Genomic DNA, 56399 nt, shown 5'->3' on the forward strand with positions numbered 1-56399 from the left:
AAAACGCCTGAGCACAAAAAGTGGAACGGCGACATGACCCACGGCGTAGCGCCGTCCAGCAGCACTAACGGCACTGACGTGAAGCTGTCTCCGGGTTCTTCCACCGGCCAGACCGGCATGGACATGCCGAAAACGCCTGAGCATAAGCAGTGGAACGGCGACATGACCAACGGCGTGGCGCCGTCCAGCAGCACCAGCGGCACCGACGTGAAGCTATCTCCGGGCTCCGCCACCGGTCAGACCGGCATGGATATGCCGAAAACGCCTGAGCACAAGCAGTGGAACGGCGACATGACCAACGGCGTGGCGCCGTCCAGCAGTACCAGCGGCACCGACGTGATCCTGTCTCCGGGTTCTTCCACCGGCAAGACCGGCATGGATATGCCGAAAACGCCTGAGCACAAAATGTGGAACGGCAACATGAACTCTACCGGTGCGATGACCCAGCCGAAAAAATGGCTGCCATTGATGCAGGAAACGCCGATCGATATGTACGCGAAGGTGATTATTGAGTTCAAAAAAGAGCAGTTGAGTTAAGTACGACCTCCCCGTCACGCGCTGGCGGGGATTTTCATGTAGCTATAAAAAAGGGTCTGACCACGGTCAGACCCTTTTCTTATTCAGCGCGCGAAAGCGTTACTCGTCTTCGAGATAGGTGTACCCGTACAGCCCCGCCTCAAACTCTTCAAGGAACTGCTGCTGCAGCGCATCGTCCAGGCCGGTGTTTTTCACCTGATCGCGGAACTGGGTTAACAGCTTGCCCGGATCGAGCTGCACGTACTCAAGCATATCCGCAACGGTATCCCCTTCATCAGACAGCTCAACCTCCACGCTGCCGTCAGGGAAGACAAACACGTCAACCGCTTCGGTATCCCCGAACAGGTTGTGCATGTTGCCGAGGATCTCCTGATACGCGCCAACCATGAAGAAGCCCAGCATCGGCGGGTTCTCCGGATCGTACTCCGGCATTGGCATCGTCGTTGCGATGCCGTCGCCGTCCACGTAGTGGTCGATAGCGCCGTCAGAATCGCAGGTGATATCCAGCAGCACGGCACGACGCTCCGGCGCGTGGTTCAGCCCTTCCAGCGGCAGAACCGGGAACAGCTGATCGATACCCCATGCATCCGGCATCGACTGGAACAGCGAGAAGTTGACGTAAATCTTGTCCGCCATGCGCTCCTGCAGCTCGTCGATAATCGGACGGTGCGCGCGGTTGCTCGGATCGAGCTGCTTTTGCACCTCGTGGCACATGTTCAGATAAAGCTGCTCGGCCCACGCGCGCTCCTGCAGGCTAAAGGAGCCAGAGGAATAACCGACGTGAATATCGTGCAGGTCCATCTGGCTGTCGTGCAGCCACTCGCGCAGCGATCGACGGTTGCCCGGCTCGTGCATCTCCTGCCAGGTTTCCCACATGTTTTGCAGAGAACGAGGCGCATCCGCCTGCGGCGGCGTCGCTTCGGAAATCTCGCTGCGCTCAACGCCGATGATGTTGGAAACCAGCACGGTGTGGTGCGCGGTCACCGCGCGGCCCGATTCGGTAATCACCGTCGGATGCGGCAGGCCGTGCTCTTCGCAGGCGTCGCCGATGGCCCAGATGATGTTGTTCGCGTATTCGTTCAGGCCGTAGTTGACCGAGCAGTCGGACTGCGAGCGCGTGCCTTCATAGTCCACGCCCAAGCCGCCGCCGACGTCGAAGCACTGGATGTTGACGCCCAGCTTGTGCAGCTCAACGTAGAAACGCGCCGACTCGCGCACGCCGGTGGCGATATCGCGAATGTTGGCCATCTGCGAGCCGAGGTGGAAGTGCAGCAGCTGAATGCTGTCCAGACGACCGCGCTCGCGCAAAATTTCCACCAGTTGCAGCACCTGGTTCGCCGCCAGGCCGAACTTGGATTTTTCGCCGCCGGAGGACTGCCATTTACCGGAGCCCTGCGACGCCAGACGCGCACGCACGCCGAGGCGCGGCACCACGTTCAGGCGCTCGGCCTCTTCCAGCACGATGGCGATCTCGGTCATCTTTTCGATAACCAGATAGACCTTGTGGCCCATCTTCTCGCCGATCAGCGCGAGGCGAATGTATTCGCGGTCCTTATAGCCGTTACAGACGATCACCGAACGGGTCATGCCCGCGTGCGCCAGTACGGCCATCAGCTCGGCCTTGGAACCGGCTTCCAGGCCCAGCGGTTCGCCGGAGTGGATCAGGGATTCGATGACGCGGCGGTGCTGGTTCACCTTGATCGGGTACACCAGGAAGTAGTCGCCTTTATAGCCGTAAGATTCACGCGCGCGCTTGAACGCGGCGTTAATCGAGCGCAGGCGGTGTTGCAGGATCTGCGGGAAGCAGAACAGTGCGGGCAAACGCTGGCCCTGCGCTTCGCGGGCTTTCACCAGTTTAGCGAGATCCACGCGCGCGTCAGGGACGTCCGGGTCCGGGCACACGCTGATGTGGCCCAGCTCGTTGACGTCGTAGTAGTTATTGCCCCACCAGGCAATATTGTAGGTGCGCAGCATCTTGCTGGCTTCCTGGGAGCTCATCGCAACCTCCTGCATGGAACGTAGTACACCCTGTTCGCCCGCTGACGAAGGCGAAACTGAAGACATGTCGTCAGACATAGCGAACCTCAACTCGTTGTATTAAGTGTAAAACAGTTGACTACTATCGCAGCGTTATACGGCGATAACAACCCATAAACGGCTCCATTTCCCAGCAGAGTATGCTGAAATCCAGACCGTGCGACCGGTTTCTTATTCATATCATTGTAAAACACGTATCCGAACTGTGTATGACAAGGTTCGGCGAAACCACGAGATAACTCTTGTTTTAACAAGAGCGCCCTTGTTCAGTTTTCACAAAGCGTCACCGGCCCTGGAATCCTGAGAAGCGCCGAGATGGGTATAACATCGGCAGGTTTGCAGACTAGAAATGCGGAGTGCGGGAATCAAATGCGCGCCAGAACGGCTGCGCTGAATTAGCGGAAAACGATGGTTCATTATCTCGTATCACCTCCACGGCCGCTTCTGCTGAAACGGACCACAAGCCAAAGCTATGAGTTCACTGCTTAACCCGGCTGGAAGTGGCGACACGATGAGTTCATCGAGCGCTTTTTTGTAGAAGCCGCGCGCCGCGTTTTATACCGAGAAGACCGCTAAAAAGCAAAATAAAAATGCGCGGGTTGCCAGCAGCGTCAGGAAATATTTCCAGCGGTGGTTGCAGCGCGGTGAGAGGTGAGTCAAAAAAAACTGGAAATCGGTCTAAGAAGTGACCTAAAATAGCCGTCCAGATGTTAATCCATCTATACCGATTAACACTCAGACTGCCAGTGTCATTAACCTGCAGGCCTTGGTAGAATTATCTTCTACGGCTATTCAAGACAGCAGTTCGAGCTAACCAAATTCCTATTAGGTAAAATAAAACATGGCAAAACACCTGTTTACATCCGAGTCCGTATCAGAAGGACATCCTGACAAAATTGCCGACCAAATCTCCGATGCCGTGCTGGATGCGATCCTTGAACAGGATCCAAAAGCGCGCGTCGCGTGTGAAACCTATGTCAAAACCGGCATGGTTCTGGTTGGCGGTGAGATCACCACCAGCGCTTGGGTTGATATCGAAGAGATCACCCGTAACACGGTGCGTGAAATCGGCTATGTCCATTCCGATATGGGCTTTGATGCCAACTCCTGCGCGGTGCTGAGCGCAATTGGTAAGCAATCCCCGGACATCAACCAGGGCGTTGACCGCGCCGATCCGCTGGAACAGGGCGCGGGCGACCAGGGCCTGATGTTCGGCTATGCCACCAACGAAACCGACGTGCTGATGCCAGCGCCTGTCACCTACGCGCACCGTCTGGTGCAGCGTCAGGCTGAAGTGCGTAAAAACGGCACGCTGCCGTGGCTGCGTCCGGACGCGAAAAGCCAGGTGACCTTCCAGTACGACGACGGCAAAATCGTCGGCATCGATGCGGTTGTTCTGTCCACCCAGCACGCGGAAGATATCGATCAGAAATCCCTGCAGGAAGCGGTGATGGAAGAGATCATCAAGCCGGTTCTGCCAACCGAATGGCTGAGCAGCGCGACCAAATTCTTCATCAACCCAACCGGACGCTTTGTTATCGGCGGCCCAATGGGCGACTGCGGCCTGACCGGACGTAAAATCATCGTTGATACCTACGGCGGCATGGCGCGTCACGGTGGCGGTGCGTTCTCCGGTAAAGATCCGTCTAAAGTTGACCGTTCTGCCGCGTACGCCGCGCGTTATGTGGCGAAGAACATCGTTGCCGCAGGCCTGGCCGACCGCTGTGAGATTCAGGTTTCCTACGCGATCGGCGTGGCTGAGCCAACCTCCATCATGGTGGAAACCTTCGGCACCGAGAAAGTGCCTTCGGAACAGCTGACCCTGCTGGTGCGCGAGTTCTTCGACCTGCGTCCATACGGCCTGATTCAGATGCTGGATCTGCTGCACCCAATCTACAAAGAAACCGCCGCGTACGGTCACTTTGGTCGCGAACATTTCCCATGGGAAAAAACCGACAAAGCCGCCCTGCTGCGTGATGCTGCCGGTCTGAAGTAATCGACTGACTGCGTTAGACAGGCCAGCCTTCGGGCTGGCCTTTTTTTTTGTGCGGCCTTTATTGCCCGGCGGCGCTCCGCTTGCACGGGCCTACCGGTTTTGCGTTTTTTGTAGGCCGGGTAAGGCGCAGCCGCCACCCGGCGACAGGCCGCACGCGCTGGAACCGTTTACACCACGCCAAATATCTCTCGCTTTCAGATTATTCCCTTTGCATGATCGCATTCCTTCTGCTGTTACATTCCCTTTCAGTTAAGTCTGAAAGGTGGATATTCGCGATGCATATCACCTCGTTTACCTCTATATTTTCAAAGCTTTAATTATTTTTACGATGCAGGCGTAGTGTAACCGATTACACCATTGTGATTTGTCTCACATATTTTTACGCGCTGCTCACCTACCCTTAACATCGACAAAACTGATAACCCAACTGGAGGGCATAATGCCTGACAATAAAAAACAGGGGCGCACGTCCAATAAGACGATGACCTTCTTCGTCTGCTTCCTTGCAGCCCTGGCAGGATTACTCTTTGGCCTGGATATCGGCGTTATTGCCGGTGCATTACCCTTCATCACCGACGAATTCCAGATCAGCGCACACACGCAGGAATGGGTCGTAAGCTCAATGATGTTCGGTGCCGCCGTGGGCGCGGTGGGCAGCGGATGGCTCTCCTTCAAGCTCGGGCGTAAGAAAAGCCTGATGATCGGGGCGATCCTGTTCGTCGCCGGCTCGCTCTTCTCCGCCGCCGCGCCGAACGTGGAGGTGCTGATTATCTCCCGCGTGCTGCTGGGCCTGGCGGTGGGCGTCGCGTCCTATACCGCGCCGCTTTACCTGTCTGAGATCGCGCCAGAAAAAATTCGCGGCAGCATGATCTCCATGTACCAACTGATGATCACCATCGGAATTCTCGGCGCCTACCTGTCCGACACCGCGTTCAGCTACAGCGGCGCATGGCGCTGGATGCTTGGCGTGATTATTATCCCGGCCATTCTGCTGCTGATCGGCGTCTTCTTCCTGCCGGACAGCCCGCGCTGGTTCGCCGCCAAGCGCCGCTTCCACGATGCCGAGCGCGTGCTGCTTCGCCTGCGCGACACCAGCGCAGAGGCGAAAAACGAGCTGGAAGAGATCCGCGAAAGCCTGAAGGTAAAACAGTCCGGCTGGGCGCTGTTTAAAGAGAACAGCAACTTCCGCCGCGCGGTGTTCCTCGGCGTGCTGCTGCAGGTGATGCAGCAGTTCACCGGGATGAACGTCATCATGTACTACGCGCCGAAAATCTTCGAGCTGGCGGGCTACACCAACACCACCGAGCAGATGTGGGGCACCGTTATCGTGGGCCTGACCAACGTGCTGGCAACCTTCATTGCCATCGGCCTGGTTGACCGCTGGGGCCGTAAGCCGACCCTGACGCTGGGCTTCCTGGTGATGGCGGTGGGTATGGGCGTCCTAGGCACCATGATGCACATGGGCATTCACTCCCCAACCGCGCAGTACGTCGCCGTGGCCATGCTGCTGATGTTCATCATCGGTTTTGCGATGAGCGCCGGCCCGCTGATTTGGGTGCTGTGCTCCGAAATCCAGCCGCTGAAAGGCCGCGACTTCGGCATCACCTGCTCCACCGCGACCAACTGGATCGCCAACATGATCGTCGGCGCAACGTTCCTGACCATGCTCAACACCCTGGGCAACGCGAATACCTTCTGGGTCTATTCCGGTCTGAACGTGTTCTTCATCGTGCTGACTATCTGGCTGGTGCCTGAAACCAAACACGTCTCCCTGGAACACATTGAACGTAACCTGATGAAAGGTCGCCCGCTGCGCGAAATCGGCGCACACGACTAATTATCTGGCGGGAGGCGCCTCTTGCGCCTCCCCGCTTCGCGCTTTATGCTCTGCCCCTATGAAAGCTCCCCGTCTCCCCATCGCCATCCAGCTCGCCGTTATGCGCAGCCTGCGGGAAAAACTCGCCCAGGCAAACCTTAAGCTTGGCCGCAATTACCCCGAACCTAAGCTTGTCTATCAGCAGCGCGGAACGGCCGCGGGTACCGCCTGGCAGGAATCCTATGAGATCCGCCTGAACCCGGTGCTGATGATGGAAAACCAGCAGGCGTTCATTGATGAGGTTGTGCCGCACGAGCTGGCGCACCTGCTGGTGTGGAAGCACTTTGGCCGCGTGGCGCCGCACGGCAAAGAGTGGAAATGGATGATGGAGGCGGTGCTGGGCGTCCCGGCGCGCCGCACCCACCAGTTCGAGCTGGAATCGGTGCGCCGCAATACCTTTCCCTACCGCTGCCGGTGCCAGCAGCACCAGCTTACCGTCCGCCGCCACAATCGCGTGGTACGCGGTGAAGCGACCTACCGCTGCGTGAAATGCGGCGAGCCGCTGGTCGCAGAATAATCAGTAGAACATTCAGGAACTTTCCTGATCTGGCTGATTGCATACCAGAACAACATTCGCTACGTTGCGGGCTCGTTTTGACACGGAGTCTAAGATGTCCCGTAATTTCTCTCTCGCCGCCGCGTTTCTGACGACGGCACTCTCTGGCCACGCGCTGGCCGACGGTATCAACAGCTTCTCCCAGGCCAAAGCGGCCGGCGTTAAGGTCAACGCCGACGTGCCGGGCGATTTCTACTGCGGCTGCAAAATTAACTGGCAGGGCAAAAAAGGCGTCGTGGATCTCGAATCCTGCGGCTATAAGGTGCGTAAAAACGAGAACCGCGCGGGCCGCATCGAATGGGAACACGTTGTTCCGGCCTGGCAGTTTGGCCACCAGCGCCAGTGTTGGCAGGACGGCGGACGCAAGAATTGCTCGAAAGATCCGTTATACCGCCAGATGGAAAGCGATATGCACAACCTGCAGCCCGCGGTGGGCGAGGTGAACGGCGACCGCGGCAACTTTATGTACAGCCAGTGGAACGGCGGCGAGGGGCAGTACGGCCAGTGCGCCATGAAGGTCAATTTTAAAGAAAAAGTGGCCGAGCCCCCTGCCCGCGCGCGCGGCAGCATCGCCCGCACCTACTTCTATATGCGCGACCGATACGATCTGAATCTCTCCCGCCAGCAGACCCAGTTGTTCAACGCCTGGGACAGGCAATATCCGGTAACGGAGTGGGAATGCCAGCGCGACGAACGCATCGCCAGAGTGCAGGGGAATCACAACCCGTACGTCCAGCGGGCTTGCCAGGCGCAAAAGAGCTAACCTACACTAGCGGCAACCAATCTATACCGCACAAGACACGGAATTTCTGACAATGCGCATTCCCCGCATCTACCATCCTGAACTGATTACCGCAGGCCGTGAAATCGCCCTGTCTGATGAAGCCGCAAACCACGTGGGCCGCGTGCTGCGCATGGGCGCAGGCCAGGCGATACAGCTTTTCGACGGCTCGAACCAGGTGTTCGACGCGGAAATCACCCGCGCCGATAAAAAAAGCGTTCACGTCAACGTGGTGCGGGGCGAGGTGGACGACCGCGAATCTCCACTGCATATCCACCTGGGCCAGGTGATGTCGCGCGGCGAAAAGATGGAGTTCACCATACAGAAATCCATCGAGCTGGGTGTAAGCCTCATTACGCCACTTTTTTCTGAGCGCTGCGGCGTTAAACTGGATGCAGAACGTCTGAACAAAAAGATCCAGCAGTGGCAGAAAATTGCCATCGCTGCCTGTGAACAGAGCGGCCGCAACCGTATTCCGGAGATCCGCCCGGCGATGGATCTGGAGGACTGGTGCGCAGAAGAGGAAAGCGGCCTGAAGCTGAACCTTCACCCGCGCGCCAGCGCCAGCATCAATACGCTGCCGCTGCCCGTTGAGCGCGTGCGCCTGCTGATTGGCCCCGAAGGCGGCCTCTCGGCTGACGAAATTGCGATGACCGCACGCTACCAGTTTACTGATATCCTGTTGGGACCTCGCGTTCTGCGCACTGAGACAACGGCGCTCACCGCCATCACCGCGCTACAGGTGCGGTTTGGCGATCTGGGTTGAAGCATAAATGGAGAAGAACATGATCAAGCTCGGCATCGTGATGGACCCCATCGCAAAGATTAACATCAAGAAAGACTCCAGCTTCGCTATGCTGCTGGAAGCGCAGCGTCGCGGCTATGAGCTTCACTACATGGAGATGAACGATCTCTACCTGATCAACGGTGAAGCCCGCGCGCGTACCCGCATCGTTAACGTCGAGCAGAACTACGACAAATGGTACGAATTTGGCACCGAGCAGGATATTGCCCTCGCCGATCTCAACGTGATCCTGATGCGTAAAGATCCGCCGTTCGACACCGAATATATCTACTGCACCTACATCCTCGAGCGCGCCGAAGAGAAAGGCACGCTGATCGTCAACAAGCCGCAGAGCCTGCGCGACTGTAACGAGAAGCTCTACACCGCCTGGTTCTCCGACCTGACGCCGGAAACGCTGGTGACCCGCAGCAAAGCGCAGCTGAAAGCCTTCTGGCAGAAGCACGGCGACATCATCATGAAGCCGCTGGACGGCATGGGCGGCGCCTCGATTTTCCGCGTGAAAGAGGGCGATCCGAACATCGGCGTGATTGCCGAAACGCTCACCGAGCTGGAGACGCGCTACTGCATGGCGCAGAACTACCTTCCCGCTATTAAAGACGGCGACAAGCGCGTGCTGATCGTCGACGGCGAGCCGGTTCCTTACTGCCTGGCGCGCATTCCGCAGGGCGGTGAAACCCGCGGTAATCTGGCCGCCGGTGGCCGCGGCGAGCCGCGTCCGCTGAGCGAAAGCGACTGGGAAATTGCCCGTCGCGTGGGCCCGACGCTGAAGGCCAAAGGGCTTATCTTCGTCGGACTCGACATCATCGGCGACCGCCTGACGGAAGTGAACGTCACCAGCCCAACCTGCATCCGCGAAATCGAAGCGGAGTTTCCGGTGTCGATCACCGGCATGCTGATGGACGCCATCGAAAAACGGATACAGAAGTAATCCACCAAAGAGTGACAGCGTTGCCGTTTCTCCGCATACTGGGCGCTGTCGCTTTTTAAACCAGGAAACAGACCCTCTGACAATGAATTTACAGCATCACTTTCTTATTGCCATGCCTGCACTCCAGGATCCTATGTTCCGCCGCGCGGTCGTTTATATTTGCGAATACAACGAAGATGGCGCGATGGGAATTATCATCAATAAGCCGCTGGAAAACCTTCAGGTAGAAGGCATTCTGGATAAGCTGAAAATCACGGCGGACGCGCGTTTACCGGAAATCCGTCTTGATAAACCGGTGATGCTGGGTGGGCCACTCGCAGAAGATCGTGGTTTTATTCTGCATACGCCGCCGGTCTTTTCTTCAAGCATTCGCATCTCTGATAACACCGTGATTACCACCTCCCGGGACGTGCTGGAAACGCTGGGCACCGCGGAACAGCCTTCCGAAGTGCTGGTTGCCCTGGGCTATGCCTCATGGGAAAAGGGCCAGCTTGAGCAGGAAATTCTGGATAACGCCTGGCTGACGGCCCCCGCGGACATGAACATCCTGTTTAAAACCCCTATCGCTGACCGCTGGCGCGACGCGGCGAAGCTGATTGGCATTGATATCCTGACCATGCCCGGCGTGGCGGGACACGCATAATGAGCGGAACCCTTCTCGCCTTTGACTTCGGCACCAAAAGCATCGGCGTTGCCATCGGCCAGCGCATCACCGGCACCGCGCGTCCGCTGACGGCGATAAAAGCGCAGGACGGCACGCCCGACTGGACGCTGATCGAGCGCCTGCTGAAAGAGTGGCAGCCCGATGAGGTGATCGTCGGGCTTCCGCTGAACATGGACGGCACCGAACAGCCGCTCACCGCGCGCGCGCGTAAATTTGCCAACAAAATCCACGGCCGCTTTGGTTCGGTGGTGAAGCTGCACGATGAGCGCCTGAGCACCGTTGAAGCGCGCGCCGGGCTGTTCGAGCACGGCGGTTTCCGCGCGCTCAACAAGGGCAGCGTGGATTCCGCCTCTGCGGTGATCATTCTCGAAAGCTACTTCGAGCAAGGCTACTGACCGCGCTATAGCCTCCCCTGCGCGCGACGCTCCGCAAGGCTTTGCTCAAAATTCTGCATCCCCGCCTGCTGTCCGGTCTGAATCACGCCAGGCAGCTGGTGCGTCTTCCCTTCACGGATAAGATTCGCAACCGCTGGCGTATTGATCAGCAGCTCGTAAATCCCCACCCGTCCGCCCTGCAGGTCCGGGAGCAGCTTTTGCGCCAGCACCGCGCGGAGGCTTCCCGCCAGCTGATGGCGCACGGGATCTTTTTCCTCGGCGGGAAAGGTGTCCACCAGCCGCTCAACTGCCTGCGCTGCGCCCCGCGTGTGCAGCGTTGCCAGCACCAGATGGCCGGTTTCCGCCGCCGTCAGGGCCAGGCGTATGGTTTCGCCGTCGCGCAGTTCGCCGAGCAAAATCACGTCCGGATCTTCCCGCAGCGCGCCGCGCAGGGCGTCAGAGAAGGACGGCGCGTGCTGCCCAATCTCCCTCTGCTGGATGAGGCAGCGCTCGCTCTGGTAAACAAACTCCACCGGATCTTCCAGCGTCAGGATATGCCCGTCGGTATGGTGATTGAGAAAATCGACCATCGCGGCAAGCGTGGTGGACTTCCCGCTGCCGGTGGCGCCCGTGACCAAAATCAGGCCGCTCTCGCCGGATAACAGCTCGGGCAGCGCCCGCGGTGCGCCAAGCGATGAAAGCTGCGGACAGGCGAGCGGCAGCAGGCGCAGCGCCACCGACGCTCCCTTAATGTGCTTAAACGCGCTGCCGCGCAGGCGCTGCAGGTTGGTAAGCATGACCGAAAAATCGACCTGCCCGTTCGCCCACCAGGCCCCCTGCTGCTCGTCATTAAGCCACTTTTTTAACAACGCCTCGACGTCGGGAGGCGGAAACGGCGCGGGTTCAAGCCTGCCGAGCCTGCGCCAGCGCGGCGGTGAATCACTGCACAGGTGTAGATCGGAGACGTTATGCTTTACACTAAGCGCCACCATTTCTTCCAAAACCATACGATCATCCTCTGACATGAACGACATTGCGCATAACCTGGCACAGGTCCGGGATAAAATCTCAGCCGCTGCAACGCGTTGCGGCCGTGCTTCAGAAGAAGTTACGTTACTTGCAGTCAGCAAAACCAAGCCTGCGAGCGCCATCGCAGAAGCGATAGAGGCGGGCCAGCGTGCATTTGGTGAAAACTACGTGCAGGAAGGCGTGGATAAAATTCGCTTCTTCCAGCAACAGGGGAATGCGGATCTGCAATGGCACTTTATTGGCCCGCTGCAGTCGAACAAAAGTCGTCTGGTGGCAGAGCATTTTGACTGGTGCCACACCCTCGATCGCCTGCGCATTGCAACGCGCCTGAACGATCAGCGCCCTGCGGAGCTAGGCCCGCTTAACGTGCTGATTCAAATCAACATCAGCGATGAAAACAGCAAGTCCGGCATTGCGCTCGACGAGCTGGACGCGCTGGCCGCCGAGGTGGCAGCCCTGCCGCGGCTGACCCTGCGCGGGCTGATGGCCATCCCGGCGCCTGAGTCAAGTTATGAAAGGCAGTTTGCCGTGGCACGGCAAATGGCTGTAGCATTCGAGGCGCTTAAAGCGCGCTTTGACACGGTAGACACGCTTTCTCTGGGCATGTCGGATGATATGGACGCCGCCATCGCGGCAGGCAGCACTATGGTGCGCATCGGCACGGCAATTTTCGGTGCGCGCGACTACTCCAAATAATAAGGAAACCTGAGGAACGCCATGAAGACGTTGACTTTCCTGCTCTCAACGGTCATTGAACTGTATACGATGGCGCTTTTGCTGCGCGTCTGGATGCAGTGGGCCCGCGTTGATTTTTACAATCCGTTCTCGCAATTTGTGGTGAAAATTACCCAGCCGGTGGTCGGGCCGCTGCGCCGCGTTATTCCTGCGATGGGGCCAATCGACAGTTCATCCCTGCTGATGGCGTTTATCCTTAGCGTGATCAAGGCCATCGTGCTGTTTATGGTCATCACCTTCCAGCCGATCATCTGGATCGCCGCCGTCCTGATTCTGGTGAAAACCGTCGGGCTGCTGATCTTCTGGGTGCTGCTGGTGATGGCGATCATGAGCTGGGTAAGCCAGGGCCGCAGCCCGGTGGAATACGCGCTGATCCAGCTGGCCGAGCCGCTGCTGCGCCCGATTCGTAACCTGCTTCCGTCCATGGGCGGCATTGATTTTTCGCCGATGATCCTGGTTCTGCTGCTGTACGTGGCGAACATGGGCATCGCCGAGCTGCTGCAGGCCACGGGCGATATGCTGCTGCCGGGGCTGTGGATGGCGCTATGAGTGCAGTGAGCACCTGCGCTGACGGGCTGGTTTTACGGCTGTATATTCAGCCGAAAGCCAGCCGCGACAGCATTGTTGGTCTGCATGGCGACGAGCTAAAAGTCGCCATCACCGCCCCGCCGGTTGACGGCCAGGCAAATGCGCATTTGACCAAATATCTGGCAAAACAGTTTCGCGTCGCCAAAAGCAACGTCATCATTGAAAAAGGCGATCTTGGGCGGCATAAACAGGTCAAAATCCTTAACCCGCAAGCAATCCCGACGGAAGTCGCGGCTCTGACAGAACAGGACTAAACCCATGCAGAAAGTTGTTCTCGCTACCGGTAACGCCGGTAAGGTGCGCGAGCTGGCCTCGCTTTTAAATGATTTTGGGCTGGACGTGGTCGCGCAAACCGAGCTTGGCGTAGATTCCGCTGAAGAGACGGGCCTGACGTTTATCGAGAACGCCATCCTGAAGGCACGCCACGCCGCGCAGATTACCGGCCTGCCCGCGATCGCTGACGACTCCGGCCTGGCCGTTGATTACCTCGGCGGCGCGCCGGGTATTTACTCCGCCCGCTATTCCGGCGAGGACGCGACCGACCAGCAGAATCTTGAAAAGCTGCTGGTTGCGCTGAAGGACGTGCCGGACGAGCAGCGCGCCGCGCAGTTCCACTGCGTGCTGGTTTATATGCGCCATGCGGAAGACCCGACGCCGATCGTCTGCCACGGCAGCTGGCCGGGCGTAATTACCCGCGAAGCGGCGGGCAGCGGCGGCTTTGGCTATGACCCGATTTTCTTTGTCCCGACCGAGGGCAAAACCGCTGCGGAGCTGACCCGCGAAGAAAAAAGCGCGATTTCCCACCGCGGGCGCGCGCTGAAACTGTTACTGGAAGCATTACGTAATGGCTAATTTGCCGCCTCTGAGTCTCTATATTCACATCCCGTGGTGCGTGCAGAAATGTCCGTACTGCGATTTCAACTCGCACGCGCTGAAGGGCGAAGTGCCGCACGATGACTACGTTGCGCACCTGCTGGCTGACCTGGACGCCGATGTACCTTACGCACAGGGACGTGAAGTTAAGACCATTTTTATCGGCGGCGGTACGCCGAGCCTGCTGTCAGGCCCGGCGATGCAAACGCTGCTGGACGGCGTGCGTGCGCGCCTGAATCTGGCTGCGGACGCTGAAATTACGATGGAAGCCAACCCCGGCACCGTTGAGGCCGACCGTTTCGTCGACTATCAGCGCGCGGGCGTGAACCGCATCTCCATCGGCGTGCAGAGCTTTAGCGAGCCGAAGCTGAAGCGCCTGGGGCGCATCCACGGCCCGGAAGAGGCGAAGCGCGCGGCAAATCTGGCGACGGGGCTGGGGCTTCGCAGCTTTAACCTGGACCTGATGCACGGCCTGCCGGACCAGTCTCTGGAAGAGGCGGTGGACGATCTGCGCCAGGCGATTGCGCTGAACCCGCCGCATCTGTCGTGGTATCAGCTGACCATTGAGCCGAACACGCTGTTCGGCTCGCGCCCGCCGGTGCTGCCGGACGACGACGCGCTGTGGGATATCTTCGAGCAGGGCCACCAGCTTCTGACCGCGGCGGGCTACCAGCAGTACGAAACGTCCGCCTACGCGAAACCGGGCTACCAATGCCAGCACAATCTGAACTACTGGCGCTTTGGCGACTATCTGGGCATCGGCTGCGGCGCGCACGGTAAGGTGACCTTCCCGGACGGACGCATTCTGCGCACCGCCAAAACGCGCCATCCGCGCGGCTATATGGAGGGGCGCTATCTGGAACGCAGCCACGACGTCGAGGCGGCGGATAAGCCGTTTGAGTTCTTTATGAACCGTTTCCGCCTGCTGGAAGCCGCGCCGCGCGCGGAGTTCTCACTCTACACCGGACTGCCGGAAACGGTGATTCGCCCGCAGATTGACGACGCGCTGGCGCAGGGGTATCTCACCGAGTGTGATGAGTACTGGCAGATCACCGAGCACGGCAAGCTGTTCTTAAACTCCCTTCTCGAGCTGTTCCTCGCGGAAGATCCTGAAGGCTGATTCAGGATTTTGCATCCCGTTCTGCCAGCAGAGGGAAAGGCTGGCAGAGTGTGGGGATGGACATGATTCATGCTTATGCAAAACAGCTCCGCCGGGGGCCGACGCGGGAAGAAAGACGGCTTTGGTATTTACTGCGCCGTCGCGGTTTCGCTGACTATAAATTCCGTCGACAGCACCCGGTAGGGAACAACATTCTGGATCTCGCCTGCTGCGAAGCCCGGCTGGCCGTTGAGCTGGATGGAGGACAACATGATGAAAATCAGGAATACGATCGTCAGAGGACGATTTGGCTGAATGCCAAAGGCTGGCATGTGATTCGCTTCTGGAACAACGAACTCTGGAATAACGAAGAAGCGGTTTAGAAACGATCCTTGAGGCACTGCAAATGCGGCTACCCTCACCCCGGCCCTCTCCCTGAAAGGGAGAGGGAGAAAACCACTGAAGAAGGTTAAGGTTGGGGAGCAAACTATTCCCTCGCCCCTTTGGGGAGAGGGTTAGGGTGAGGGGGGCCCAGCGCGCAAAAGCGTTACTTCAGCGTCCCCACCAGCGCCTTCCGGCTGTCTTCCAGCGTCACCACGCGCTGGCACACGTCTTTGCCGAACTGCTGGAAATCCGCTTCCTGGTTCTTCCACTCGTTCTGAATCGAGGTCTGCAAGCCGCCCAGGCTGCCCAGCACGCCCTGCAGCGGGTTACCGCCGCCTTTCAGCACGGCTTTCGCGCCCATTTCGTTGATGCTGTCCTGCAGGATGCCGCCCATCGCCTGGTTCACCAGGTTTTGTCCGTCGGCACGAACCTCATCAATCGCCTTGTAGTGGAACGTCAGGCCGTCGGTGCGGTGCTCGATGATGCGGTTCATCTGCTCTTTAAGCTGCTTGTCCAGCTTCGTCAGGCGTGTGCGCATGTTGCTGCTCTCACCCACCTCTTTGGTGATGATCTTATCCAGCGCCACGCGGCTTTTCTCAACGCGGCTTAATGCGCCCTGGTCGATCCACGGCAGCGCGGTGCGCAGTTCGGCCTGGTAATCTTTCGCCTGCTCGCGCTGCGCGGCGGTCAGGTTATACGCTTTGCCGTTGAAGGTGACGCTGCCATCCGGGGTAATCACCAGATTGCCGTTCTCGCCTTTGACCTGCACGGTTTGCGGGCTTAACACCACGTCGTCACGCGGGGTGACGCTACATTGATAATCCGCATGAGCGGTGGTTCCGATTGCCATTAGAGCAACAGCCAGCAACGTTTTGCGCATCTTAAACACTCCCTCAGACAAAATGGGCCAGCTTATGCTGGCCCTTTACTTGCTTTATTAGTCCCACCAAACGTCGAAAAGTTCGCTGATGCGAACATCTTCCGCCTTGTGGTCTTCAAGCCATTTGCGCACCAGCGCCTGATGTTCTTCGGTGCATTTGCCCACTTCCTGCGTGCAGATCAGCCCTTCCCACGCCAGGTAGCCGCTGCCGTCAAAGGCCAGCTTGTTCGGCTCGATAACGTCATTGATGAACGCATCAACGTCCTGGTCGATCTGCTCAACGCTGGTGCCTTCCGGGAAACGCCACGCAACGGAGAAGCCGATTTCCTGGAATTCTTCGATGTGCATTTTTTTACGCAGACGACGGCTACGATTCTTTGCCATTATTTTACCCTCTCGAACATTAAGTCCCATACGCCGTGGCCAAGACGATGGCCACGCTGTTCAAATTTCGTTACCGGACGCGAGTCCGGGCGCGGTACATAGTCGTTGCTTGCAGACTGGTTTTTATACCCGTCCAGAGACGACATCACTTCCAGCATGTGCTCTGCATAAGGTTCCCAGTCGGTCGCCATATGGAAAACGCCGCCCAGCTTCAGCTTACTTTTCAGCAGCTCGGCAAACGGCGCCTGAACGATACGGCGTTTATTATGACGCGCTTTGTGCCATGGGTCAGGGAAAAAGAGCTGAACCATGTTTAAAGAATTGTCAGGAATCATTTTGTGCAGCACTTCCACCGCGTCGTGACACATCACGCGCAGGTTCTCGACGCCCTCTTCGTGCGCCGTTGCCAGGCATGCGCCCACGCCCGGCGAGTGCACCTCAATGCCGAGGAAGTTCTGCTCCGGGCGCGCTTTCGCCATGGTCACCAGCGAGGTGCCCATACCAAAGCCGATCTCCAGCGTCACGGGCGCTTCACGGCCAAACAGCTCGACAAAGTCGACGGGCTGTTCGGTAAATTCAACGCCCATCACCGGCCAGTAGTTGTCCAGCGCATGTTGCTGCCCTTTTGTCAGGCGGCCCTGACGGCGGACAAAGCTGCGAATCCGGCGCAGCGGGCGACCGTTTTCATCAAATTCCGGTGAAATGACGTCGTTTTTCATAAAAGAGTTGTCTGCTTGTGAGAGTGTTCGGGAAACGGGCATTATCCAAAGTTAAGGCGTGTATGCAAGCATGGGAAAGATCCGGTTTACAGCAGATGGGCGCTGTGCTGCAATCTGCCTCCCTGAATACGCGAATCGATGACCATGCAAGCCTCTCAATTTTCAGCCCAGGTGCTGGACTGGTACGACAAATACGGGCGTAAAACCCTGCCCTGGCAAATTGAAAAAACGCCCTACAAAGTATGGCTCTCCGAGGTGATGTTGCAACAAACGCAGGTTGCAACGGTGATTCCCTATTTCGAGCGTTTTATGGCGCGTTTTCCCACGGTCACGGATCTGGCGAACGCCCCGCTGGACGAGGTACTTCACCTGTGGACCGGGCTCGGCTACTACGCCCGCGCGCGCAACCTGCACAAGGCGGCGCAGCAGGTTGCGACGCGTCATCACGGCAAATTCCCGGAAACCTTTGACGAAGTGGCGGACCTGCCCGGCGTCGGGCGCTCCACCGCGGGCGCAATCCTCTCCCTTTCCTTAGGCAAGCATTTCCCGATCCTCGACGGCAACGTGAAGCGCGTGCTCGCCCGCTGCTATGCGGTTGACGGCTGGCCGGGCAAAAAAGAGGTCGAAAAGCGCCTGTGGGAAATTAGCGAAGACGTTACGCTCGCTAAGGGCGTCGAGCGGTTTAACCAGGCAATGATGGATCTCGGCGCGATGGTCTGCACCCGCTCAAAGCCGAAGTGCGAGCTTTGTCCGGTGAGTAACCTCTGCGTGGCCTACGCCAACCACTCGAGGGCGCAGTATCCGGGCAAAAAGCCGAAGCAGACGCTGCCGGAGCGCACCGGGTATATGCTGCTGATGCAGCACGGCGACGAGGTCTACCTTGCCCAGCGCCCGCCGAGCGGCCTGTGGGGTGGTCTATACTGCTTCCCACAGTTTGAGGATGAAACAGCATTACGCGCGTGGCTTGAACAGCGCGGAATCGCTGCCGATAACCTTGCGCAGCAGACCGCGTTTCGCCACACCTTCAGCCATTTCCATCTGGATATTGTGCCTATGTGGCTTCCCGTGTCTTCATTCACCGCCTGCATGGATGAAGGGAGCGGTCTCTGGTATAACTTAGCGCAACCGCCATCAGTCGGGCTGGCGGCTCCCGTGGAGCGCCTGTTACAGCAATTACGTGCTGGTGCAATGGTTTAGCACCCGCAATAAAAGAGGAATGAGTATGGCCAGAACCATTTTTTGTACTTTCCTGCAGCGCGACGCTGAAGGCCAGGACTTCCAGCTCTACCCGGGCGACCTGGGTAAGCGCATCTACAACGAGATCTCCAAAGAAGCCTGGGGACAGTGGCAGAAAAAGCAGACCATGCTGATCAACGAGAAAAAGCTCAGCATGATGAACCCGGAACACCGCAAGCTGCTGGAGCAGGAAATGGTGAACTACCTGTTTGAAGGCAAAGACGTGCACATCGAAGGCTATACGCCGCCGGAAAAATAGTATCGCGCCGCTGTTGCCCGGCGGCGCTTCGCTTGCACGGGCCTACGGTTTTGTAGGCCGGGTAAGCGCAGCGCCACCCGGCGAAAGCTACGACTAAGCAAACACAACACGCACTCCCGGAATGATGAAAAAATTATTAGCGCTCGCTCTAGTTGCGCCGTTGCTTGTCTCGTGTTCTTCAAAAAAAGGCGATGATTACAACGAAGCCTGGGTTAAGGACACCAACGGTTTTGACATCCTGATGGGGCAGTTTGCCCATAACATCGAAAACATTTGGGGATTTAACGAAGTTCTGATCGCCGGACCGAAGGACTACGTTAAGTACACCGACGCCTACCAAACCCGCAGCCACATCAACTTTGATGACGGTACGATTACCATCGAAACCATTTCAGGGACCGAGCCCGCGGCGCACCTGCGCCAGGCGATTATCAAAACCCTGCTGATGGGCGACGATCCCGGCTCGATTGACCTCTATTCCGACGCCGACGACATCACCATTTCCAAAGAGCCGTTCCTTTACGGCCAGGTCGTGGACAATACCGGCCAGCCGATCCGCTGGGAAGGACGCGCCACCAGGTTTGCCGATTACCTGCTGCAAACGCGCATGAAAAGCCGCACAAACGGCTTGAAGATTATCTACAGCGTCACCATTAACCTGGTGCCGAACCACCTCGACAAGCGTGCGCATAAGTACCTCGGCATGGTGCGCCAGGCGTCGCGTAAATACGGCGTGGAAGAGTCGCTGATTCTGGCGATTATGCAGACCGAATCCTCGTTTAACCCGTACGCGGTGAGCCGTTCCGACGCGCTGGGCCTGATGCAGGTGGTGCAGCACAGCGCCGGTAAAGACGTGTTCCGCTCGCAGGGGAAATCGGGCACGCCGAGCCGCAGCTATCTGTTCGATCCGCAGAGCAACATTGATACCGGCACCGCCTACCTGGCGATGCTGAACAACGTGTACCTGGGCGGAATTGATAACCCGACGTCGCGCCGCTACGCGGTGATCACCGCCTACAACGGCGGCGCGGGCAGCGTGCTGCGCGTGTTCTCGAACGATAAGGTGCAGGCGGCCAACATCATCAACAGCATGGCGCCGGGGGATGTCTATACGACGCTGACCACGCGCCACCCGTCCGGGGAATCCCGCCGCTACCTCTACAAAGTGAACACGGCGCAGAAGAGCTATCGCCGCCGCTAGAAAAATAACGCCCCTCACCCTGCCCTCTCCCCAGAGGGGAGAGGGTGTTCAAGTTCCCTCTCCCCTCTGGGGAGAGGGCTAGGGTGAGGGGACATCAGGCCGCACCCACTGCACCACCCACCACACCCATACGAAAACGTTATTTGCATCACAATCCAGTCTGCAAATTAATGTTGATTGCATTTTTTTGCGGGAGGTAACAAAACATAACCTCGCCTGCTGATAGAATTGCATCAAATAACAACCCTCAATGTTCCTATAACAACATATCTCCCGCTCACTTGTGAGGAAAGTAACATGAACCTTAAGCTGCAGCTTAAAATATTGTCGTTTCTGCAGTTCTGCCTGTGGGGTAGCTGGCTGACTACGCTCGGCTCCTATATGTTTGTGACGCTGAAGTTCGACGGCGCGTCCATCGGTGCCGTATACAGCTCGCTGGGTATCGCGGCGGTCTTCATGCCAACGCTGCTCGGCATCGTGGCGGATAAGTGGCTCAGCGCGAAGTGGCTGTACATGCTTTGCCATCTGGTGGGCGCGGGAACGCTGTTTATGGCGGCCGAAGTGACCACGCCGGGGGCGATGTTCATGGTGATCCTGCTTAACTCGCTGGCCTATATGCCAACGCTTGGGCTGATCAACACCATCTCCTACTACCGCCTGAAGTCCGCGGGAATGGATATCGTCACCGACTTCCCGCCAATCCGCATCTGGGGCACCATCGGCTTTATCATGGCAATGTGGGGCGTGAGCTTCGCGGGCTTTGAGCTGAGCCACATGCAGCTCTACATCGGCGCGGCGCTCTCCGTGCTGCTGGCGCTGTTCACCCTGACGCTGCCGACCATTCCGGTGTCTAACCAGCAGAAAAACCAGAGCTGGAGCACCATGCTCGGCCTGGACGCCTTCGCGCTGTTCAAAAACAAGCGCATGGCGATCTTCTTTATCTTCTCCATGCTGCTGGGCGCGGAGCTGCAAATCACCAACATGTTCGGCAACACCTTCCTGCACAGCTTCGATAACAACCCGCTGTTCAGCGGCAGCTTTATCGTTGAGCACGCGTCGGTGATGATGTCCATCTCGCAGATCTCCGAGACGCTGTTCATCCTGACCATCCCGTTCTTCCTCAGCCGCTACGGCATTAAGAACGTGATGCTGATCAGCATCGCGGCGTGGATGCTGCGCTTTGGCCTGTTCGCCTACGGCGATCCAAGCCCGTTCGGCACCGTGCTGCTGGTGCTGTCGATGATTGTCTACGGCTGCGCCTTCGACTTCTTCAACATCTCCGGTTCGGTGTTCGTTGAGAAAGAGGTTAAGCCTGAAATCCGCGCCAGCGCGCAGGGCATGTTCCTGATGATGACCAACGGCTTCGGCTGTATTCTGGGCGGCGTGGTGAGCGGCAAGGTGGTCGAGATGTACACCACCAACGGCATCACCGACTGGCAGCCGGTGTGGCTGATCTTCGCCGCGTACTCGCTGGTGCTGTTCTTCGCGTTCATCGCGCTGTTCAAGTACAAGCACGTGCGTGTGCCGAATGGCGCGCAGCCGGTCGCGCATTGATCTTTGATGTGTTGTGCCCGGTAGCGGCTTCGCCTTACCGGGCCTACAAAAGCACATAAAACCGGCCGGGTGAGCGTTAGCGCCACCCGGCTATTTTATTTGAGAAAGCACCCACCCCACCGACAGCAAATCCGCGCTGCCGCCGGGGCTCAGGTTCCGTTCTATCAGCGCGTTATCCATATCAAGCAGCGCCTGATTATCCCAGCCGTTCGCCAGCAGCTCCCGCGCATAGTTCTGAACGTAGCGCAGCCCGTCAATGTCGCCGCGCGACACCAGGTTGCTGTCCTGATTGATCGCCATCAGGCGCAGCAGCAGCCCGTGAAGCGAGCGTCCGCTCCACGCGTCCAGCGCCTTACGGACCGTCGCAAAGCCGCTCTCCGCCTCGCCGCGCGCGCCGGTTAAGCCGTACTGCTGATACTGCCGCTCGCCCGCCGTCGCCTGCCCGCTGCGCCCGGCAAGCTCCCGCGAAACCAGCCCGCTGCAAATGTTACTTACCTCACAGCAGAGGCCGTCAGCGGAGACATTTTTCACACGCCCGGCGGCGAAGCACAGTAACCCCAGGGCAAAAATGCCGCCCTTGTGCGCGTTCACGCCGTTCGTCGCGGCGTACATTGCCTGCTCGCAGGCGATCCCCATCGGGCGGATAATCCTTAACTGTTCGGCAGCAGGTTTATCCGCATGCGCGCTGCCCAGCTCGGCAAAGCGCGAAAACCATGGCGTAATCGCCGCAATGCTGCGAACGAACAGCGCGTGGTCCATATCCCGGTGCGCGCCGCTGTTGAACCTGTCCACCAGCCCCGGCTTCGGCGTCAGCTCCAGCTCCTGCCATAGCGCCGCCTCGGCAAGCGCGGGCACGTCCGCCGGGCGCGGTTTAGTCGCGAGCAAACCAGTCATCGATCGTCTTCTCCACGCGGGCCACGACCTGCTCGACCGGATGCTTGCGCGAGCGCGAGCAGGCGTGCGCGGGCTCGTCGCAGATCAGGCAGCGGCGCAAATTCGCCCCTAAAGACTGGCGCCCGACGTGGCCGTTTACAGGGCAGATGACGTCCAGATCCCACAGCCTGCCGAGCGGATGCGTCTGCTCCAGCACCGCGCAGTGGGCCTTAACTTCCGCGGCCGGATGGGCCACGCACCACAGCGCTTCCGGCCCGGTCGGCAGCCACAGCACCTGACGGTCCAGCGCCTGCCAGCGGTGCTCCCATAAAAGCTGGTCGCACATCTGCAGCGCCACGCCCATGGTGTTGCGGTAGCGCAGGCTGTCTTTAACCTCACCCGGCGTCACCAGCGTGAGCGAGATAACCGGCTGTTGATAGTGGGCAAGCCAGTCAGCCTGACGGGCCGCGCGGCGCTCTTTCGCCGCCAGCAGTTCGTCCAGGCTGACACCCGCCCGCGCGGGTGTCGCTGAAATCATACGTCCTCCTTCACCTGCCGCACGGTGTCGATCACGCTGCCGTCGCGGTAGCGGATCACGCCGACGATCCTGTCGGTAAACTCAATCGGTTTTGGCTCGCCGGTCAGGGAAATCGCCCGCTCGTACAGCGCGTCGATATCCACGACCTTCAGCCCCGCCGCCAGCAGCCGCTCGCGGATCTCCGGGCGCGCCGGGTTAACGGCGATCCCGTGGTCGGTGACCAGCACGTCGATGCTCTCACCCGGCGTCAGGCGCGTGGTGACGCGCTTCACCACCGTTGGAATGCGGCTTCGCAGCAGTGGCGCGACGACGATGGTCAGGTTCGCGGCGGCGGCTACGTCGCAGTGGCCGCCGGACGCGCCGCGCATCACGCCGTCGGAGCCGGTGATAACGTTGACGTTAAACTCGACGTCGATTTCCAGCGCGCTGAGGATCACCACGTCGAGCTGGTCGCAGCTTGCCGCCTTGCTGCCGGGGTTGGCGTAGACGTTGGTGGAGATCTCCACGTGGTTCTGGTTGCGCGCCAGCGAGGCCGCCGCCTGGCCGTCAAAGCACTGGGTATCGAGCAGCGTTTCAATCAGCCCTTTCTCGTGCAGGTCGACAAGGCTGCCGGTGATCCCGCCGAGCGCGAAGCGCGCCTTCACCCCGCTGCGCTCCATCTTCTCTTCCATAAAGCGCGTGCAGGCGGTGGCCGCCGCGCCGGAGCCGGTCTGCATCGAGAAGCCCGGTTTGAAGTAGCCCGAGTGCTCAATCACGTCCGCGGCGTAGCGGGCGATCGCCAGCTCGCGCGGGTTGCTGGTGACGCGCGCCGCGCCGACGCTGATTTTTGCCGGATCGCCGACGCTCTCGACCTGCACGATATAGTCCACCCGATCCTGCACGATGCTGGCGGGCATATTGGGGAACGGCACCAGCGCTTCGGTCAGCAGCACCACCCTGCGGGCGAACTGCGCGTCCACCATCGCGTAGCCCAGCGAGCCGCAGCAGGATTTGCCGTGCGTGCCGTTAGCGTTGCCAAACTCGTCGCTGCACGGCACGCCGAGAAACGCCACGTCGATGTTCAGCTCGCCGTCCTGCAGCAGCTTCACGCGCCCGCCGTGGGAGTGGATCTGCACCGGCTCGTCCATCAGCCCGTGGGAGATGGCCTCCGCCAGCCTGCCGCGCATGCCGGAGGTATAGATTCGGGTGATAACGCCGCTTTCGATATGCTCGATCAGCGCGTCGTTGCAGGTCATCAGCGAGCTGGAGGCCAGGGTCAGGTTTTTAAAGCCCATCCGCGCCAGCAGCGCCACGACGCTGTTAATGACCCGGTCGCCCTCGCGAAACGCGTGGTGGAAGGAGATGGTCATCCCGTCCGTTAAGCCGCTGCGCTTAACAGCCTCTTCAACGGAGGCGCAGAGCTTGCGGTTACGCTTCGCGTCGCTGTCCGCCAGCCACGGCGTGGCGGCGTGGGCAGAATCAAAGGGCTTGAGGTCCCGCAGATGGGGGAAATTCACGTGGAGAAGTTCTGTCTGGTTCATTGTCTCATCCTTACCGACGCACGCCGGAGGCCGCCGCGCGCTCAAGCACCACCTGCGCGTGGTGAATAATCGGCGCATCAACCATTTTGCCGTTGAGCGATACCACGCCCAGGCCGTTGCGCTCGCCCTCTTCCGCGGCTTCAATCACGCGCCTGGCGTGATCCACCTCCTGCTGGGTCGGCGCGTAGGCGTTGTGCAGCAGGTCAATCTGGCGCGGGTTAATCAGCGATTTGCCGTTGAAGCCCATCTTGCGGATCAGATCGACCTCGCGCAGGAATCCGGCCTCGTCGTTCACGTCAGACCACACCACGTCAAAGGCGTCGATACCCGCGGCGCGGGCGGCGTGCAGCACGGCGCAGCGGGCGTAGAACAGCTCGGTGCCGTCGCCGCGCTCGGTCTGCATGTCCATCACGTAGTCAAAGGCCGCCAGCGCGATGCCGATCAGGCGCGGGGAGCTGCGGGCAATCGCCACGGCGTTAATCACGCCAATGGCCGATTCAATTGCCGCCATCACGCGGGTGGATCCGACCTCGCGCCCGCACTCGCGCTCGATGCGCTCAAGGTGGCCTTCAAGCTCATACACGTCCTCAGGCGTATCGGTTTTGGGCAGGCGGATCACGTCCACGCCCGCGTACACGGCGGCCTCCAGGTCCCGCAGGCCAAACGGCGTGCTGAGCGGGTTAATGCGCACCACGGTTTCGATATCCTGATACATCGGGTGCTGCAGGGCGTGGAACACCAGCATCCTTGCGGTGTCTTTCTCGCGCAGGGCCACCGCGTCCTCAAGGTCAAACATAATGGAATCCGGGCGGTAGATAAACGCGGTGGAGAGCATGGCGGCGTTGGCGCCAGGCAGGAACAGCATGCTGCGGCGGAGTTTGCTCATTTTAGCGCCCCCCAGCTGATGGCCTGCTCGTCGGCGGCGCGCAGAAGCGCGCTCTGCAGGCGGGCGCGGATCACGCAGTCCAGCGCCCCTTTGTCTTCGATAATGATCAATCCCTGGTGCACGCTCATGGCGCGCAGGGTGTCGTTAACGACCCGGCGGATCTGTTCGCCAAACTGCTTAATCACTTCACTGTGGATGACAATCTCCAGCTCGCCGTCGGCGGGGGCGATTTTCACCATCAGGTCGCTGGACTCCTGCGTTCCGGCCAGCGCCTCCCTTACAATTTTCATGTTCAATTCCTGATAGTTATGCGACTTCCGCACGCTCGCGATAGTGCGTTTCGAGGTGCGCGAAGGTGGAGTCCGGGACGATCTCCCGGATCCGGGAAAACTGCTGCGTTTTGAGCAAACGGCGCACTTCCGACGCCGAAATGGCGTTGCCCGCGGCCTTGAGGCGCGGCATCTCCACCACCTCGATGTGCGAGGCGAGCAGGTCGTGCAGCGTCTGGTTGTACTGGCGGGTGATGTCGCAGAACGGCTCCGAGCCGATAAAGCGGTGGGTGATGCCCAGCGCCGGGGCGATAAAGTCCCGGAAGATCAGCACGTCGATCTCGCTCCACGCCTGCTGCACCTTGCCGCTCTCCTTGAGGAAGTAGGCCGGAAAGGTGGCGCGGGAGATGATGTACTGCGAGCCTTCGTGCACCACCACGTTCGGCAGGTGCGCCACGCCCGCGCGCACCATCTCAATGCGCGCGCTGAACGGGAAGAACGACGCGTCTTCGCGCACCACGAACAGGTGCAGGGCATCGCACCGTCCCGCCGCCTGCTCCACCAGATGGCGGTGGCCGAGGGTGAACGGATTGGCGTTCATCACGATCGCGCCGATCGCCTCTCCGCCCCGGCGCTGGCGCGCCAGCGAACGGCAGTAGCGCGCGATCCCCTGCGGCGCGTTTTCCATCAGCACCGCGCTGCTGCCGCTCTGGGCAATCGGCCAGAAGCCGCTGCGGCCAAAGCGCTCGCGGTTGCACGGGCGGGTGCAGAGGAAGAGGTGAAAATGGCCGCGCTCCAGCGCCGCGTGTTCTACTTCCGCCAGAAGCCGCGCGCTGAGGTTCTCGCCGCGCAGCTGCTCGTTGACCGCCACGCACTTGATGACGTTGGCGGCAAGCCCGGCGCAGCCCACCAGCTGCGGGCCGGACCAGGCCTCGACGAACAGCTCGATGTCGTTGTCCAGCCCGAGGCCGCTGTCGGCCAGCAGGTAGCGGATCTGGCTCAGCCGCTCGGGGTGCTTCGCCACCAGCGTGTGGCGGAAATCGATGGGATGCGAGTGCATGCTGCCGCCTTCCTCAGTGCGCCGCCGAAAGCGTCTGCTCCGGCGCTTCGACGATCACGTTGCTCAGATGACCGATGCGCTCGATCTCCACCTCAATGCGATCGCCCTCTTTCATAAACAGCGGCGGGTTACGCTTTTTACCGACGCCGCCTGGCGATCCGGTGATGATCACGTCGCCCGGGCTCAGGCGCGTGAAGGTGCTGATGTATTCGATCAGCTCCGCGACCTTGTGGATCATGCTGCTGGTGTTGTCCTCCTGCACCATGCGCCCGTTCAGCCAGGTGCGGATCGCAAGCTGGTGCGGGTCCGGGATCTCATCCGCCGTCGCCATCCACGGGCCGAACGCCCCGGTCTGACGCCAGTTTTTTCCGGCGGTGAACCAGGTGTGCTGCCAGTCGCGCGCGGAGCCGTCCATGTAGCAGCTGTAGCCCGCCACGTGGCGCAGCGCGTCGTCGCGGCGGATGTTCTCTCCACCTTTGCCGACGATCACCGCCAGCTCGCCCTCGTAGTCGAACTCGCTGGAGCAGCGCGGCTTCAGCACCGGCGCGTTGTGCCCGGTCTGGGAGTCCGGGAAGCGGACGAACAGCGTCGGGGCCGGGTTGTGCTGGTCAAACTCCTTGCGCTTGTCGGCGTAGTTCATGCCCACGCAGAGGATTTTTTCCGGGCGTTCAATCACCGGCAGGAAGGTGATAGCGCTCATCGGCACGTCCACCGCATCGTTCAGGTAGCGGGTAGCCTGCGCCAGCCCGTTGCCCTGCAGCAGCGCCTTGAGGTCGCCGTAGCGGTCGCCGAGACGGCGGCCTAAGTCAATCACGCCGTCGGCCTGGACGATGCCGTAGCTGCGTTTTCCCTGGTAGATAAAGCTTGCGAGTTTCATTGTTTTTTCCTGAAAACTTAAACGAGGAAGTTGCCGAGTATCAGCAGCGAGACGGAGACGTTAATCGCGCCGCCGATGCGGGTAGCAATCTGGGCGAAGGGCATCAGGCTCATGCGGTTGCCCGCGGTCAGGATCGCCACGTCGCCGGTGCCGCCCTGCCCGCTCTGACAGCAGGAGACGATGGCAACGTCAATCGGGTGCATGCCGATCTTTTTGCCCACGAAGAAGCCCGTCGCCACCAGCGCCGAAACGGTGCTGACGATCACCAGCAGGTTGCTGACGGTGAACGCCGCGACCAGCTCGTGCCACGGCGTAATGGCCACGCCAACGGCGAAGAGGATCGGATAGGTGACGGAGGTCTGGAAGAATTTGTAGACCACCTGAGAACCTTCCAGCAGGCGCGGAGAGGCGCCGTTGCACAGCTTCACCAGTACCGCCATAAACAGCATGCCAACCGGCGCGGGCAGGCCGATCAGCTTGTGGCCGAGCATGCCGAGCATGTAGAGCAGCACCGCCAGCAGCGCGCCTGAGGCGATGGTGGTGACGTCCGCCTTGCCGGAGAAGGCGGGCTGAGACACGCCGGCATCGGCATTGGCGCGGTTAGGCATCAGCTGGCCTTCGCCGGTCAGGTGCGGGTAGCGCTTGCCGAGCTGGTTCAGGCAGCCGGAGATAATGATCGCCGTCAGGCCGCCGAGCATCACCATCGGCAGCACGCGGCCGAGCGCCACGCCCTGGTCCATGTGCAGCAGCGTGGCGTAACCGATGGAGAGCGGGATCGCCCCTTCCCCGACGCCGCCCGCCATGATCGGCAGAATGATAAAGAAGAAGATCTGGAACGGCTCCAGGCCCAGCGCCAGGCCGACGCCCATGCCGACAATCATGCCGACGATTTCACCGCACAGCATCGGGAAGAAGATGCGCAGGAAGCCCTGAATCAGCACCGTGCGGTTCATGCTCATGATGCTGCCGACGATGATGCAGCAGATGTAGAGGTAGAGAATGTTGGTGGATTTGTAGAATTTGGTGGTGGACTCGACCACCACGTCCGGCAGCAGGCCGTAGTAGACCAGCGCGGAAGGGATAAAGGTGGCGCAAATCGCCGCCGCGCCCAGCTTGCCGACGATCGGCAGGCGTTTGCCGAACTCGCCGCAGGCAAAGCCGAAGAAGGCCAGCGTGGCGACCATCACCACGATGTCGCTCGGCAGCTTACCGCCCAGGCAGTCAATCGCGATCAGCGCTCCCGCTAATACAAACAGCGGCAGAGGAATAATCCCGACTTTCCAGGTATCCATAATATGCCACCAGCGCTCCTTGAGCGATGGCCGCTGAATTTCAATCGGGTCGTGGGTAACAGAGAAAGAATCGTCAGTCGTGCTCATAATAAGCCCCTTAGTTATTTTGTACGTTCAGCTTAGGGGCGCAAAGGCTTACTTTATGTGAGGAATGACATATTCAGCGCGAAGTTTTAATGGCAGCTATGGTTTTTATGGTTTCTTTTATTTTATGTGATTTATCGCTTATTTATCGCCGTGGTTTTTATGGTTTCTATTCACTCGCGGGTGAGCAAACCGATAAGGTTAATTAATCCTTAAGACGACGATTTATTAAGACAATTCTTTTCCAGGTTGCGCTGTGCAAGGGATCACAACTTTTCGGCAAAACCCGCGCCGGTCGGGCAAAAGGTGATATATTGCCCAAACTCAATGATTCCGTGCGTGATAGTGATGAAAGTATCGTTTCAGATAAAGCTGTTTATTTCGCTGGTTGCCTTTTTCTCAGTGCTGTTTGCGCTGCTGGGCGGATATTATTATGTCGACGTTGGCCGACAGCTTTATCAGGAAATGAGCGCGCGGGCGAAAATACAGGCCGAGGAAATTGCGCTTATTCCTAATTTACGCCGGGAAGTTGAAGAGAAAGATATCCACGCCATTCACGACTTCATGCAAAAAATAGCCGCGCACAGCGACGCCAGCTTTATCGTCATTGGCGATAATAAAGGATTGCATCTTTTCCATTCGGTCTTTGCCGACAGGGTGGGCAAAACGCTGGTCGGCGGCGATAACGAAGAGGTGCTGCGCGGCAAAAGCACGACCACCATCCGCAAGGGCGGCCTGGGCATTTCGCTGCGCAGCAAGGCCCCCATTTTCAACGATGCCGGACAGGTGGTGGGGATTGTCTCGGTAGGGTATCTCACCAGCTACCTCGACACCATTACCGTAAATAAAGTGGTGAATATTCTGATTGCCGCCCTGCTGCTGCTGGTCGCGCTGTTTATCTTCTCGTGGTTTTTCACCCGCAGCATTAAGAAGCAGATTTTCTCCCTCGAGCCGCGCGAGATCGGCCTTCTGGTGCGCCAGCAAAAGGCGATGATGGAGTCGATCTACGAAGGGGTTATCGCCATCGATGACGACCTGCGCATCGAGGTGATCAACCAGGCGGCGCGCAAGCTGCTTGGCCTGAGCCAGCCCGCCCGCGCGCTACGCGGACAGCTGATTGGCCAGGTGATTGCGCCCGTGCCGTTCTTTGCCCCGCAGACCATGCTGGCAAAAGACACCCACGATGAGATCTGCCGCTTTAACGATCTCACCGTGATTGCCAGCCGGGTGCGGATCATGCTGGAAGATTCGCTGCAGGGCTGGGTGATCACCTTCCGCGATCGCAACGAGATCGACTCGCTGAGCGCCCAGCTGAGCCAGGTGAAGCGCTACGTGGATAACCTGCGCATCATGCGCCACGAGCAGCTCAACCGCATGACCACCCTCTCCGGCCTGATGCACATGGGACGCTATGAGGAGGCGATCGGCTACATTCAGGCGCAGTCGGAACACGCGCAGGAGCTGCTGGACTTTATCTCGTCGCGCTTTAGCTCGCCCACGCTCTGCGGCCTGCTGCTGGGCAAGGCCGCGCGGGCGCGGGAGAAAGGCGTGGAGCTGGACTTCGACCCGGCGTGCCGGATGGATAAACCGTTCGCGCCGCTGCTGGAGTCCGAGCTGATTTCAATAATCGGCAATTTGCTGGATAACGCCATCGAAGCCACGCAGCGCGCGCCGCTTCCCCACGAGCCGGTTGAGGTGCTGATCAAGCTGAACGAGCACGAGCTGATTATTGAAGTGGCCGACCGCGGCGTGGGCATCAGCCCGGCCCTGCGGGAAAAAATATTTGAACGCGGCGTCACCACCAAAACGCGCGGCGATCACGGCATTGGCCTGTACCTGATTGAAAGCTATGTCGCCCAGGCCGGTGGCACCATTGAAGTGGCGGATAACGCGCCGCGCGGGGCCATTTTCTCACTGTTTATTCCCGCCGCGGGAGCCGCCCGGCGTCCCGCCCAGGAACTGGAAGATACCGACTATGCAACATGAACTTATCGACGTACTGATCGTTGAAGACGAACACGAGCTGGCGCAGCTGCACGCGGAGCTTATCGCTAAACATCCGCGCCTGAGGCTGGTGGGCGTGGCGTCATCGCTGGCCGACGCGCATAGTCAGCTGGAGAGCAAGCGGCCGCAGCTGATGCTGCTGGACAACTACCTGCCGGACGGCAAGGGCATCACGCTCATCAGCAATCCGATGCTGGTCCGCGCCAACTGCTCGGTGATTTTTATCACCGCCGCCAGCGACATGGACACCTGCAGCCAGGCCATCCGCAACGGCGCGTTCGACTATATTCTCAAGCCCGTCTCCTGGAAGCGGCTGAGCCAGTCTTTGGAGCGCTTCGTGCAGTTCGCCGAGCAGCAGCGCGTGTGGAAGATCGTCGACCAGCAGAACGTCGACTCGCTCTATCAGCTTCAGGCGAAAAACTACCGCCTGGACAACGGCAGCAAGGGCATTGAAGAGAACACGCTGGCGCGGGTGCAGGCGCTGTTTAACGACCGGGCGACGCACTGTTTTTCCGTGGACGAGGTGGTGAGCGAGACGGGGCTGAGCAAAACCACCACCCGGCGCTATCTGGAGCACTGCGTGGAGGCGGGGTTTCTGAGCGTGGAGATGCTGTACGGAAAGATTGGGCATCCGAGGAGGATGTACAGGCGTAGTGCGGCTTAACTCCCCTCACCCCGGCCCTCTCCCCAAAGGGGCGAGGGTGAAAAGACGGCTCCGTGCAATTCCCTCTCCCCTTTGGGGAGAGGGTTAGGGTGAGGGGCACGCACCTACTTCAACACATACCCATAAAGCCGCTTAATCCCGTCCGCATCCTTCTCGCTGTAAACCCCCTGCAGCTCCGGCGAGAAGCCCGGCAGCAGGTTGACGCCCTCTTCCAGCGCCAAGAAGTAGCGCTGTACCGCACCGCCCCACACTTCTCCCGGCACCACGCACAGCACGCCCGGCGGGTACGGCAGCGCCCCTTCGGCGGCAATGCGCCCGGCGGCGTCGCGGATGCGCACCAGCTCGACGTTGCCGCGAATGTATTCCCGGTTGGCATCCTGCGGGTTCATCGCCACCGCGGGCAGGCTCTCACGGCGGAACATCGCCTTCTGCAGATCCTTCACGTTAAAGCTGACGTACAGGTCGTGCATCTCCTGACACAGCTGGCGGATGGTGTAGTCGCGGTAGCGCACCGGGTACTTCTGGAAGATTGTCGGCAGCACGTTCGCCAGCGGCGTATCGTCTTCGATGTGCTGCTCGAACTGGCCGAGCATCGCCACCAGCTGCGCCATTTTCTCGGCGCTTTCCGCGGGCGTCAGCAGGAAAAGGATCGAGTTGAGATCGCACTTCTCCGGCACGATGCCGTTTTCACGCAGGTAGTGGGCGAGGATGGTGGCCGGAATGCCAAACTCCGCGTACTCCCCCGTTTCGGCATCAATTCCCGGCGTGGTCAGCAGCAGCTTGCACGGATCGACAAAGTACTGCTCGTCGGCGTAGCCCTCAAAGCCGTGCCACTTCGCGCCCGGTTCAAAGCTGAAGAAGCGCCGCTCGCGGGCGATGGTGTGGGTGGCGTGATCCTGCCACGGCCGCCCCGCCACCGTCGGTGGGATAAAGGGTTTGATCATGTGGCAGTTGGCGACGATCGCCTTGCGCGCCTCGATGCCCAGCTCCACGCACTCCGCCCACAGCCTGCGCCCGCTTTCGCCCTCGTGGATCTTGGCGTTGACGTCCAGCGCGGCAAACAGCGGATAGAACGGGCTGGTGGAAGCGTGCAGCATAAAGGCGTTGTTCAGCCGCTTGTGCGGGCAAAAGCGCGCCTGGCCGCGAATATGGTTGTCCTTTTTGTGGATCTGCGAGGTTTGCGAGAACCCGGCCTGCTGCTTATGCACCGACTGGGTGACGAAAATTCCCGGATCGTTCTCGTTCAGGTCCAGCAGCAGCGGCGAGCTGTCGGCCATCATCGGGATAAACTGCTCGTAGCCGACCCACGCCGAGTCGAAAAGGATGTAGTCGCACAGGTGACCGATCCTGTCGATCACCTGACGGGCGTTGTAGATCGTGCCGTCGTAGGTGCCGAGCTGGATCACCGCCAGGCGGAACGGGCGCGGCTCATCGGCTTTTTCCGGCGCCACCTCGCGGATCCGATCCCGCAGGTAGGCGTCGTCAAAGCAGTGCGCGTCAATGCCGCCGATAAAGCCAAACGGGTTACGCGCCGCCTCGAGATAGACCGGCGTCGCGCCCGCCTGGACCAGCGCGCCGTGGTGATTGGACTTGTGGTTGTTGCGGTCAAACAGCACCAGATCGCCGCGGGTGAGCAGCGCGTTGGTGACGACCTTGTTGGCCGCCGAGGTGCCGTTCAGCACGAAGTAGGTTTTATCCGCGTTGAAGACCTTTGCCGCAAACTTCTGCGCGTGCTTGGCGGAACCTTCGTGGATCAGCAGGTCGCCGAGCTTAACGTCGGCGTTGCACATATCGGCGCGAAACACGTTCTCGCCGAAGAAATCGTAGAACTTCCTTCCTGCCGGGTGCTTTTTGAAGAACGCGCCGTGCTGATGACCCGGGCAGGCAAAGGTGCTGTTCCCCATCGCGACGTACTGGCTCAGAGTGTCAAAAAAGGGCGGCAGCAGCGCCGCTTCGTACTGCGCGGCGGCAGACTCCAGCTCCAGAAACTCCTGCGCCTTACCGGAAACGATCGCCGTAACGCCGTCCGGCAGCGCCATAGGCTCCGGCGAGAAGATAAACACCGGCAGCTGAAAGCCCGTGCGCTTCAGCAGCGCGAGAATACCGCTGCCGCTTTCCGCAGCCGTCATGACGACTGCCGCCACGTCGGTAAAGTCAGTGTTGTCCAGCGTCACCTTTTCGCGATGCGTTGAGACGGCGGACACCAGCTCGCGGCTGACGGCAATTTTCAAAGATTTCATAAGCGCAAATACCCGTTTAAAGGGAGAACGGCCCCGGTCAGAATCGGCATTCTGCCGGATAACGCGTCTGAGCGTAATACGTTGCGCCCCGGAGATCGAATCATTATGCACGACATCATTCAAAGCTAACTCCATTACGCCGCGTTCATGTCATACTCATGCACTATCAACGATTAAATAACAGGAGCTTACCGTGGTCGTCGGGCCTTTTATTAATGCCGGAGCCGTTTTGCTGGGGGGCGTACTCGGAGCCGTGCTGAGCCAGCGCCTGCCGGAGCGTATTCGCTCCTCTATGCCCTCTATTTTTGGCCTGGCCTCGCTGGGCATCGGTATCCTTCTGGTGATTAAATGCGCCAACCTGCCGGTGATGGTTTTAGCCACCCTGCTCGGCGCGCTGATCGGCGAGTTTTGCTATCTGGAGAAAGGGATCAACAGCGCGGTCGGTAAGGCCAAAAACCTGATCGCCCGGCCGGGCAAAGCGCAAAACGGCTCGCACGAGACATTTATCCAGAACTACGTCGCGATCGTGATTCTGTTTTGCGCCAGCGGCACGGGGATTTTCGGTTCGATGCAGGAAGGGATGACCGGCGATCCGAGCATACTGATTGCCAAAGCGTTTCTCGATTTCTTTACCGCCACCATTTTCGCCACCACGCTGGGGATTGCCGTGGCCGCGATCGGCGTGCCGATGCTGCTTATCCAGCTCGCGCTCGCCACCAGCGCGACGCTGATCCTGCCGCTCACCACGCCCGCAATGATGGCCGACTTTACCGCCGTCGGCGGGCTGCTGCTGCTGGCAACGGGGCTGCGGATTTGCGGCATCAAGATGTTTGCGGTGGTGAATATGCTGCCCGCGCTGCTGCTCGCCATGCCGCTTTCCGCGCTCTGGACGCACTTTTTTGCCTAAGATTGCGACGAACTGGTGAGAGAGTGTGCAGTCCGTAGCGAAAACAACAAATTTCGTTGACGGCGGCAGGTGAATCGGGTTTAATGCGCCCCGTTGCCCGGATAGCTCAGTCGGTAGAGCAGGGGATTGAAAATCCCCGTGTCCTTGGTTCGATTCCGAGTCCGGGCACCACTATTTAAAGAACCCGCCCACAAGGCGGGTTTTTGCTTTTGGGCCAAACCTAATTCACCAGTCCACGCGCCCCGCTTCCGTTCTTAACCAATGCGGTGGTATTCAGTAAGATTCCCCGTTAGAGACGTGAATCACGTCCCTTGCCGCCTTCTCTTTTACTGCGCGATATGAATGCGCTTCTTGATATCCTTAAGAAACAGCGTGATGGTAAACGTCATCATCACCAACAGTGACCATGCTCCCCATTTCCCAACGTGCACCGTCGCCCAGGCGCCGATCTGATTGGGGTACTGCCAGACGCCAAAAAGGGTGCCCAGATTCTCCGCCAGCCAGATAAAGAAGCCGATCAGAACGAAGGCCAGCAGCAAGGGCAATTTGTAAGCGCGACGGTAAGGCGTAAATATCACCATTGAGCGCGCATACATGCCCAGAGCAACGGCGGCAATGTACCAGCGATAGTCGCCAATAAAATGATGGGTGAAGAAGTTCCCGTATAACGCCAGGGCAAGGGCAACCGCCATAGGGAGCGGAGGATGGTGGCGTATTCTTAAATCAAACAGACGCCAGCACTGGATGATGTAGCTGCCCACAGCCGCATACATAAATCCGCTAAACAGCGGCACGCCGCCAATTTTGCTCCATCCCGCCTCAGGGTAGTGCCACGACCCGATTGCCGACGAAGTTTTAAATAGCTCAAGCGCGAAGCCCAGCACATGAAACAACGTGATGGCCTTGAGCTCATCCCAGCTTTCCAGCTTTGTCGCGACCATGCAGGCTTGGATAAACACGGCAATAAGCAGCAATACATCGTAGCGCGCAATACCGAACACGCCGGTCCGTGGGATACAGAAGATAGCGATAAAAAATAATCCGGCAAACAGGCAGGCGCGCAGCTCCTTAATGCCGAACCAGATAAACTCAATGACGTAGCGAGACATGCCGGTACGGTTCATCGGCGGCGGAGAGATTAAAAACCGATCGATACGACTTAACACTAAAATTCCCTTTTCTTTATGTCATCCGAACGGTGTGCAGGCTCGCCCGCACACCGTCTGTATGGGCTACTTATCCTTCACCACGATCAGCGGCTCAATATCGCTCTCTTTTTTCACCACCAGCGTGTCATCCCCGCGCAGGCAGGTCCCGCCGTAGTTGCCGCCCACGGTGAAGGTACACACCTGAATGTATTTCCCGTCCACCTTCGGCAGGCACCACAGCTGCTGGTAAATGTTTTTCCGATCGACAAACTTGCCGCTGGATTGATCCAGCAGTTCATCCCCGGCGCCGACCAGATCGATATTGCTGCCGCAGCGTCCGGCAATGGGCTTCGCGGCGTAGCCGGTCTGCCTCAGCAGGTCGTTGACCTCAAAGTCGGTGTCGAGCAGATAGCGGTGGTTCGGGAACAGCTGCCAGAGCACGGGCAAAATGGCCTTGTTGCCGGGGATCACCGTCCACAGCGGCTCAAAGACCAGCACTTCCGGGCGCAGCAGCACGTCAATCAGCCGCACTTCGCCTGCCGGATGGCCGGTGCGGATCGGCACGGCGGCATACTCGGTTTCGCTCACCTCGCGGATCTGCTCGATCGCCGTCTCCCACGCCCAGGTTTTCCACACGCAGTTGACGTGGCGGCCCTCGTCGTCGATCAGCTGCCCGGCGCTGTCCCAGCTGAGCGCCCCCAGCCCGTGGAGGATTTTGGTTTCAAACCCGGCCTGCATCAGCGAGCGCTGAATAAAGAGCGCGTGGTAGTCCTCCTCCACGTCGTTGTCCTGCATGATGTGCACGAACGGGCGCGCGTGGCTGTGCTTCCACGCGCCGGTCAGCTCTTCCAGCAGCCCTTCCGCCGGGTTGTGCCCGCTGCCGCGATAGCCGTTTTTCACCCACTCTTCAAGGATCAGGCCGCCCTCGGTGTGGCAGGAGGCAGAGTCGGCGTTGTACTCGTATACCTTGATGCCGCGCTCGTCCATGCAGAAATCCATACGGCCGGTGATCATATGGTGGCGACGCCACTGCCAGGAGAGGCGCAGGCGCGGCCAGAGGATTTTCGGGATGTCGAACAGCGCCAGCAGGTTATCGTCCTTCAGCACCTTGTCCGTCGCGTGGAGGTACATCAGGTGCAGCTCGTTGGTGGCCTTGATCAGCTCCTGCTCGGCGCTCTCGGTGATGGTGAAATACTGGCAGGGATCTTTATTGATCACGTGGCCGTTGGCGCGAACGTACGCCTGCTGAAGGGCGTCATTTTCGTTGAGCCATTTACCGTCGAACTGTCGCTTATCCTCAAGGCGTGCACCGCGGATTTTCAGCAACTCGCCGTCCACTTCCGGCTGCGGGAGGCTGTGCTCGGTATCGCTGGTCTGGATCATCCAGCCCAAAATTTCCGTGTCGCTGAAGGTGTCGTGCAGCGTGTAACAGCCGTTCTCGACGGTCATGCGCAGCTCGCGCGTCCACTGCTGGCCGAGCGGGAGCGGAGAGTGGATAACGTTCTGCTCCGCCACGCGCACCCGGTCGCCGCAAAGCTGGGTGATGACGGCCACGTGTCCGGTTTCGTGGAACTCGCCGCCCTTCTGCCAGATCAGCAGCGCCCCGGCCCGCGGCGCGCGCCGGGAGCCGTTCGCAAACGCCTGCAGCGGCAGAATATTGTCGTTCACCACCTCGCGCAGGAAGCGCAGGGAGAAGATCTCCCACGCCATGCCGACGTCGGTAAAGACAAAGCCGTAGTTAAGGAACAGGAAACGGCGCGCGAACTCCACGCACTGCCACCTGTGCCCCATGTATTCGTTGCCGATATAGCTGCGAAAATCCGCCTCTTCCGGGTAGTGACGCGGATCGAGACTGTCGTAATTCGAGGAGTAGATTGCCACGCCACCCGGCGCATAGCCTAACAACGTCCCAAACGGAGCGTCACTGCTTAACTTTCCTTTACGCATGTATCCAACCTGAAGCTGGCAGGCGGCAATTTTTGTAAGGTTGTCGTCGTCTGCACATTGAGATTAACCAGACAGAGGTGGACTTATCATACACCTGCCTTCGGAAAAATATCGAGCCGCTTCGGATAACGCCTCTCAACGTTAAACCGATCGTTTATCTCCTGCTACACTCCCTCAACACATCACTCAAAAGGCAGGCCAACATGTCAGACAACACTTACCAGCCACCGAAAGTGTGGGAATGGAAAAAGAATGCCAACGGCGGCGCGTTCGCCAACATTAACCGCCCGATCTCCGGCGCAACGCACGAGAAGGATCTGCCCGTCGGCGCGCATCCGCTGCAGCTTTACTCTCTGGGCACGCCCAACGGCCAGAAGGTCACCATCATGCTGGAAGAGCTGCTGGCGCTGGGCGTGACGGGCGCGGAGTACGACGCGTGGCTGATCCGCATCGGCGAGGGCGATCAGTTCTCCAGCGGCTTTGTTGAGGTGAACCCGAACTCGAAAATCCCGGCGCTGCGCGACCATTCCACCACGCCGCCGACGCGGGTCTTTGAATCCGGCAGCATCCTGCTTTACCTGGCGGAGAAGTTTGGTCACTTCTTGCCGAAAGATCCCGCCGGGCGTACCGAAACGCTGAACTGGCTGTTCTGGCTGCAGGGCGCGGCACCGTTCCTCGGCGGCGGCTTTGGTCACTTCTATAACTATGCCCCGGTGAAAATTGAGTACGCGATCGACCGCTTCACCATGGAGGCCAAGCGCCTGTTCGACGTGCTGGACAAGCAGCTGGCGCGCAGACGCTACGTGGCGGGTGAAGAGTACACCATCGCCGACATGGCCATCTGGCCGTGGTTTGGCTGCGTGGCGCTCGGCAGCGTCTATAATGCCGCCGAGTTTCTGGACGCGGAGAAGTACGTCAACGTCCAGCGCTGGGCGAAGGACGTGGCGAATCGTCCGGCGGTGAAGCGCGGGCGCATCGTCAACCGCACTAACGGCGAGCTGAACGAGCAGCTGCACGAACGCCACGCGGCGAGCGATTTCGATACCAACACCGAAGATAAGCGTCAGGGTTAATGTGCGGGCTGAGGTAGCCCTGCCCGTTAGCTCATGGCACAGCGTTTCCCCTCGCCGCTGAGAGTGAGGGGAAACGTAAGGCTGTAACAGACACGCCGTTCACTTTACGCGGGGAGCTTCAACTCTCCAGCCGATAGCCCGCCATGAAATAGCGCAGCGCGGCGGTGGAGTGCGTCTCGCGGAAGAAATCCATCACCATGTCGCGGTCCAGGCCGTAGCGGCGCGTCAGAATACCCGCCTCCCACGCGCTGAGCTTGCGATCGCCGGTTTTCTCAAACATCCGGTGCGAAAAGCCCAGCACAAAGCCGCGCTTATAGTCTGAACAGAAGTGTGCCACGTTCCTGGCCGTATCGGCATGCGCGGCGCGCATCCCCGCCATAAGCCCTTTGCCAAAATGGTTATCCACTGCATTGCCCTCCATAATCGCTATATAATAAATTATATAGCGATATTTTGAGCGATGGCGAGTGAAAATTAAGGCCGCTCGAGGCGGCCCTGAAGTGGGTTATGCAGTCAGGCGGAACTGCTGAACCGAGCGCTGAAGCGCTTCGGTCTGACGCTCGAGCGCCGTCGCCGCGGCAGAGACTTGCTCCACCAGCGAGGCGTTCTGCTGGGTGACGCCGTCCATCTGCGCGATCGCGATGCCGACCTGCGAAATGCCCTGGCTTTGCTCCTCGGAAGCGGAGGCGATTTGCTTCATGATTGTCGTCACCTCCGTCACGTCGCGCAGGATGGCCTCCATGGTGCTGCCGGTATCATTGACCAGCCGCGCCCCCTGCTCGATGCGCGAAACCGAATCGGCGATCAGGCCCTCGATCTCTTTTGCCGCATTGGCGCTGCGGCTCGCGAGGTTGCGCACCTCGCCGGCCACCACGGCAAAGCCGCGCCCCTGCTCACCGGCTCGCGCCGCCTCTACCGCCGCGTTGAGCGCCAGAATGTTGGTCTGGAAAGCAATGCTGTTGATGACGTTGGTGATTTCGGCAATTTTCTTCGAGCTGTCGGAAATGCCGCTCATGGTCGTCACCACGTCTTCCACCAGCGAGCCGCCGCGGCTGGCCGTCCCCGAGGCCACGTCCGCCAGCTGGCTTGCCTGACGCGCGCTTTCCGCGTTCAGCTTCACCGTCGCCGTCAGCTGCTCCATGCTGGCCGCGGTCTCTTCCAGCGCGGCGGCCTGCTCCTCGGTGCGCGACGAGAGGTCGTTATTGCCGCTGGAGATCTCCGTTGCGCCGCGCCAGATATTCTCGCTGCCCGAGCGGATGGAGCTGACCGCCTCGCGCAGGCTGTCCTGCATCGCGCTTAAGAGCGGCACCAGCTGGCCAACGCAGTTACGCCCGAACGGTTCAATCGGCTGGCTGAGATCGCCCTGCGCAATCTGGCGGAACTGGTGGCGGATGCGGTCCAGCGGTTTAACCAGCATTGCCACCAGGTAGCGATCGGTGAAGATAAGGATAAGCAGGCCAACGATCGTGGCGCTGATAATGATAGTCCGGGTCATGCTGGTGAGCCCGTCCACCACGACGCGCGTGCTGTCGAGCCGGTCCCCTGCGGCCGTGTTGAAGCGCTCGGCGGCGGCGCCAAACGCGCGGCTCAGCGGCGGCGTGACGTTATTGGCCTGCTGGCGGTAGCCGTCCAGAGAGGCCTGCTTCGCCTGCTCCATTTGCGGCGTGATGCCCTGATCCAGCAGCGCCTGCCAGGCGCTGATGACCTGCGCGGACACCTGCGCGTCCATTGGGCCAGGTGAGATGGCCTTCATTCGATCGAGCTTTAAGCGCATATTGTCCAGCGCCTGCTGGGCGGAAGTCAGATCCGGCGTGCCGCCAGCGGCTTTGGCCTCCATCGCGCGGCTCAGGCGCGTGACAAAGCGGAAGTATTGATCGTTGCCCTGGCTGAGTACCGTCATTTGCTGAACCAGCTGACGGTCAACCTCGTTGCCGTCGGAAACGCGGGAAAGTGACCAGGTGCTGTACAGGCCAACGCCGGCCCACATTAAACAAAAGATCCCCAGTATCGCCAGCATGACGAAGCGGATAGTAAAATTACGAAGCATCTGCATAGAGTGTTCCTTGCCGTGAGGGTGAGTTCGCCCAGAGGCGAGTACTACCCTCGTTATCGGCAGGAAATGACGAAGTTCTACTTTTTAGAGACGCTTTTTATAAAAAAAAGAGCAGTCCTTTCAATCGACGTAAATTGATCGTCGCCGTGCGAAAAATCCCCCCATAAAACGCATGAGTTAATATTGCTCCACATGTAAAAATGTAACACACGCAAACTTTCAATTTCTTATTTGAAGGACGAACGCACTTCGTCACATTTACACACCAAATTCTTCGCACGCCAATCATTCACGAACAATAAGATTAGCACGCTAATTGCCCTTTAAAATTCACATCATGAATATAATGTATTTCACCAATCCATTTAACTAATTAAAACACAGTAAGAATTGCTTAATTCACCTTTAAGTTTAATTACATTCATAGAGGCTAAGAGAGTTCTTAATTTTTTATTTTTCCTTTAAAAAGAGGGCCACTTTTTTTTGATATTGTAGAGTTTTAAAAATGCGCAAACTAATGAAAAAGACGTTGATCTCACAGTGTGTTCTGTTGGCTTTAGCCTCGTTTGGTACGCAGGCGGCCGCAAAACCCGCCGGGAGCGCAACCGCATGCCAAAATGGCTCAACCGCCCAGACCTGCGGCTTAACGAAATATACCGATAACAACTATTATCAGGACAAAGGCGTTACCAATGCGGTAATGGCCGATGCTGCCTCAACCAATATTTATATGGATGGCGCGCGTAAGAGCGGCGACACGCAGTCATTAACCGTCTCCGGCACCAACATGAACGGGCATTATATTCAGGGCAGTAACGGCGGCACGGCGAATATTACGGTCAATAACGGCGCAAGCGTGGATATGATCGAAGTCGGGAGCGCAGCCCATAAGACGAATACCACCGTGACGGTGGATAACGCCACGCTGAACGGGGAAAACGACAGCGTCTATTATAACACCCCAGGCAAAACCACCGGCGATAAAGCCTATATGATGGGCTCGGCGATATATCTCGACCCGCTGGACAACGGCGATCACGCCGTGAATATTACCAACGGCAGCAAGCTCCACGGCAGCATCCTGAGCGCGGGCGAAGGTAAGCAAACTATTTCCATGAGCAACAGCAGCATGGATAAAGGCGGTATTTACGCTGGCAGCCTGCAGGCTGATACCCAAATTTCGCTGACAAATTCGACCGTTGACGCTTCCCAGAGTGAAATATCGCAAAATATCGATACCCTCGCGGCGAAACTTAAAGCGAAATATCCCGATAAAAATATCAACCTTGACGCTTTCGACGATGTGGCCGTCGGCGTTTACGGCACCACCAATACCGGCCTGACGATGAATAACAGCATTGTCACTGGCGATATCGGCGTAATTAATGAAAAAGGCACGACCAACCTTTCTCTGACCAACAGAAGCGTCGTGAAGGGCGACGTTACGCTTCAGGGCAACTCGTCTAATACCCTGCTGGTGGATAACAGCACCGTTACCGGCGACATCGATGCCAGCAAAAACAGCGGCAATACCACGATTACCCTGAACAACAACGCCACGGTGAACGGCGATGTGAAAACGGGCGCGGGCAATGACACGCTGGTATTAACCAATAACTCCCACGTTGATGGAAACGTAGACGGCGGCAGCGGCAGCGACACGCTCTCCATGGATGCTGGCAGCTCCATTACCGGGCAAATCAGCCAGTTCGAAACGGTGAATACCACCAGCGATAACAGCATCAGCATCGATACCATTAACGATTCCACCACCTGGAGCCTGCAGGACGGTTCTTCCCTGGTCGCAACGACGACCGGCAGCAACGCGCTGGTCACCATGAGCACCGACAGCTTCGTTAACTTCGGCAAAATCACCGGCGCGAACAACGCCATCGTGGTGGCCAGCATTACGCCAACGGCGCAAAGCAAAAACGGCGTGATCCTGGGGACGTTCAGCACCTCCAGCAGCAGCGCGCCGCAGAACTACGCTGCCGCGACCTTCACCAACGGCCAGGATAGCGTGGAAAACCGCAGCGGTGCCTACAACTACGATAACAGCCTGGATATCGTGGCCGCGGATAGCGCGCCGCAAACCCTGCTGACCGCGGACAACAGCTACAACTGGAACGTGGTCTTTAACAGCGAGCTAGGCTCTCTGGCAAGCGACGTGCAGGGGCTGGTTGCAGGCCTGGACGCGGCCGAGCAGGCGGGCCATCAGGTTGCTGACGACATCACAAACCACATGAATCAGGTTCACCTGGCAAATCTGCTGGGCGTCCAGCGGGACGGCGCGCAGGTGTGGGGCGACTTCCTGTATCAAAACGGTAACTTCAGCAACGACGTTGACTACAAGAGCATCACCCAGGGTGCCCAGGGCGGCGTGGACTGGACGGCACACACCGCTAACGGCGACAGCGTAACCGGCGGTATCGCGCTGGCCTGGACCCGCAGCCGCGTGCAGGACACCAATAGCGGCGCTGACGGCTTCAACGACACCGTTTACGGCAACTACTACAGCCTGTACGGCGGCTGGCAGCAGGCGCTGAACGGCAAAGGCTGGGGCCTGTTCGCCGACGGCAGCTTCAGCTACGGCGACATGCGCTATACCCTTTCCGCGAACAACGTGACGGGCGACACCAGCGGCATGACCGAAGCGCTGCACGGCTCAACCGACGGCAGCCTCTATATTGCCCAGGCCCGCACCGGCGTGAACGTGCTGCTGCCTGACGAAACGCTGCTGCAGCCGTACGCGACCCTCGGCTGGGATCGCACCAAGGCGAACGGCTTCTCCGACAGCGAAGTGACCTTCTCCGACAGCCAGGTTTCCTCGTGGAACGGCGGGGCCGGCCTGCGCCTGACCACCACCCTGAGCGATCTGCACAGCAACGTGAAGGTGATGCCGTGGATTGACGCCCGCTTCCAGGCGGAGTTCAGCGACGATACCGACATCAAGGCGGCGGATTACCACAATACCTCCGGGCATAACAACACGATGGGTATTTTCGGTGCCGGGGTTAACGCCACCATCGCCCACAACTTCACGCTCAATACCGGCGTGTATCTGGGCACCGGCGATGTGGATAACGACGCCAGCGTTCAGGCGGGTATGAGCTACAGCTTCTGATAATGCATGCCGGGCGGCGGCGTCGCCCTGCCCGGCCTACCGCTTCCCGCGCTCGCGGAAAATGCCTTTGCCGTTAGGCGCGTCATCGCATCTCTCCCCAATTTGTGATTTGATAAGAACAGAATGAAAACGCTGTTTCGAAAATTCATCGACAAAAGGAGACATCATGTCCTGGCAACCCTACGCTGGCCGCTATGAGAACATGCAGTACCGCTACTGCGGAAAAAGCGGGCTTCGCCTGCCCGCGCTCTCGCTCGGCCTGTGGCACAGCTTCGGCCACGTCCAGCCGCTGGAAAACCAGCGCGCCCTGCTGCGCAAAGCGTTCGATCTCGGCATTACCCATTTCGATCTCGCCAACAACTACGGCCCACCGCCGGGCAGCGCGGAGGAGAACTTTGGCCGCCTGCTGCGCGAGGATTTCGCCGGGCTCCGCGACGAGCTGATTATTTCCACCAAGGCGGGCTACGACATGTGGCCGGGGCCTTACGGCTCGGGCGGCTCGCGCAAGTATTTGCTTGCCAGCCTCGACCAGAGCCTGAAGCGCATGGGCGTCGAGTATGTCGATATTTTCTATTCCCACCGCGTGGATGAAAATACGCCGATGGAAGAGACCGCCGCCGCGCTGGCGCAGGCGGTGCAGAGCGGCAAAGCGCTGTACGTGGGGATTTCGTCCTACTCCACGGAGCGCACGCGCGCCATGGCCGACCTGCTCCGCGAGTGGAAAATCCCGCTGCTGATCCATCAGCCCTCCTACAACCTGCTAAACCGCTGGGTGGACAACACCGGCCTGCTGGACGCGCTTGAGGCAAACGGCACGGGCTGTATCGCCTTTACGCCGCTGGCGCAGGGGCTGCTGACGGGAAAATACCTGAACGGCATTCCGGAAGGTTCCCGCATGCAGCGCGAAGGCAAGAAGGTGCGCGGCCTGACCGAGAAAATGCTGACCGAAGCCAACCTGAACAGCCTGCACCTGCTCAATGAGATGGCGCACGCGCGCGGCCAAACCATGGCGCAGATGGCGCTGAGCTGGCTGCTGAAGGACGATCGCGTGACGTCGGTGCTGATTGGCGCCAGCCGTCCGGAGCAGCTGGAAGAGAACGTTCAGGCGCTGAACAACCTGCGCTTTACGGAAGAAGAGCTGAAGCGGATTGACCAGCACGTCGCGGACGGAGAGCTGAATTTGTGGCAGGCGTCGTCGGATAAATAGTGCGGGAGTTGCCTCCCCTCACCCTAACCCTCTCCCCAAAGGGGAGAGGGGACTGCTCGGTGCGGCCTTTCTCCCTCTCCCCTTTGGGGAGAGGGCTAGGGTGAGGGGTAATGGTTGTAACTTATTTACTTCTTACTGATCTTATCCAGATACCCCATCACGAACGCCGACAGCACAAACGTCAGGTGGATAATCACGTACCACATCAGCTTATTGTCCGGCACGTTCTTCGCGTCCATAAATACCCGCAGCAGATGGATAGACGAAATCGCCACAATCGACGCGGCAACTTTGTTCTTCAGCGACGAGGCGTCCATTTTGCCCAGCCAGTTGAGCTTTTCTTTGCGCTCGTCGATATCCAGCTGGGAGACGAAGTTTTCATAGCCGGAGAACATCACCATCACCAGCAGCCCGCCGACCAGCGTCATATCCACCAGCGACAGCAGAACCAGAATCAGATCGGCTTCCGCAATGGAGAAGATGTTCGGCAGGACGTGAATGATTTCCTGGAAGAATTTGATCGTCAGCGCGATCAGCGCCAGCGAAAGGCCAAAATAGACGGGGGCAAGTATCCAGCGCGAGGCGTACATTGCATTTTCAAAGAAGCGTTCCATAGAGTCCTGTCAGCAAACGAAACCAGTGCGCAGTATATCCCAACGGCGCTCACTGTTTGCAACAACAAACCAACAAAACCCCTACACATCATCAGGGTTAACCTCCGGGCGCGCATACTGCGGCCACACCAGCGCCACCAGCTCCGGATAAGCCTCAAGGCTGAACTCGCGAAAACACTGGCGCAGGTTTAAGACGTCCAGGTCGGAGTGGGACACCTTCTCCCCGTTCAGGCAGCGCTTCTTGATATTGTCATAATATTTATAGACCGCAGAATTGAGGTCGCTACAGCGACGCTGGGCGTCAAACAAACCCGGCGTGTCATTAATTTCTGACATGTTCATCCGCTTTATTGTCGCATGGAGAAAATCAATATATTCATGATTAACCCGCCAGTACCAAACCGGCGTTACCGCGTTCATCAATAAGGAGAAATGGTCTTCCCCTTCTTCTTTCGACATCGGCTCTTGCTGTGGCGTCGCGCGCGGCGCTTTTGATATCTGATTTTTATTGAACTCATGCATCAGAAAAAGTACGCCCGCGGTCAATAATAGTAACGTAATGACCGTAAAGAAAATGCTGTTCATGGGTAGGCTCCATTTTTTTTGATTTTAAAATTGCCTCATGATATTGTCAACGAATCTCACGCCTTTATCTATCCCACCCTGTTGAAATTAAAGGAAATTAAAAATGTTGCCCGACAATCTTGTTCCGGCTAAGTACCACATCACGTCTGTGGAACAGCTTTCGACGGAAGCAGAAAAAGAGGCTAATTTCACTCAGGGGAAAAGAAAACTCTCCGATTATGAATCCGATATATTAATCGGTGTTTCCCAAACGGGGAAGTCGCGTAATATGTTGCTGGAAGAGCACGACCGCCATATCAAAGAGCGCTTATTCCGCGCCGTAAAAATTGAAGCCTTTGTCCATCTGCTTAACGACCTTCAGGCCGAGGGCGAAATAGATGCGCAAAAACTCAGCCAAATAATGGCGGAGAAGACGCAAGATATAAATGAAGCGGGTAACGAAATTTGGCTTAATTTAATTACCCGTGAGAAAAACGCCCCCATTTTTTATCACCTGGGTGATGATTAAAATGAAAGAAGCTGACGAGAATAATGATTATTTAGCTTTAGATAACAAAAAAAGCGATGAATTTATCTTAAAGCAAAATATTGAGGCTTTGCGAGACGCCAAAAATACCGAAATGGCGCGCATTGCACAGGATATGGTGTCGATTCCGGCGGCCCTGGTGCGGCTGAAGTGGCAGCATCGCCATGAAATTTATGCGCTGCAGGTGAAAGAAGAGATCTACGGCGCCGTGATGAACAGCATCATCGCCCAGCGCCCCGAGCTTAAAGAAAAAATTCTGGGGCGCCTGGAAGCCAATTACCAGTATCTGCTGGCACGAGAGACCGCCACGCTGCGACTGACCCGCAAACTCTCAGAGGGCCAGCACCGCACGTCAAACGTCACCTGCGTCGCGCTGGATGAGGACGCGCTGTCGAAGAGCGGAGAGGGAAAGGAGTTAAAGTAGGGCAAACAAAAAAGCCGGCTTTCGCCAGCTTTCGTGATTATTTCGCGGTCGCTTTCTCTTCGCCAACTAAACCTATTTTCAGGTAACCCGCCTGGTGCAGCGTGTCCATCACCTTCATCATGGTTTCGTAATCGACGGTTTTATCCGCGCGGAAGAAGACGGTGGTGTCTTTCTTGCCGCCGGTAAGCTGTTCCAGCGCCGGGATCACGGACGCATCCGTCACCGGGTCGTTGCCGAGGAACATCGATTTATCCGCCTTCACCGACAGATAAATCGGCTTTTCCGGGCGCGGCTGCGGCTGGCTGGAAGAGGCCGGCAGGTTAACCTTCACGTCAACGGTCGCCAGCGGCGCCGCCACCATGAAGATAATCAGCAGAACCAGCATGACGTCGATAAACGGCGTCACGTTGATTTCATGCATTTCGCCGTTGTCGTCCAGGTTTTCGTTAAGACGCATCGCCATAGCTTATCAACCTACGCGCAGTTTAGACGCCGCGTGCACCGGTTTAACGGAGCTGGCGTTGAGGTCCAGGTCACGGCTTTGCAGCAGCAGAACCTGCGCCGCAACGTCGCCCAGCGTGGCCTTGTAGCTGCCAATCATCCGCGCGAAGATGTTGTAGATCACCACGGCCGGAATCGCGGCCACCAGGCCAATGGCGGTGGCCAGCAGCGCTTCCGCGATGCCCGGCGCAACGACGGCCAGGTTGGTGGTTTGCGTTTGCGCAATGCCGATGAAGCTGTTCATGATGCCCCAGACCGTACCAAACAGGCCGACGAACGGGGAGATGGCGCCGATGGTCGCCAGATAGCCGTTGCCGCGGCCCATGTGACGGCCCACGGCGGCAACGCGACGCTCCAGGCGGAAGCCGGTACGTTCCTTAATGCCTTCGTTATCTTCGCTGCCTGCGGAGAGTTCCAGTTCGTTTTGCGCTTCGTTTACCAGAAGCGTGGTCAGGCTTTTCGCGTGGAAGGAGGAGGTCAGGTCGGATGCCTGATCCAGAGAGCGGGCGTCGGCCAGCTGCTGCTGCTCGCGCTTGAGGCGGCGCTTCTGCGAAATAAGCTCAACGCTTTTGCTGAAGAAAATAGCCCAGGTGATCACGGACGCCAGGATCAGGCCGATCATCACAATCTTAACCACGATGTCAGCATGCTGATACATGCCCCAAACGGAGAGATCCGTCTGCATCAAATTATTACCCACTCTGTATCTCCAGGACGCAAATCACAAATTCTGAGCTAATAATATCAAAACGTCGTCGAATTGATAGTGGTTCTCATTAGTATTTACATAGTGCCGTAATTTCCGCTCAGTTTCCTTGCGCTTACGCAGTAAAAATTTCTTATGCGCTTTTTTCATAAAATTTTCTCCTTATTCGATAAGCATCCGGGTGCAGATTTTTTTAGTCGTGGTAGTCTGGACGTCCAGACGTATAAAAAAGGGTTAGCGAACATGACTAAAAAGCAGCTTGATACCACGCTGGTGCAGGCCGGACGCAGCAAAAAATACACCCAGGGATCGGTCAACAGCGTGATTCAGCGCGCCTCCTCGCTGGTGTTTGATACCGTTGAAGAGAAAAAAATCGCCACGCGCAACCGCGCTAAAGGCGGGCTGTTCTACGGGCGCCGCGGTACGCTGACCCACTTCTCGCTGCAGGAAGCCATGTGCGAACTCGAGGGCGGCGCGGGCTGCGCGCTGTTCCCCTGCGGCGCGGCGGCGGTCGCCAATACGATTCTGGCGTTTGTCGAACAGGGCGACCATATCCTGATGACCAACACCGCCTACGAGCCGAGCCAGGACTTCTGCACCAGGATCCTCAGCAAGCTCGGCGTCACCACCGGCTGGTTTGACCCGCTGATCGGTGAAGGCATTGCCGAGCTGATTCAGCCCAACACCCGCATCGTTTTCCTGGAATCTCCCGGCTCCATCACCATGGAAGTGCACGACGTGCCCGCCATCGTGAAGGCCGTGCGCAGCAAGGCGCCGGACGCCATTATCATGATCGACAACACCTGGGCGGCGGGCGTGCTGTTCAGGGCGCTGGAGTTCGACATTGATATCTCCATTCAGGCCGCCACCAAGTACCTGATTGGCCACTCTGACGGCATGATCGGCACCGCGGTCTCCAACGCGCGCTGCTGGGACCAGCTGCGTGAAAATGCCTACCTGATGGGGCAAATGGTCGACGCCGATACCGCCTACATGACCAGCCGCGGCATCCGCACCCTTGGCGTGCGCCTGCGCCAGCACCATGAAAGCAGCCTGAAGGTAGCACAATGGCTGGCGCAGCATCCGCAGGTTGAGCGCGTTAACCATCCGGCGCTTCCGGGCAGCAAAGGCCATGCGTTTTGGCAGCGCGACTTTACCGGCAGCAGCGGGCTGTTCTCGTTCGTGCTGAAAAAGCGGCTCAACAACGACGAGCTGGCAAGCTATCTCGATAACTTTGCCCTTTTCAGCATGGCCTATTCCTGGGGCGGGTTTGAGTCGCTGATTCTGCCCAACCAGCCGGAGCAGATCGCCGCCCTTCGTCCGGGTGGAGAAGTAGACTTCGACGGCACGCTGATTCGTTTACACATTGGTTTAGAAAATGTTGACGATCTTATTGCCGATTTAGCGGCAGGGTTTGAGCGTATCGTGTAGAGTGCAGCCTGAAAAGTACTCTCTGGACGCTTTTGTGGACACTATTATCCAAATCGGCTGCGCGAGTTGCGCATGCGATCAATCCCAGAAGCGTCAACAGGGTGTACAATAGCGTCATATCTGCTGTTCCACAGGAAAGTCCATGGCTGTTATTCACGATATTATCGCTGCGCTTTGGCAACATGATTTTGCCGCGCTGGCGGACCCTCACGTGGTGGGCATTGTCTACTTCGTCATGTTTGCCACCCTTTTTCTGGAAAATGGACTCCTGCCCGCCTCGTTTCTGCCTGGCGACAGCCTGCTGCTTCTCGCGGGCGCGCTGATCGGCAAAGGGGTGATGGACTTTACGTCAACCATGGTGATCCTCACCTCTGCCGCCAGCCTGGGCTGCTGGCTGAGCTATTTGCAGGGCCGCTGGCTCGGCAACACGCGCGTGGTGAAAGGCTGGCTGGCGCAGCTGCCGCATAAATATCATCAGCGCGCGACCTGCATGTTTGACCAGCACGGCCTGCTGGCGCTGCTGGCCGGGCGTTTCCTGGCGTTTGTTCGCACCCTGCTGCCGACCATGGCGGGCATTTCGGGCCTCTCTAACCGCCGCTTCCAGTTCTTCAACTGGCTGAGCGCCCTGCTGTGGGTTGGCGTGGTCACCACGCTCGGCTACGCGCTGAACATGATCCCGTTCGTGAAGCGGCATGAAGACCAGGTGATGACCTTCCTGATGGTGCTGCCGATTTTCCTGCTGGTGGCGGGGCTGGTGGGGACTATCGCGATGGTGATAAAGAAGAAGTATTGCAGCGCGTGATCCCCTCACCCTGACCCTCTCCCCACCGGGGAGAGGGGAAAAAACCTATGCTCCCTGCATCGTTCTGATACGTGACGCATCTTCCCCCGGCGTCACGCCGAAATAGCGCTTAAACTCCCGACTGAACTGCGACGCGCTTTCATAGCCGACGCGCATCGCCGCCGCGCTGGCCTTCATGCCGTCGTGGATCATCAGCATCCGCGCCTTGTGCAGGCGATAGGTTTTCAGATACTGCAGCGGCGAGGTGCTGGTGACCGACTTGAAGTTATGGTGGAACGCCGAGACGCTCATGTTCGCTTCCGCCGCCAGCTGGTCAACGCTGAGGTTTTCCGTGTACTGGCTTTCGATACGCTTCAGCACGCGGCTGATCAGGCTGAAGTGGGTCTGACGGCTCACCAGCGCCAGCAGCGCCCCGCCGCCCGGCCCCAGCAGCACGTGGTAGAGGATCTCGCGGATAATCTGCTTTCCCAGGATACGGGCGTCCAGCGGCCTTTCCATCACGTCCAGCAGGCGCTCGATGGCGCACAGGATCTCTTCGGATAAGGTCGCGGAGTTGATGCCGCTCGCCGCCATCGACGGCTGAAAAAGTTCGTCCTCGCCTATCTCCATCAGCAGCTCCTGCAGCTGAAGGATGTCGACGTTAACGCGAATGCCCGCCAGCGGAACCGCCTCTGTCGCGAAGGTTTCACATTCAAAGGGTAAAGGTACCGTCAGGAGCAGATATTCGTTGGTGTCGTAGCGGAACACGCGCTCGTTGATATAGCCAATTTTATGGCCCGAGAAGAGAAAAACGATGCCCGGCTGGTACATCACCGGCGTGCGCGCTCCCGGCTGCGTGCCGTAAAGCAGACGAATATCCGGCAGCGAGCCTTCAGCGCCATTTTCATTATCTATCAATCTCTTAATCTGCGAGGTGAGCTGCAGGCAGATGTCATCGCGGTTCATTACGGGCTACTCCGGATACGGTTTTCGACCCATGCAGTGTGCGCAATTTCCAGCGCTTTCTCCAGCCCTCTGTAGAAATGGGCAAGACATCGGCAGAAATGTGCATTGAGGGGATAGCGCCCTGCGCCCACAATGTGCAGCATCAGGTTGCCCTTTGCGGCACCGCGGTTTTTCACCCACTAAAGGGAACGAGCAATGAACAACTTCAATCTTCACACCCCCACCCGCATTCTGTTTGGTAAAGGCGCTATCGCCGATCTGCGTGAGCAAATCCCGGCAGACGCCCGCGTGCTGATCACCTACGGTGGCGGCAGCGTGAAAAAGACCGGCGTGCTGGATCAGGTTTACAGCGCGCTGGAAGGCCTGGACGTGCGTGAGTTCGGCGGAATCGAGCCTAACCCGTCGTATGAAACGCTGATGAACGCGGTCAAAATTGCCAAAGACGAGAACATCACCTTCCTGCTGGCCGTTGGCGGCGGTTCCGTGCTGGACGGCACCAAGTTCATCGCCGCCGCGGCGCATTACGCGGACGGCATCGATCCGTGGCACATTCTGGAAACCCGCGGAAGCGACATTAAAAGCGCGATCCCGATGGGCTCCGTGCTGACGCTGCCTGCCACCGGTTCCGAGTCCAACAAAGGCGCGGTGATCTCGCGTAAAACCACCGGCGACAAGCAGGCGTTTATGAACGAACACGTTCAGCCCGTCTTCGCGGTGCTTGACCCGGTTTACACCTACACCCTGCCCGCCCGCCAGGTTGCGAACGGCGTGGTCGACGCGTTTGTGCACACCGTTGAGCAGTACGTGACCTATCCGGTGGACGCAAAAATTCAGGATCGCTTCGCGGAAGGCATTCTGCTGACGCTGGTCGAAGACGGTCCGAAAGCGCTGAAAGAGCCGGAAAACTACGACGTGCGCGCCAACGTGATGTGGGCGGCCACCCAGGCGCTGAACGGCCTGATCGGCGCGGGCGTGCCGCAGGACTGGGCAACGCACATGCTGGGCCACGAGCTGACGGCGATGCACGGCCTGGATCACGCCCAGACGCTGGCGGTCGTGCTGCCCGCGCTGTGGAATGAGAAACGCGACGCCAAGCGCGCCAAGCTGCTGCAGTACGCCGAGCGCGTGTGGAACATCACCGAAGGTTCTGAAGACGCGCGCATCGACGCCGCAATCGACGCGACCCGCAGCTTCTTCGAAGGCCTGGGCGTCCCAACGCGCCTTTCCGGCTACGGCCTGGACGGCAGCTCTATCCCTGCCCTGCTGGCAAAACTGGAAGAGCACGGCATGACCCAGCTCGGCGAGAACGGCGACATCACCCTGGACGTGAGCCGCCGGATCTACGAAGCGGCGCGCTAAGCGTTTTTAACATCGCGCCTTTCGTTTTTTGACATTTCGTCCAGACTTAATGCACACCAACATCGTCGGAGGCCCCCTCCGACGATGCGCACTTGAAGGAGGAAAAATGGCAAACCAAACCGTAATCAAGCTTCAGGACGGCAACGTGATGCCCCAGCTGGGGTTGGGCGTATGGAAAGCCGGTAACGACGAGGTCGTCTCCGCCATTCATAAAGCGCTGGAAGTCGGCTATCGGTCGATTGATACCGCCGCCGCGTACAAAAATGAGGACGGCGTGGGCAAGGCGCTCGCCAGCGCCGGTATGCCCCGCGACGACCTTTTCATCACCACCAAGCTGTGGAACGACGATCAGAAACGCCCCCGCGACGCCCTGCAGGAGAGCCTGGACAAGCTCCAGCTCGATTTTGTCGATCTGTATCTGATGCACTGGCCGGTTCCGGCTATCGATCACTACGTGGATGCCTGGAAAGGCATGATTGAGCTGCAAAAAGAGGGCCTGGTGAAGAGCATCGGCGTGTGTAACTTCCAGGTTCATCACCTGCAGCGCCTGATCGACGAGACCGGCGTCGCGCCCGTGATTAACCAGATCGAACTGCACCCGCTGATGCAGCAGCGCCAGCTTCACGCCTGGAACGCCACGCACAAAATCCAGACCGAGTCCTGGAGCCCGCTGGCGCAGGGCGGCGAAGGCGTTTTCGATCAGAAAATTATCCGCGAGCTTGCGGATAAATACGGCAAGACCCCGGCGCAGGTGGTTATTCGCTGGCATCTCGACAGCGGCCTGGTGGTGATCCCGAAATCGGTCACGCCGTCGCGCATCGCCGAGAACTTCGACGTCTGGGATTTCCGCCTCGACAAAGACGAGCTGGGTGAAATTGCGAAGCTGGATCAGGGCAAGCGTTTGGGGCCTGATCCGGACCAGTTCGGCGGATAAAAGCGTATAAAAAGCCGGGTGGCGGCTTCGCCTTACCCGGCCTGCACGTCGGAACGTAGGCCCGGTAAGCGCAGCGCCACCGGGCATTTTTACAGGGTTAACCGCTCCTTCGCTTCACGCTTTTCTTCGCGCCCGCCCCGCCGTTGGAACGCTGATGCACAATCGGCGTGTGCTTGGTTAGCGCCGGGCGCGTGTGGCGATTCTGGCGGCGCGCTTCGCGCATCTCTTCCAGCGTTGGCGCTGGCACCAGGCAGTCGCGGCGCGAGCCGATCAGGTGCTTTTTACCCATCTCTTCCAGCGCCTGGCGGATCAGCGGCCAGTTTGCCGGATCGTGATAGCGCAGCAGCGCCTTATGCAGACGGCGCTGCTTATCCCCTTTCGGCACCACCACGTCTTCGCTCTTATAGCCAATTTTGCTCAGCGGGTTCTTGCCGGTGTAATACATGGTCGTCGAGTTGGCGAGCGGCGACGGGTAGAAGTTCTGCACCTGATCCAGACGGAAGCGGCGCTGCTTAAGCCACAGCGCCAGGTTCACCATGTCTTCATCGCGCGTCCCGGGATGGGCGGAGATAAAGTACGGGATCAGATACTGCTCTTTGCCCGCCTGCTTCGAATAGGTGTCGAACAGCTGCTTAAAGCGATCGTAGCTGCCCATGCCCGGCTTCATCATTTTCGACAGCGGGCCTTCTTCAGTGTGCTCCGGGGCAATCTTCAGATAGCCGCCGACGTGGTGCGACGCAAGCTCTTTGATGTAGCGCGGATCTTCCACGGCGATATCGTAGCGCACGCCGGAGGCGATCAGGATCTTCTTGATGCCTTTCAGATCGCGGGCGCGGCGGTAGAGGTTGATCGTCGGCTCGTGGTTGGTGTCCATATGCTCGCAGATGCTCGGATAGACGCACGACAGGCGGCGGCAGGTCTGCTCCGCGCGCGGCGATTTGCAGCGCAGCATATACATGTTGGCGGTTGGGCCGCCCAGATCGGAGATCACGCCGGTAAAGCCCGGCACCGTGTCGCGAATCGCTTCGATCTCGTTGATGATCGAGTCTTCCGAGCGGCTCTGAATAATGCGCCCTTCGTGCTCGGTGATCGAACAGAAGGAGCAGCCGCCGAAGCAGCCGCGCATGATGTTGATCGAGAAGCGGATCATCTCGTAGGCCGGGATGCGGGCGCTGCCGTACGCCGGGTGCGGCACGCGCTGGTACGGCAGCGCGAAGACGCTGTCCATCTCTTCTGTAGAGAGCGGGATCGCCGGCGGGTTGATCCAGATGAAGCGCTCGCCGTGCTTTTGCATCAGCGCGCGGGCGCAGCCCGGGTTGGTTTCATGGTGCAGAATGCGGGACGCGTGGGCGTAAAGCACCTTGTCGGCTTTGACCTTCTCGAAGGACGGCAGCAGGACGTAGGTTTTTTCCCACGGCTTCGGGCGCGGCGGCTGAACGACGACGGCTTTTGCCTCGGCCTTTTTCGGCTCGACGGGCTTGTTATCCGCGCACGGCAGATCGTCGCCGTACGGGTGCGGGATCGGGTCAATCTTGCCCGGCATATCAATGATGCGGGAATCCACGCCGCTCCAGCCCGGCAGCGCCTCTTTAACCATGATCGCCGTGTTGCGCACGTCGCGGATGCTGCTCACCGGCTCACCCTGCGACAGACGGTGCGCCACTTCCACCAGCGGGCGCTCGCCGTTGCCGTAAATCAGCATGTCGGCTTTCGAATCCACCAGCACCGAGCGGCGCACGGTGTCGGACCAGTAGTCGTAATGCGCGGTGCGGCGCAGGCTCGCCTCGATGCCGCCCAGGATCACCGGCACGTCCTTCCACGCCTCTTTACAGCGCTGGGTGTAGACAAGCGTCGCGCGGTCCGGGCGCTTGCCCGCCACGTTATCCGGGGTATAGGCATCGTCGTGGCGTAGCTTGCGGTCCGCCGTGTAGCGGTTGATCATCGAGTCCATGTTGCCCGCGGTCACGCCGAAGAACAGGTTCGGTTTCCCCAGACGCATAAAGTCGTCTTTGCTGTTCCAGTCCGGCTGGGCGATGATCCCCACGCGGAAGCCCTGCGCTTCCAGCATGCGGCCACAGATCGCCATGCCGAAGCTTGGATGGTCGACGTAGGCATCGCCCGTCACCAGAATGATGTCGCAGCTATCCCAGCCCAACTGGTCCATCTCTTCACGGGACATCGGCAGAAACGGCGCCGGTCCAAAGCAGGCCGCCCAGTACTGGGGCCAGGAAAAGAGGTCGCGATCCGGCTGGATCAGGGAAATTGCGCTCATAATGCTTCCGAAGAAAAAATAGACAAAAGGGCGGGGATT

55 protein-coding genes, 1 tRNA gene and 1 pseudogene are annotated in these 56399 nt (G+C 58.9%); 32 read left to right on the forward strand and 25 right to left on the reverse strand.

What is annotated here, in order from left to right; genetic code table 11:
* Positions 1-537 (forward strand): hypothetical protein (locus AB8804_RS16810; protein ID WP_371188138.1); only part of this gene is annotated, 537 nt, incomplete at its 5' end.
* Positions 538-636: 99 nt separating this feature from the next.
* Here the strand turns inward: AB8804_RS16810 and speA are convergent.
* Together speA and yqgB are read right to left on the reverse strand one after the other, a co-directional pair.
* Complete coding sequence (speA, locus tag AB8804_RS16815) at positions 637-2613, reverse strand: biosynthetic arginine decarboxylase (RefSeq protein ID WP_371188140.1); 1977 nt, start codon at positions 2611-2613, stop codon at positions 637-639.
* A gap of 8 nt (positions 2614-2621) precedes the next feature.
* Complete coding sequence (gene yqgB / locus AB8804_RS16820; RefSeq protein WP_146745738.1) at positions 2622-2753, reverse strand: acid stress response protein YqgB; 132 nt, start codon at positions 2751-2753, stop codon at positions 2622-2624.
* 662 nt (positions 2754-3415) lie between these two features.
* Between yqgB and metK the strand changes: the two genes are divergently transcribed.
* From metK to ruvX, 8 genes are all read left to right on the forward strand, one after another.
* On the forward strand, positions 3416-4570 hold the full coding sequence (metK, locus tag AB8804_RS16825; RefSeq protein ID WP_371188142.1) for a methionine adenosyltransferase: 1155 nt from the start codon (positions 3416-3418) through the stop codon (positions 4568-4570).
* Positions 4571-5009: 439 nt separating this feature from the next.
* Positions 5010-6407, forward strand: coding sequence for a galactose/proton symporter (gene galP / locus AB8804_RS16830; protein WP_371188144.1), 1398 nt, complete (start codon positions 5010-5012; stop codon positions 6405-6407).
* Between the two features lie 58 nt (positions 6408-6465).
* Entirely contained in the window at positions 6466-6963 is a 498-nt protein-coding gene (locus AB8804_RS16835; protein ID WP_371188146.1) for a SprT family zinc-dependent metalloprotease, read from the forward strand.
* Between the two features lie 94 nt (positions 6964-7057).
* Positions 7058-7765 (forward strand): deoxyribonuclease I, encoded by a 708-nt coding sequence (endA, locus tag AB8804_RS16840; protein ID WP_371188148.1) that lies wholly within the window; start codon positions 7058-7060, stop codon positions 7763-7765.
* 52 nt (positions 7766-7817) lie between these two features.
* Positions 7818-8549 carry a 16S rRNA (uracil(1498)-N(3))-methyltransferase gene (gene rsmE / locus AB8804_RS16845; protein WP_371188150.1) on the forward strand — a complete coding sequence of 244 codons (732 nt, stop codon included), beginning with the start codon at positions 7818-7820 and terminating at the stop codon, positions 8547-8549.
* Positions 8550-8568: 19 nt separating this feature from the next.
* Positions 8569-9516 (forward strand): glutathione synthase, encoded by a 948-nt coding sequence (gene gshB, locus AB8804_RS16850; RefSeq protein WP_371188152.1) that lies wholly within the window; start codon positions 8569-8571, stop codon positions 9514-9516.
* Positions 9517-9598: 82 nt separating this feature from the next.
* Positions 9599-10159: a YqgE/AlgH family protein gene (locus AB8804_RS16855; RefSeq protein WP_371188154.1), complete on the forward strand. Its 561-nt coding sequence runs from the start codon at positions 9599-9601 to the stop codon at positions 10157-10159.
* Positions 10159-10575 (forward strand): Holliday junction resolvase RuvX, encoded by a 417-nt coding sequence (gene ruvX / locus AB8804_RS16860; RefSeq protein WP_371188156.1) that lies wholly within the window; start codon positions 10159-10161, stop codon positions 10573-10575. The genes AB8804_RS16855 and ruvX overlap by 1 nt, the downstream gene beginning before the upstream one ends.
* Before the next feature lie 5 nt (positions 10576-10580).
* Here the strand turns inward: ruvX and AB8804_RS16865 are convergent, their stop codons facing one another.
* Positions 10581-11561, reverse strand: a complete 981-nt coding sequence (locus AB8804_RS16865; protein ID WP_371188158.1) for a type IV pilus twitching motility protein PilT — start codon at positions 11559-11561, stop codon at positions 10581-10583.
* 16 nt (positions 11562-11577) lie between these two features.
* On the opposite strand from AB8804_RS16865, the gene AB8804_RS16870 reads away from it, so the two are divergent.
* The 6 genes and pseudogenes from AB8804_RS16870 to AB8804_RS16895 all read left to right on the forward strand — a co-directional run bounded on the left by AB8804_RS16870 (position 11578) and on the right by AB8804_RS16895 (position 15317).
* Complete coding sequence (locus AB8804_RS16870) at positions 11578-12279, forward strand: YggS family pyridoxal phosphate-dependent enzyme (RefSeq protein ID WP_371188160.1); 702 nt, start codon at positions 11578-11580, stop codon at positions 12277-12279.
* 21 nt (positions 12280-12300) lie between these two features.
* Positions 12301-12867, forward strand: coding sequence for a YggT family protein (locus AB8804_RS16875; RefSeq protein ID WP_371188162.1), 567 nt, complete (start codon positions 12301-12303; stop codon positions 12865-12867).
* Entirely contained in the window at positions 12864-13160 is a 297-nt protein-coding gene (yggU, locus tag AB8804_RS16880) for a DUF167 family protein YggU (RefSeq protein ID WP_371188164.1), read from the forward strand. The genes AB8804_RS16875 and yggU overlap by 4 nt, the downstream gene beginning before the upstream one ends.
* Positions 13161-13164: 4 nt before the next feature.
* The gene (locus AB8804_RS16885) at positions 13165-13758 is read left to right on the forward strand and encodes an XTP/dITP diphosphatase (RefSeq protein WP_371188166.1); all 594 of its coding nucleotides are present in this window, start codon (positions 13165-13167) and stop codon (positions 13756-13758) included.
* Positions 13751-14899 (forward strand): radical SAM family heme chaperone HemW, encoded by a 1149-nt coding sequence (hemW, locus tag AB8804_RS16890; RefSeq protein ID WP_371188168.1) that lies wholly within the window; start codon positions 13751-13753, stop codon positions 14897-14899. The genes AB8804_RS16885 and hemW overlap by 8 nt, the downstream gene beginning before the upstream one ends.
* A gap of 56 nt (positions 14900-14955) precedes the next feature.
* Positions 14956-15317: pseudogene (locus AB8804_RS16895) on the forward strand (endonuclease domain-containing protein).
* 108 nt (positions 15318-15425) lie between these two features.
* Here AB8804_RS16895 and AB8804_RS16900 read toward each other — a convergent pair.
* From AB8804_RS16900 to trmB, 3 genes are read right to left on the reverse strand one after another with little or no spacing between them, the layout of a single operon-like run.
* The gene (locus tag AB8804_RS16900) at positions 15426-16142 is read right to left on the reverse strand and encodes a DUF2884 domain-containing protein (RefSeq protein ID WP_371188170.1); all 717 of its coding nucleotides are present in this window, start codon (positions 16140-16142) and stop codon (positions 15426-15428) included.
* 57 nt (positions 16143-16199) lie between these two features.
* Positions 16200-16526, reverse strand: coding sequence for a YggL family protein (locus AB8804_RS16905; protein WP_112009850.1), 327 nt, complete (start codon positions 16524-16526; stop codon positions 16200-16202).
* A complete protein-coding gene (gene trmB, locus AB8804_RS16910; RefSeq protein WP_371188173.1) occupies positions 16526-17245 on the reverse strand; it encodes a tRNA (guanosine(46)-N7)-methyltransferase TrmB in 720 nt (239 codons plus the stop codon). The genes AB8804_RS16905 and trmB overlap by 1 nt, the downstream gene beginning before the upstream one ends.
* A gap of 144 nt (positions 17246-17389) precedes the next feature.
* On the opposite strand from trmB, the gene mutY reads away from it, so the two are divergent.
* The 4 genes from mutY (at position 17390) to AB8804_RS16930 (ending at position 21495) form a co-directional block, all read left to right on the forward strand.
* Positions 17390-18442, forward strand: coding sequence for an A/G-specific adenine glycosylase (mutY, locus tag AB8804_RS16915; RefSeq protein ID WP_371188175.1), 1053 nt, complete (start codon positions 17390-17392; stop codon positions 18440-18442).
* Between the two features lie 25 nt (positions 18443-18467).
* On the forward strand, positions 18468-18740 hold the full coding sequence (locus tag AB8804_RS16920) for an oxidative damage protection protein (RefSeq protein ID WP_042321942.1): 273 nt from the start codon (positions 18468-18470) through the stop codon (positions 18738-18740).
* A 124-nt stretch (positions 18741-18864) separates the two neighbouring features.
* The gene (gene mltC, locus AB8804_RS16925) at positions 18865-19941 is read left to right on the forward strand and encodes a membrane-bound lytic murein transglycosylase MltC (RefSeq protein ID WP_371188178.1); all 1077 of its coding nucleotides are present in this window, start codon (positions 18865-18867) and stop codon (positions 19939-19941) included.
* Between the two features lie 297 nt (positions 19942-20238).
* Complete coding sequence (locus AB8804_RS16930; RefSeq protein ID WP_371188180.1) at positions 20239-21495, forward strand: nucleoside permease; 1257 nt, start codon at positions 20239-20241, stop codon at positions 21493-21495.
* Between the two features lie 90 nt (positions 21496-21585).
* On the opposite strand, the gene citG is transcribed toward AB8804_RS16930, so the two are convergent.
* The 8 genes from citG to AB8804_RS16970 are packed head-to-tail and all read right to left on the reverse strand — an operon-like array spanning position 21586 to position 28897.
* Complete coding sequence (gene citG / locus AB8804_RS16935; RefSeq protein WP_371188182.1) at positions 21586-22389, reverse strand: triphosphoribosyl-dephospho-CoA synthase CitG; 804 nt, start codon at positions 22387-22389, stop codon at positions 21586-21588.
* Positions 22367-22906 carry a citrate lyase holo-[acyl-carrier protein] synthase gene (gene citX, locus AB8804_RS16940; RefSeq protein WP_371188184.1) on the reverse strand — a complete coding sequence of 180 codons (540 nt, stop codon included), beginning with the start codon at positions 22904-22906 and terminating at the stop codon, positions 22367-22369. Before citX ends, citG begins: the two co-directional genes overlap by 23 nt.
* Positions 22903-24426 carry a citrate lyase subunit alpha gene (gene citF, locus AB8804_RS16945; protein WP_371188186.1) on the reverse strand — a complete coding sequence of 508 codons (1524 nt, stop codon included), beginning with the start codon at positions 24424-24426 and terminating at the stop codon, positions 22903-22905. The genes citX and citF overlap by 4 nt, the downstream gene beginning before the upstream one ends.
* 10 nt (positions 24427-24436) lie before the next feature.
* Entirely contained in the window at positions 24437-25312 is an 876-nt protein-coding gene (gene citE, locus AB8804_RS16950; RefSeq protein WP_112009858.1) for a citrate (pro-3S)-lyase subunit beta, read from the reverse strand.
* Complete coding sequence (gene citD, locus AB8804_RS16955) at positions 25309-25602, reverse strand: citrate lyase acyl carrier protein (protein WP_371188188.1); 294 nt, start codon at positions 25600-25602, stop codon at positions 25309-25311. The genes citE and citD overlap by 4 nt, the downstream gene beginning before the upstream one ends.
* Before the next feature lie 16 nt (positions 25603-25618).
* Positions 25619-26641: a [citrate (pro-3S)-lyase] ligase gene (citC, locus tag AB8804_RS16960; protein ID WP_371188190.1), complete on the reverse strand. Its 1023-nt coding sequence runs from the start codon at positions 26639-26641 to the stop codon at positions 25619-25621.
* A 13-nt stretch (positions 26642-26654) separates the two neighbouring features.
* Positions 26655-27518, reverse strand: a complete 864-nt coding sequence (locus AB8804_RS16965) for a fumarylacetoacetate hydrolase family protein (protein ID WP_371188192.1) — start codon at positions 27516-27518, stop codon at positions 26655-26657.
* A 17-nt stretch (positions 27519-27535) separates the two neighbouring features.
* Complete coding sequence (locus tag AB8804_RS16970) at positions 27536-28897, reverse strand: 2-hydroxycarboxylate transporter family protein (protein WP_371188194.1); 1362 nt, start codon at positions 28895-28897, stop codon at positions 27536-27538.
* A gap of 345 nt (positions 28898-29242) precedes the next feature.
* Between AB8804_RS16970 and AB8804_RS16975 the strand changes: the two genes are divergently transcribed.
* Together AB8804_RS16975 and AB8804_RS16980 are read left to right on the forward strand one after the other, a co-directional pair.
* Positions 29243-30880, forward strand: coding sequence for an ATP-binding protein (locus tag AB8804_RS16975; protein WP_371188196.1), 1638 nt, complete (start codon positions 29243-29245; stop codon positions 30878-30880).
* Entirely contained in the window at positions 30870-31562 is a 693-nt protein-coding gene (locus AB8804_RS16980; RefSeq protein ID WP_371188198.1) for a response regulator, read from the forward strand. The genes AB8804_RS16975 and AB8804_RS16980 overlap by 11 nt, the downstream gene beginning before the upstream one ends.
* A gap of 104 nt (positions 31563-31666) precedes the next feature.
* Here AB8804_RS16980 and AB8804_RS16985 read toward each other — a convergent pair whose 3' ends face one another.
* Positions 31667-33802, reverse strand: a complete 2136-nt coding sequence (locus AB8804_RS16985) for an ornithine decarboxylase (RefSeq protein WP_371188200.1) — start codon at positions 33800-33802, stop codon at positions 31667-31669.
* A 193-nt stretch (positions 33803-33995) separates the two neighbouring features.
* Between AB8804_RS16985 and AB8804_RS16990 the strand changes: the two genes are divergently transcribed.
* Together AB8804_RS16990 and AB8804_RS16995 are read left to right on the forward strand one after the other, a co-directional pair.
* Positions 33996-34709 carry a DUF554 domain-containing protein gene (locus AB8804_RS16990; RefSeq protein ID WP_371188202.1) on the forward strand — a complete coding sequence of 238 codons (714 nt, stop codon included), beginning with the start codon at positions 33996-33998 and terminating at the stop codon, positions 34707-34709.
* 95 nt (positions 34710-34804) lie between these two features.
* Positions 34805-34880: transfer RNA gene (locus tag AB8804_RS16995), tRNA-Phe, on the forward strand.
* Between the two features lie 155 nt (positions 34881-35035).
* Here the strand turns inward: AB8804_RS16995 and AB8804_RS17000 are convergent.
* Together AB8804_RS17000 and gss are read right to left on the reverse strand one after the other, a co-directional pair.
* Positions 35036-35833 (reverse strand): DUF817 domain-containing protein, encoded by a 798-nt coding sequence (locus AB8804_RS17000; RefSeq protein ID WP_371188322.1) that lies wholly within the window; start codon positions 35831-35833, stop codon positions 35036-35038.
* Positions 35834-35941: 108 nt separating this feature from the next.
* Positions 35942-37804: a bifunctional glutathionylspermidine amidase/synthase gene (gss, locus tag AB8804_RS17005; protein ID WP_371188204.1), complete on the reverse strand. Its 1863-nt coding sequence runs from the start codon at positions 37802-37804 to the stop codon at positions 35942-35944.
* Between the two features lie 203 nt (positions 37805-38007).
* On the opposite strand from gss, the gene yghU reads away from it, so the two are divergent.
* Positions 38008-38877 carry a glutathione-dependent disulfide-bond oxidoreductase gene (gene yghU / locus AB8804_RS17010; protein ID WP_371188206.1) on the forward strand — a complete coding sequence of 290 codons (870 nt, stop codon included), beginning with the start codon at positions 38008-38010 and terminating at the stop codon, positions 38875-38877.
* A gap of 118 nt (positions 38878-38995) precedes the next feature.
* On the opposite strand, the gene AB8804_RS17015 is transcribed toward yghU, so the two are convergent.
* Both AB8804_RS17015 and AB8804_RS17020 read right to left on the reverse strand, forming a co-directional pair.
* A complete protein-coding gene (locus tag AB8804_RS17015) occupies positions 38996-39283 on the reverse strand; it encodes a DUF2623 family protein (RefSeq protein WP_371188208.1) in 288 nt (95 codons plus the stop codon).
* Between the two features lie 99 nt (positions 39284-39382).
* A complete protein-coding gene (locus AB8804_RS17020) occupies positions 39383-40930 on the reverse strand; it encodes a methyl-accepting chemotaxis protein (protein WP_371188210.1) in 1548 nt (515 codons plus the stop codon).
* A gap of 517 nt (positions 40931-41447) precedes the next feature.
* Between AB8804_RS17020 and AB8804_RS17025 the strand changes: the two genes are divergently transcribed.
* Both AB8804_RS17025 and AB8804_RS17030 read left to right on the forward strand, forming a co-directional pair.
* On the forward strand, positions 41448-44054 hold the full coding sequence (locus AB8804_RS17025; protein WP_371188212.1) for an autotransporter domain-containing protein: 2607 nt from the start codon (positions 41448-41450) through the stop codon (positions 44052-44054).
* 166 nt (positions 44055-44220) lie between these two features.
* A complete protein-coding gene (locus AB8804_RS17030; RefSeq protein ID WP_371188214.1) occupies positions 44221-45261 on the forward strand; it encodes an aldo/keto reductase in 1041 nt (346 codons plus the stop codon).
* 125 nt (positions 45262-45386) lie between these two features.
* Here AB8804_RS17030 and AB8804_RS17035 read toward each other — a convergent pair whose 3' ends face one another.
* A complete protein-coding gene (locus AB8804_RS17035) occupies positions 45387-45875 on the reverse strand; it encodes a TIGR00645 family protein (RefSeq protein WP_112010744.1) in 489 nt (162 codons plus the stop codon).
* Positions 45876-45956: 81 nt separating this feature from the next.
* The gene (locus tag AB8804_RS17040) at positions 45957-46460 is read right to left on the reverse strand and encodes an ESA_00282 family adhesion-associated protein (protein WP_371188217.1); all 504 of its coding nucleotides are present in this window, start codon (positions 46458-46460) and stop codon (positions 45957-45959) included.
* A gap of 103 nt (positions 46461-46563) precedes the next feature.
* On the opposite strand from AB8804_RS17040, the gene AB8804_RS17045 reads away from it, so the two are divergent.
* Both AB8804_RS17045 and AB8804_RS17050 read left to right on the forward strand, forming a co-directional pair.
* Positions 46564-46968 carry a hypothetical protein gene (locus AB8804_RS17045; RefSeq protein WP_371188219.1) on the forward strand — a complete coding sequence of 135 codons (405 nt, stop codon included), beginning with the start codon at positions 46564-46566 and terminating at the stop codon, positions 46966-46968.
* A 1-nt stretch (position 46969) separates the two neighbouring features.
* On the forward strand, positions 46970-47410 hold the full coding sequence (locus tag AB8804_RS17050) for a cytoplasmic protein (RefSeq protein WP_371188221.1): 441 nt from the start codon (positions 46970-46972) through the stop codon (positions 47408-47410).
* A gap of 37 nt (positions 47411-47447) precedes the next feature.
* Here AB8804_RS17050 and exbD read toward each other — a convergent pair whose 3' ends face one another.
* Positions 47448-47873 (reverse strand): TonB system transport protein ExbD, encoded by a 426-nt coding sequence (gene exbD, locus AB8804_RS17055; RefSeq protein ID WP_371188223.1) that lies wholly within the window; start codon positions 47871-47873, stop codon positions 47448-47450.
* Between the two features lie 6 nt (positions 47874-47879).
* Positions 47880-48611: a tol-pal system-associated acyl-CoA thioesterase gene (gene exbB / locus AB8804_RS17060; protein WP_371188225.1), complete on the reverse strand. Its 732-nt coding sequence runs from the start codon at positions 48609-48611 to the stop codon at positions 47880-47882.
* A gap of 249 nt (positions 48612-48860) precedes the next feature.
* Between exbB and metC the strand changes: the two genes are divergently transcribed.
* Positions 48861-50048, forward strand: coding sequence for a cystathionine beta-lyase (metC, locus tag AB8804_RS17065; protein ID WP_371188227.1), 1188 nt, complete (start codon positions 48861-48863; stop codon positions 50046-50048).
* Positions 50049-50190: 142 nt separating this feature from the next.
* The gene (yghB, locus tag AB8804_RS17070) at positions 50191-50850 is read left to right on the forward strand and encodes a DedA family general envelope maintenance protein YghB (RefSeq protein ID WP_371188229.1); all 660 of its coding nucleotides are present in this window, start codon (positions 50191-50193) and stop codon (positions 50848-50850) included.
* 45 nt (positions 50851-50895) lie between these two features.
* Here yghB and AB8804_RS17075 read toward each other — a convergent pair whose 3' ends face one another.
* On the reverse strand, positions 50896-51795 hold the full coding sequence (locus tag AB8804_RS17075; RefSeq protein WP_371188231.1) for an AraC family transcriptional regulator N-terminal domain-containing protein: 900 nt from the start codon (positions 51793-51795) through the stop codon (positions 50896-50898).
* A gap of 195 nt (positions 51796-51990) precedes the next feature.
* Here AB8804_RS17075 and yqhD point away from each other — a divergent pair, with 195 nt between their 5' ends.
* Positions 51991-53154 (forward strand): alcohol dehydrogenase, encoded by a 1164-nt coding sequence (gene yqhD / locus AB8804_RS17080; RefSeq protein ID WP_371188233.1) that lies wholly within the window; start codon positions 51991-51993, stop codon positions 53152-53154.
* Positions 53155-53260: 106 nt separating this feature from the next.
* A complete protein-coding gene (gene dkgA / locus AB8804_RS17085) occupies positions 53261-54088 on the forward strand; it encodes a 2,5-didehydrogluconate reductase DkgA (protein WP_371188235.1) in 828 nt (275 codons plus the stop codon).
* A 97-nt stretch (positions 54089-54185) separates the two neighbouring features.
* Here the strand turns inward: dkgA and AB8804_RS17090 are convergent, their stop codons facing one another.
* Complete coding sequence (locus AB8804_RS17090; protein WP_371188237.1) at positions 54186-56360, reverse strand: YgiQ family radical SAM protein; 2175 nt, start codon at positions 56358-56360, stop codon at positions 54186-54188.
* Between the last annotated feature and the right edge of the window lie 39 nt (positions 56361-56399).

The organism is Enterobacter sp. KBR-315C3_2022, from assembly GCF_041399425.1.
GTDB lineage: Bacteria > Pseudomonadota > Gammaproteobacteria > Enterobacterales > Enterobacteriaceae > Enterobacter.

Bases quoted from the DNA above. Each gene is read 5' to 3' on its own strand.
- AB8804_RS16970 (WP_371188194.1), bottom strand. From the start codon at position 28,897: ATGAGCACGACTGACGATTCTTTCTCTGTTACCCACGACCCGATTGAA.
- AB8804_RS16975 (WP_371188196.1), top strand. From the start codon at position 29,243: ATGAAAGTATCGTTTCAGATAAAGCTGTTTATTTCGCTGGTTGCCTTT.
- yghB (WP_371188229.1), top strand. From the start codon at position 50,191: ATGGCTGTTATTCACGATATTATCGCTGCGCTTTGGCAACATGATTTT.
- yqhD (WP_371188233.1), top strand. From the start codon at position 51,991: ATGAACAACTTCAATCTTCACACCCCCACCCGCATTCTGTTTGGTAAA.
- AB8804_RS17090 (WP_371188237.1), bottom strand. From the start codon at position 56,360: ATGAGCGCAATTTCCCTGATCCAGCCGGATCGCGACCTCTTTTCCTGG.
- AB8804_RS17035 (WP_112010744.1), bottom strand. From the start codon at position 45,875: ATGGAACGCTTCTTTGAAAATGCAATGTACGCCTCGCGCTGGATACTT.
- AB8804_RS17075 (WP_371188231.1), bottom strand. From the start codon at position 51,795: ATGAACCGCGATGACATCTGCCTGCAGCTCACCTCGCAGATTAAGAGA.
- citF (WP_371188186.1), bottom strand. From the start codon at position 24,426: ATGAACCAGACAGAACTTCTCCACGTGAATTTCCCCCATCTGCGGGAC.
- AB8804_RS16865 (WP_371188158.1), bottom strand. From the start codon at position 11,561: ATGGTTTTGGAAGAAATGGTGGCGCTTAGTGTAAAGCATAACGTCTCC.
- yqgB (WP_146745738.1), bottom strand. From the start codon at position 2,753: ATGAATAAGAAACCGGTCGCACGGTCTGGATTTCAGCATACTCTGCTG.
- AB8804_RS16885 (WP_371188166.1), top strand. From the start codon at position 13,165: ATGCAGAAAGTTGTTCTCGCTACCGGTAACGCCGGTAAGGTGCGCGAG.
- AB8804_RS16980 (WP_371188198.1), top strand. From the start codon at position 30,870: ATGCAACATGAACTTATCGACGTACTGATCGTTGAAGACGAACACGAG.
- yggU (WP_371188164.1), top strand. From the start codon at position 12,864: ATGAGTGCAGTGAGCACCTGCGCTGACGGGCTGGTTTTACGGCTGTAT.
- AB8804_RS16870 (WP_371188160.1), top strand. From the start codon at position 11,578: ATGAACGACATTGCGCATAACCTGGCACAGGTCCGGGATAAAATCTCA.
- AB8804_RS16965 (WP_371188192.1), bottom strand. From the start codon at position 27,518: ATGAAACTCGCAAGCTTTATCTACCAGGGAAAACGCAGCTACGGCATC.
- endA (WP_371188148.1), top strand. From the start codon at position 7,058: ATGTCCCGTAATTTCTCTCTCGCCGCCGCGTTTCTGACGACGGCACTC.
- AB8804_RS17050 (WP_371188221.1), top strand. From the start codon at position 46,970: ATGAAAGAAGCTGACGAGAATAATGATTATTTAGCTTTAGATAACAAA.
- mltC (WP_371188178.1), top strand. From the start codon at position 18,865: ATGAAAAAATTATTAGCGCTCGCTCTAGTTGCGCCGTTGCTTGTCTCG.
- hemW (WP_371188168.1), top strand. From the start codon at position 13,751: ATGGCTAATTTGCCGCCTCTGAGTCTCTATATTCACATCCCGTGGTGC.
- AB8804_RS17030 (WP_371188214.1), top strand. From the start codon at position 44,221: ATGTCCTGGCAACCCTACGCTGGCCGCTATGAGAACATGCAGTACCGC.
- citX (WP_371188184.1), bottom strand. From the start codon at position 22,906: ATGATTTCAGCGACACCCGCGCGGGCGGGTGTCAGCCTGGACGAACTG.
- AB8804_RS16905 (WP_112009850.1), bottom strand. From the start codon at position 16,526: ATGGCAAAGAATCGTAGCCGTCGTCTGCGTAAAAAAATGCACATCGAA.
- exbD (WP_371188223.1), bottom strand. From the start codon at position 47,873: ATGGCGATGCGTCTTAACGAAAACCTGGACGACAACGGCGAAATGCAT.
- mutY (WP_371188175.1), top strand. From the start codon at position 17,390: ATGCAAGCCTCTCAATTTTCAGCCCAGGTGCTGGACTGGTACGACAAA.
- AB8804_RS17025 (WP_371188212.1), top strand. From the start codon at position 41,448: ATGAAAAAGACGTTGATCTCACAGTGTGTTCTGTTGGCTTTAGCCTCG.
- citE (WP_112009858.1), bottom strand. From the start codon at position 25,312: ATGAGCAAACTCCGCCGCAGCATGCTGTTCCTGCCTGGCGCCAACGCC.
- citC (WP_371188190.1), bottom strand. From the start codon at position 26,641: ATGCACTCGCATCCCATCGATTTCCGCCACACGCTGGTGGCGAAGCAC.
- AB8804_RS16900 (WP_371188170.1), bottom strand. From the start codon at position 16,142: ATGCGCAAAACGTTGCTGGCTGTTGCTCTAATGGCAATCGGAACCACC.
- galP (WP_371188144.1), top strand. From the start codon at position 5,010: ATGCCTGACAATAAAAAACAGGGGCGCACGTCCAATAAGACGATGACC.
- AB8804_RS17040 (WP_371188217.1), bottom strand. From the start codon at position 46,460: ATGAACAGCATTTTCTTTACGGTCATTACGTTACTATTATTGACCGCG.
- metC (WP_371188227.1), top strand. From the start codon at position 48,861: ATGACTAAAAAGCAGCTTGATACCACGCTGGTGCAGGCCGGACGCAGC.
- speA (WP_371188140.1), bottom strand. From the start codon at position 2,613: ATGTCTGACGACATGTCTTCAGTTTCGCCTTCGTCAGCGGGCGAACAG.
- AB8804_RS17000 (WP_371188322.1), bottom strand. From the start codon at position 35,833: ATGAACCGTACCGGCATGTCTCGCTACGTCATTGAGTTTATCTGGTTC.
- AB8804_RS16855 (WP_371188154.1), top strand. From the start codon at position 9,599: ATGAATTTACAGCATCACTTTCTTATTGCCATGCCTGCACTCCAGGAT.
- citD (WP_371188188.1), bottom strand. From the start codon at position 25,602: ATGAAAATTGTAAGGGAGGCGCTGGCCGGAACGCAGGAGTCCAGCGAC.
- AB8804_RS17045 (WP_371188219.1), top strand. From the start codon at position 46,564: ATGTTGCCCGACAATCTTGTTCCGGCTAAGTACCACATCACGTCTGTG.
- AB8804_RS17020 (WP_371188210.1), bottom strand. From the start codon at position 40,930: ATGCAGATGCTTCGTAATTTTACTATCCGCTTCGTCATGCTGGCGATA.
- ruvX (WP_371188156.1), top strand. From the start codon at position 10,159: ATGAGCGGAACCCTTCTCGCCTTTGACTTCGGCACCAAAAGCATCGGC.
- AB8804_RS16930 (WP_371188180.1), top strand. From the start codon at position 20,239: ATGAACCTTAAGCTGCAGCTTAAAATATTGTCGTTTCTGCAGTTCTGC.
- citG (WP_371188182.1), bottom strand. From the start codon at position 22,389: ATGACTGGTTTGCTCGCGACTAAACCGCGCCCGGCGGACGTGCCCGCG.
- AB8804_RS16875 (WP_371188162.1), top strand. From the start codon at position 12,301: ATGAAGACGTTGACTTTCCTGCTCTCAACGGTCATTGAACTGTATACG.
- gshB (WP_371188152.1), top strand. From the start codon at position 8,569: ATGATCAAGCTCGGCATCGTGATGGACCCCATCGCAAAGATTAACATC.
- dkgA (WP_371188235.1), top strand. From the start codon at position 53,261: ATGGCAAACCAAACCGTAATCAAGCTTCAGGACGGCAACGTGATGCCC.
- gss (WP_371188204.1), bottom strand. From the start codon at position 37,804: ATGCGTAAAGGAAAGTTAAGCAGTGACGCTCCGTTTGGGACGTTGTTA.
- AB8804_RS16835 (WP_371188146.1), top strand. From the start codon at position 6,466: ATGAAAGCTCCCCGTCTCCCCATCGCCATCCAGCTCGCCGTTATGCGC.
- yghU (WP_371188206.1), top strand. From the start codon at position 38,008: ATGTCAGACAACACTTACCAGCCACCGAAAGTGTGGGAATGGAAAAAG.
- AB8804_RS16985 (WP_371188200.1), bottom strand. From the start codon at position 33,802: ATGAAATCTTTGAAAATTGCCGTCAGCCGCGAGCTGGTGTCCGCCGTC.
- trmB (WP_371188173.1), bottom strand. From the start codon at position 17,245: ATGAAAAACGACGTCATTTCACCGGAATTTGATGAAAACGGTCGCCCG.
- rsmE (WP_371188150.1), top strand. From the start codon at position 7,818: ATGCGCATTCCCCGCATCTACCATCCTGAACTGATTACCGCAGGCCGT.
- AB8804_RS16920 (WP_042321942.1), top strand. From the start codon at position 18,468: ATGGCCAGAACCATTTTTTGTACTTTCCTGCAGCGCGACGCTGAAGGC.
- metK (WP_371188142.1), top strand. From the start codon at position 3,416: ATGGCAAAACACCTGTTTACATCCGAGTCCGTATCAGAAGGACATCCT.